Raw genomic sequence first — 57,671 nt, 5'->3', positions numbered from 1 at the left:
ACACCGCGTTGCTGACCACGGTGTCCACCTCCGGGAGGAGCCCCGAGACGGCGGACATGACGAACGACGTCGAGCCCTGGCAGTGCACGATCGCCTTCAGGGTCGTCGCGCCGGTCGCCTCCAGCACGTGCCTGACCGCCGCCGGGTGGTCGTGCACGGCCGCGTCGCACAGCGTCCAGGGCATCGGCTCGAGGTCGACCGACGCGCGCCAGTTCAGCATCCACACGTCCCACCCCTCGTCCAGCAGCCCGTCGACGAGGGTGTGCGGGATGGGCGGCCGGAACAGCTCGGCCCGCACCCCGGAGCCGTGCACGAGGAGCACGGGACCGCGCCAGGGCTCGAACGGTGCGCGTACGTGCACCAGCGTGATCGGCGTGCCGTCGCCCGCCGCCAGCGGCACCACCTCGGTGCGATGGTCCGCCCGGGTCACGGGTCGGCGACCCGTCGGTGCGGACTCGTGGGACATCTCCTGCACACTCATCGTGAGTACCCCTCTCGTGCGATCACGATCGGTCCGTCGAGCAGCCGTGCGGTGAGCGGGCCGCCTGCGGGCACGGGTCTGGTTCCGGTGCTGTCGAGCTCCCAGTCGCGGCACACCGTGTCGACGACCAGGACGTAGAGCTCGAGCGACCCGTCCTCGCGCAGGTGCATCCGCACGAACCCTTTGTCGTCCGGTACGGCCTGCCCGGACATCTGCCAGGTCGCGACCTTCCCGGTTCCCTGCGTGAGCAGCAGCAGCGCGAACGCCTCTGTCCCCAGTACGGCGCCGACGACCCACACCAGGACCGCGCAGAGGCCGAGGACCAGGGCCGGGCTCCACCCGGACGGCCACTGGACCGCGACGACGAGCAGGACCAGCAGGAGCGTGACGACCAGCTGGAACGCGGCTCCCAGGGAGAACGTCACGAAGTGCGGGAGCCGGCCGCGCGGCATGAGGCGGGCCATCACCAGATGAAGCGCCAGGAGGACGACGATCCAGCCGAGCGCGACGAGCGCGAACCGCGCTGCGGAGTCCAGCGTGGCGGTGCGCAGGACGTCGACGAACGACCCCTCCGCGCCCAGCGAGAGCAGGACGGCCACCAGGCCCACCAGCAGCACCTGTCCGTAGCCGGCCGTCATGAGGAGGCCGACGTTGCGGCGCCCGGCCCACCACACGCTGAACGGGTTCGCGATCCGACGACACAACGCGGGCGACGTCGACGCGTCGGGCAGGGTCGGACCGGTGCGGTCGAAAGGGACGCTGACCGGGTCCTTGTCCCGCATCCGCGAGCCCGTGGGTGGCAGCGCGATGTGGCTCGGCAGGCGGTGCGTCTCGGACAGGTACGCCCCGCCGAGACCGCAGGTCACGGCCTGCACCGATCGTGGGTCGGGACCGGACGGCTGCCCGTCCGGTGGGCGCTCCGTGAAACGGGCGTAGTGGTGGGAGTCGCCGCTGATCCACAGCCGCACCCGCGCGCCGGTGTCCTCGACGTCCTGGGTGCCGGGGACCCGGCGGAACCGCACGATCTCGCGCTCGAAGAAGTGCAGCTGGTTGAACCCGTCCGGATCCGTGCCGGTGTGCGCCCAGCCGGGCTCGGCGCAGCACAGGATCACGGCGTCGCCCGGTCGCAGGAACGCGGTCACGGTGCTCCGGAAGTACTCCAGCTGAGGCTCGTCGATGTACTCGGTCAGCTGGCTGTCGAGCCCGAGGAGCCACCAGCCGGGCTTGCCCGGAGGGCCGAGGCGGGTCGCGAAGTAGCTGCGGCTCTGCACGGTGCGCCAGCCGCCGATCGCGGCCCCGCGGGTGAACACGCGCAGGAACGCCGTCAGGCCGTCGTACCAGTCGTGGTTGCCCGGCAGGGCGAGCAGCGACGGCTCGTTCGTCGCATCGCGCGGGGTCCCCTTGGGCGCGGCCGGGAGTGCGGCGCCGTAGGGGCCGAGCGTCTTGTTCTCGTACCCGCGGGCCGACGCGGCGGGGTAGACCTCGTCACCGCCGAACACGAGCAGGTGGCCGCGCGGCAGCGTCACGGACGACGTGCCAGGGCCGTCGACGGTGAGGTCCGGCTGCGCCAGCAGCGAGGCGACGGTGTAGGTGGCGTCGAACCCGTCGCCGAGGTCCGCGGCGAAGTCGATCCACAGGTCGCCGTCGGGCTGGTGCGCGAGCTCGACGAGGCCGCCCGGCAGAGCCGCCTGGACCTCGCGCCGGTCGCCGTAGTCGGCGAAGACCTGGGCGAGCATCGCCTTGAGCGCGGTCCGGGCGAGCTCGGGCGGGTCGAGCCAGCGCACCTCCCGGCTCGGCGTGAAGCCGATGTCGGCCTCGTGTCGCGCCAGCTCGCGTCGTCTCATGCGTTCGAGCCGACCTTCGGGGCGACGTACACGTCCCAGAGCTCGCCCATGAAGAGCCGGCCGAACGCGGCGAGCGCCTTGGCGCCGCCGGGGCCGTGCGTGCGGAACGTGGTCAGCTGCTTGGCGAGGTCGAGCGGCTTGATGACCAGCACCCCGGCGCCGATCGTGCCGTCCGGCGCCCTCTCCTCGGCGCTCTCCAGGCCCTTCAGGACCTCGTCGACCTCCTCCGGTGTCGCGTCCGCTGGCGGCGGCACGTGCCCGCGCAGCACCCGCGTGAACAGGGTCGTCGTGTCGGTCCAGACGTCGAGCCCGCCGTCGTCGACGACGTCCTTGGCGCCGACGAGCGTGAGCGGCGTGCCGCCGGCGTCGCGCAGCCAGAGCCGGTAGAGCATGCGTCGACCGGCCGTGCCGCTCGGCTTGACGAACAGGTTGAACCATCCGTCCTCCACGTCGAGCCGCCCACCGAGCACGTTGCTCTCCACGAACCCCCGTGCCTGCCCGCGGTGCAGCGGGTCGGCGACGAACGCGTCGATGTCCGGGGCCGTGATCGTCAGGACGAACGCGAGCGTGTCGTGACGGGCCCGAGCCTGAGCAGCGCCGCGGACCGGATCGGTCTCGCCCAGGGTGAACGGCCCAGTCATGCGCTCGGTGAAAGCCACGGACGTGGCGCCGGACCTCTGCGGGGCCGACGTCACCCCCGGTGCCGGGACGGTGGTGGCGTTCGGCCGCGACCAGTCCTGCTCGAGCATCCGCGTCGATGCCCGGTCGGACATGGCCGCGATGGTCAACGACGGGTTGGCGCCCACGGGCCCCGGCATGGCGGCCCCGTCGACGACGTAGAGCCCGGGGTGCCCGCGCACCTCGCCGTACTCGTCGCACACCCCCTCGCCGACGTGCCGACCGATGGGCGCACCACCGAGCGGGTGCACGGTGATGGTGTGCCGGGCCCACCACAGCGGGTTGTCCTGGAACTCGGCACCGAGGGCGTCGCCGATCCGCTCCATGGTGTCGCGCACGCTGGCGAAGTACGCCTTCGAGGTCGCGGTGGTCCAGTCGATCGCGAGGTTGCCGCCGCGCAGGCTCATCCGGCCGTCCGGGACGTCACGCCCCATCCCGAGCAGGGGCACGGAGCCGGCGGACAGGTGGCCGTCGCCGAGCAGCGCCGACAGGTCCCCGGAGATGTTCGAGTGACCACCGGCGAACACTCGGTTGCGGACCACCTGCCACGCGAACATCGCTGCCCGCCGGGCCGCCGGCTTGAGCTGCGAGGTCTCGACGAGCCACGACAGGAACCCGGGGAAGCCGGCGTCCTCGACGTAGTACCCGCGTCCGGTGGCGCCGCCACCGTCGAGGGCGTCGGGCCGGCGGATCGCCGTCGTGATGACCGGACCGGTTCCGCCGTCGACGGGGAACGGCAGGCCCTCGCGGGTGCAGTTCAGCAGCACCGTGAGCAGGTCGCCGTTCCCGGAGAAGCGGGTGCCGAGGGCCGGGCCGAGGGCCGGCAACGACGCGCGGCTGCGCAGCAGGAGGAACGTGGTGCCGAACGTGCCCGCGCCGAGCACGACCCGGCGCGCGACGATGGTGCGCTCCGCGAGCTCGCGGGTCGCGGTGGACCCTTCGCCCTGCTGGTCGTGCACGACGTACCGGACCTCGTAGCCGCCGCCGTCGAGCGGTCGCAGCCCACGCACCTCGTGCAGCGTGCGGATGTCCGCTCCGTGGTGCGCGGCCGACGAGAGGTAGGTGTGGTCGAGGGTGTTCTTCGCCCCGGTGTTGCAGCCGATGTCGCACTCGCCGCACAGGGTGCACGTGACGCGCCGCGATCCTTGGTGCACCGACCCGTACCCCGCCTGCGGGAGCTCCAGGTTGCGGGCATGGTCCTCGCCGGGACGGGCGAACGTCACCGCGAGCGGCGGACGTACGGCCGGCATCCCGAGGTCGACCGCAGCGGCCTCGATGGCCATGGTCTTCGGTGTGTCGTCGTACGGGTAGACCGTCGCGCCCAGCATCTTCTCGACGACGTCGTAGTGCGGGTCGAGGTCGGCGCGGGAGATGGGCCAGTGCTCGTACCCGCCGCCGGGCAGCGGCGACTCGTGCACGAACCAGTTCTCGTCCTTGCGGAGCAGGACGTTCGCGTAGATCAGGGAACCGCCGCCGAGCCCGCTGGACACCAGCCCTTCGAGGCCGCGGAACGTCCACGCGTCGAACAGCCCGTAGAGGCCCTCGCTCGGGTCCCAGAAGTTGCGCCCCATCTCCGCAGGCGTGCGGGCGAAGCTGCCGGGTGGGTACGGGCGGCCCCGTTCCATGACGACGACCTGCTTGCCCGCCTCGGCGAGCCGGTGTGCCGCGACAGAGGCACCGAAGCCCGATCCGACGACGAGCGCGTCGACGACTTCGGGGACGTCGAACCTTGTGGCCATGAGCGACTCCACCCGTCCGTGCTGCGGTCAGCGCACCTTCTCGGAATGAGGAGGTGTGGCCTGAGGTGCAAATACGCCTACATCGCCACAATTGCACCTTCGTCGACGCCGTGGCGAGAGCCTCGCCCGAGCAGTCCGTCGCCGGGCGCGACCCGGAGTCCCGACGTCCTGCCGCGCACGGTTGCTGCGCCGTTCTGCACCCGCTGACGTCGCCCGTCAGACCCACCCCGGACACTGACGCCGGGAATGGTGGTTCATCAGGCAGGATGTACCGCATGGACAGGCAGCAGGAGTTCGTGCTCCGCACAGTCGAGGAGCGGGACATCCGCTTCATCCGCCTCTGGTTCACCGACGTCCTCGGGATCCTCAAGTCGGTGGCGGTGGCCCCGGCAGAGCTCGAGGCCGCGTTCTCGGAGGGGATCGGCTTCGACGGGAGCGCGATAGAGGGCCTGACGCGCGTGTACGAGGCGGACATGATCGCCCGCCCCGACCCGTCGACGTTCCAGGTGCTGCCGTGGCGCGGTGAGCGGCACGGCACCGCACGCATGTTCTGCGACCTGCTGACGCCGAACGGTGAGCCCTCGCTGGCCGACTCGCGCAACGTGCTCAAGCGGGCGCTGTCGCGGGCCGCCGACCAGGGGTTCACGTTCTACACGCACCCCGAGGTGGAGTTCTACCTCTTCGACGCGCCGGCGGACCCGACTCAGCCGCTGGTCCCGGTCGACCAGGGCGGGTACTTCGACCACGTGCCGCGCGGGACCGCGCACGACTTCCGGCGTGCCGCGATCACGATGCTGGAGTCGATGGGCATCTCGGTGGAGTTCTCCCACCACGAGGCCGGCCCGGGCCAGAACGAGATCGACCTGCGCTACGCCGACGCGCTGACGACGGCCGACAACATCATGACCTTCCGCACGGTGGTCAAGGAGGTCGCGCTCGAGCAGGGCGTGTTCGCCTCGTTCATGCCCAAGCCGCTGGCCGACCAACCGGGCTCCGGCATGCACACGCACCTCTCGCTGTTCCAGGGCGACGCCAACGCGTTCCACGAGGCGGGCGGTCACCTCGAGCTGTCCAAGACCGCCAAGTCGTTCATCGCCGGCCTGCTCAGGCACGCCGCCGAGATCACGGCGGTGACCAACCAGTTCGTGAACTCCTACAAGCGGCTCTGGGGCGGCGCCGAGGCGCCCAGCTACATCTGCTGGGGCCACAACAACCGCTCGGCCCTGGTCCGCGTGCCCATGTACAAGCCGGGCAAGGGCAACTCGAGCCGCATCGAGTACCGCGCGGTGGACTCGGCCACGAACCCGTACCTCGCGTTCGCGGTCCTGCTCAACGCGGGGCTCAAGGGCATCGAGGAGGGCTACGAGTTCCCCGAGGGCGCCGAGGACGACGTCTGGGAGCTGACCGACTCGGAGCGTCGGGCGCTCGGGATCGAGCCGCTGCCCACCTCGCTCGACGCCGCGATCTCGATCATGGAGAAGTCCGAGCTCGTCGCCGAGACGCTGGGCGAGCACGTGTTCGACTACTTCCTGCGCAACAAGCGCCAGGAGTGGGAGGCCTACGCCGCTCAGGTCACGCCGTACGAGCTCCGGCGGTTCCTGCCGGTCCTGTGACGGTCTCGTCCTCGGGCCGCGGCTCGTCGCTGGCCGGGCGGCTCACGCGCGCCGGGGTCTCCGACCCGGCGCGCGCCCAGACGCTGCTCGCCGACGCGGCGCTGCTCGCGGTGGTGGACGAGCCGGCTGAGCTGTTGATCGGTCCGCTCACCGACGTCGCCGATCCCGACCTTGCGCTGCTCGCTCTCGCGAAGCTCGCTGGCGCGGTCGTCGACGACTCGGCCGTCCTGCGCGGGATCCTCCAGGACGACGGCGGTCCGCGCACTCGGCTGCTCGCCGTGATCGGCGCCTCGGTCGCCCTCGGCGACACGCTCGTGGCGCACCCCGAGGCACTGCAGATCCTGCTCGACGACACTCCCGGCACGGGCGTGGCGGTCGAGGGTGTGCGGGCGGAGCTGCTCTCGGCGGTGGGGGCGGACCCGTCGGCCGACGTCCCCGTCGCGACCGTCGGTGGGGCGGCCGGGATCGACGCGATGCGCCGGGCGTACCGTTTCCGACTCCTGCGGATCGCCGCGACGGACCTGACGAGCAACGACCCGCTGTCCCGGCTCCCCGGCGTCGCCGCGGCGCTGGCCGACCTCGCCGCGGCGGCGCTCGAGGCGTCCCTGGCCATTGCGCGGGCGGAGCTGGACGACCACGGGCTCGGGGTACGGCTCGCGGTGATCGGCATGGGCAAGTGCGGCGGACGCGAGCTCAACTACGTGAGCGACGTCGACGTCATCTACGTCGCCGAGCCGGTAGACGGTGTCGACGAGGCGGAGGCCCTGTCCGTCGGCGCCCGGCTCGCCGCGGGACTCGCACGTGCGTGCTCGTCGCCGTCGGTGGAGCCGGCGCTCTGGCCGGTCGACGCGGCGCTGCGGCCCGAGGGCAAGAACGGTCCGCTGGTCCGGACGATCGCCAGCCACAAGGCCTACTACGAGCGCTGGGCCAAGACCTGGGAGTTCCAGGCGCTGCTCAAGGCCCGACCGCTCGCCGGTGACGGGGCGCTGGGCCGGGAGTACGTCGAGATGACCCAGCCGTTCGTGTGGGGAGCGGTGACCCGCGAGCACTTCGTCGAGGACTCGCAGGCGATGCGGCGTCGGGTCGAGAGCTACGTCCCGGCCGCCGAGGCGGACCGGCAGATCAAGCTCGGCGTCGGCGGGCTCCGCGACGTCGAGTTCACGGTGCAGCTCCTCCAGCTCGTGCACGGGCGCGCCGACGAGTCCATCCGCAGCCCCAGCACCCTGACGGCCCTCGCCGCGCTGGCGGCCGGTGGGTACGTCGGGCGGTCGCACGCCGCGCAGCTGGCGGTCTGCTATCGGCTGATGCGCGCGCTCGAACACCGGATCCAGCTGCACCGCCTGCGCCGGACGCACCTGATGCCGACGTCCGAGCCCGACCTGCGTCGACTGGCCCGGTCGGTCGGGATGCGGGCCGAGGGTGCCGACGGTCTCGTCGAACGGTGGAAGGCCGCGAAGCGGGACGTGCGTCGCCTGCACGAGGAGCTCTTCTACCGACCGCTGCTCCCGGCCACCGCGCAGCTGTCCACGGAGGAGGCGAGCCTGTCTCCCGACGAGGCACGCGCGCGCCTCGCGGCGATCGGCTACCTCGACCCGGCAGGGGCGATGCGGCACATCGCCGCCCTGACGGAGGGCCTGTCCCGCCGGGCGGCGATCCAACGTCAGCTGCTGCCGGTGATGCTCGGCTGGTTCGCGGACGGCGCCGACCCCGACGGCGGCCTGCTGGCGTTCCGTCGGCTCTCCGACGAGCTGGGCGCCACGCACTGGTACCTCAAGCTGCTCCGCGACTCCGGCACCGCGGCACGTCGGCTCGCCCGGGTCCTCTCGACGAGCCGTTACGTCGCCGACGCCCTGACCCGCTCGCCGGAGTCGGTGACTTGGCTCGCCGACGACGCCGACCTCGAGCCGCGGACCTACGAGCGACTCACGGCCGAGGCGGACGCGATCCTGACCAGGTCAGAGGAGCCGGTGAAGGCGGTGACGGCGCTGCGCGGCCTGCGTCGTCGCGAGCTCGCCCGGACGGCCGCCGCGGACGTCACGGGCACCGTCACGGGGACGCGGGCGTCGCAGAGCCTGAGCGTCGCCGCCGACATCGTCCTGGTCGGCGCTCTGCGGGTGGCCGAGTGGGAGGCCCGCTCGCAGCGGGGCCTGGACGAGAACCCGACGCGGATGCTCGTCGTGGCCATGGGGCGCTGGGGCGGTCGTGAGATGGGGTACTCCTCCGACGCCGACGTGCTCTTCGTCCACGACCCCCTGCCGGGTGCGGACCACGTGCTGGCCCAGGAGTTCGCGCTCTCGGTCACCACGACCCTGCGCACCATGCTGAGCTCGGTCGGGCCGGAGCCCGCGCTGGAGGTCGACGCCGACCTGCGCCCCGAAGGTCGTAACGGCCCGATGGTCCGCTCGTTCGACTCGTACGCCGAGTACTACGACCGCTGGTCGTCCCCGTGGGAGAGCCAGGCGCTGCTCCGCGCGCGACCGGTGGCCGGTGACCCGGAGCTGGCGGAGCGGTTCGTCGAGCTCGTCGCGCCGTTGCGCTACCCCGACGGCGGCATCGACCCGTCCGTCGAGCGGGAGATCCGTCGGATCAAGGCGCGTGTCGAGTCGGAGCGGCTGCCTCGCGGCATCGAGCCGACGCGGCACCTCAAGCTCGGGCGCGGCGGCATCGCGGACGTCGAGTGGACCGCCCAGCTGCTCCAGCTCAGGCACGCCGACCGGGAGCCGGCTCTCCGCACGACCGGGACTCTCGAGGCGCTGGAGGCGGCGGCCGCGGCGGGGCACCTCGACGCCGACGACGCGCAGGTCCTCGCCGACGCCTGGCAGCTGGCGTCACGGCTGCGGGACGGCAACGTCCTGTGGACCGGTCGTGGGGGTGCGCACGCCGACGTGCTGCCGCACGACCGGCAGGCTCTGGCGGGCCTGGCCCGTGTCGTCGGCTACCCGGCGGGCTCCGGCGGCGAGCTCGAGCAGGACTACCTGCGCACCGCACGACGCGCCAGGACGGTCGTGGAGCGCGTCTTCTACGGCTGACCTGCTGTTGCCCTCGCGCTGTGACCAGCGGTACTGCCATGCTCGACCCGACATCGTGCACGTGCGACATCGTGCACGTGAGCTGTTCACCTTGTGCCGGGAGGGCCCGTGGTCGAGAACAAGCCGACGCCTCGAAAGCCGCGCAGCTCGACGGGGGCCCGGCCACCGGGCGGGACGTCGGGGCCTGTCGAGGGCGGCGCGCCGACCCCGCCGGACGAGGTCCCGGTGATCGACGAACCGGCAGAGAGCATCGCGCAGGACATCGCGGCCGACGAGACGGCCGACCCCGTCGAGCCCAGCGCTCCGGGCGAGAACGACACCGAACCGATCGTGGGGACCACGGCCGTGCTCGAGACCGCGGGCTCGGTGAACGACACCGCACCGATCGTCGTGGCGGTACCGACGGAACCGTCGGCCGAGCCGGCCCCCGACCGTGCGGACCTGGTGGCCCGCCTGGCGGCTCTGGAGGCGGAGAACGCCGCCCTGCGGGCCGCGGCGGCTGCTGCCCCGACGGCTGCGGCCGCAACAGCTGCCGGCCCGACCGCCGCTCGCCGGCGGCGCAAGCCGGGTCGCACCGCAGCAGCGATCGTGCTCATCCTGGTCGGCGCCCTCCTGGCGCCCGTCGCCGTGGTCGGCAAGTGGGCCCGTGACCTCGTCGTCGACACCGACGCCTACGTGGCGACCGTCGCGCCGATCGCCAGCGACCCTGGGGTCCAGGCCGCCGTCAGCAACCGTGTCACCAACGCCGTCGTCGAGGCGCTGAACGTCGACCAGCTCGCGACGCAGGTCGGCGACGCGTTGGGCACCCTGGACCTGCCACCTATCGTGGCGACCGGCATCCAGTCGCTGAAGGGTCCGCTGAAGGACGCCGTCACGGGGTTCGTCCACAAGCAGGTGGACAAGATCGTGACGTCCGACGCGTTCGCGGCGACGTGGACCGCGGCGAACCGCACCGCGCACGAGCAGATCGTCGCGACCCTGCGCGGCGACCCGGACGCGCTGGGCCAGATCAGCGACAGCGGTCAGCTCGTCATCGACATCACGCCGATCATCGAGCAGGTCAAGCAGTCGCTCGTCGACGCCGGATTCCAGCTCGCGGGCAAGATCCCGACGGTCAAGGTCACGTTCCCGGTCGCGTCCAGCGCCGACTTCGTGCGCCTCCAGAACGCCTACAACGCCGTCGACATCGGCGGCCGGGCACTGCCGTGGATCTCGCTCCTCCTGCTCGCCGCCGGCGTCCTGGTCGCTCAACGACGGTCCCGCGCCCTCGTGATCGCCGGGTTGTCGCTCGCTGGGGCGATGGCGCTCCTGGCGGTCGGCCTGGCGATCGGCCGATGGTTCTACACGAACTCTCTGCCGCCGAGCGTCCAGCGCCCCGACGTCGCCGTGACCATCTACGACCAGGTCATCACGTTGCTCCGCGTCGAGCTTCGCGTGTTCCTCGTGCTGGGCCTGGTGGTCGCCATCATCGCGTTCCTCGCGGGTGGGACACCGGCTGCCCGGTCCGTGCGCGAGACGTCAGGCAGGGGTGCCGCGTGGGTACGCGGGCTCGGTGACCGGCACGGGGTGGGCACCGGCGGCTTCGGTGCGTGGCTCTACCAGCAGCGCACGCTCATACGCGTCGTCGTGATCGCGTTGGCGGTCCTCGTGCTGGTGCTGGCCGACGGCCTCACCGGCAAGATCGTCTTCACGGTGGCCCTCGTCGCAGTCCTGGTCGTGGGTGTCGTGACGTTGCTGGCTCGGCCTCCGCAGGAGGAGCCCGTCACGGAGCCCGTTCCGACGACCTGAGCCGCGCGCAACCGGCGTCGTTCTCCACGGGGCTGACCTCCGCTGCGCGGCTGCGGCCGAGGTTCCAGGCGAACGGGCCGCCCCAGGTGGGTCCCGTGTCCGCCTGGCTCAGCACGCACGAGCGCAGCGGTTCGGGGAGCTCGTCCATGGCCGGCGCCGCATCGGACGAGAGCCCCTGCAGGTAGACGACGTCGATCGGTCCTGTGCTGCCGGCAGCGGCGTTGTGGCGCAGGATCTGCGCGTCCGGGTTGATGAGCGCCAGGCCGAGCATCCCGACGGCCACCGCCTGCACGATCGCGCCGGGAAGCCAACCGCCCGTCCACCGCACGCCTGCGACCACCACCAGCACGACGATCACCCCGAGGACCACCTCGCCGACGACGACGAGCAGCCGGAGGCGAGTGAGGCCGTAGGTGTCGACGTAGAGGTCCATCCGGCGCAGCGCCGATGCCACGACGCCGAGGGTCGCGACGCACAGGACTCCCAGCGCGACGCGGGCGGTGGTCCGGTCCGGCGCCCGTCGAGCGGCGACGGCCACGACGACGAGCGTCAGGGCCGTGGCGACGACGAGCTGCCAGAACCCCTGGCGTGCGTAGTGGGCGTAGGTCATGCCGCCGATCCGACCGCCCACGAGGGTGTCGACCTGCACGAGGACGAACGCCAGCACGAGTGCGTCGAGCGCGACGACCGGCAGCAGCCACTCGGCGCGACGTGCCGCCGGCGCGGGGGAGAGGTGGAGGTCGCTCCAGGTGGGCGGGTGGAGTGCGAGGTGCGCGAACGTCCCGGCGACGACCGCGACCAGCGCTCCGACGACGAGCTGCGCCGGGAGCCATTCGGCGTGCACGCGCGGGAGGTAGCCCGCGAAGACGTCGTCCGCGCTGGCGAACAGCAGCCCGAACACCACGAGGAGCCCGACGGTGATCGTCACGCTCCGCAGCGCGACGAGCAGCTGGCCTCGTCGCGACCCCGCGGCGCGCCCGACCCCGGCGCCCAGCCACGGCACCGCCCGAACCGCCCCCGCAGCCCAGGACAGAGGCGCCAGCAGCTGGGCAGGCGCCGAGCGTGCGCCCGTGACGGCCGAGGCGCCCGCCCATGCGGCGACGACTGCGCACAGCCCGGCCACCCACCCGGCCGCCCGGATCGCCACGACGGCCAGCAGGGCGACGGACAGCACGGCGGTGACGAGATCGGCCGCCGACCGCCGCCGCCAGAGGGTGGGCGCGGCCGCCACCCAGACCAGGGCGCCCGCGAGGGCGGCCCCGAGTCCCGGCTGATGCCCCACGAGGGCGATCGCGCAGAGCGCGCCGACGACGACGCACAGTGCCAGCCTGGCGCCCGTCATCGATCGGCTGCGGTCGGCCCAGAACGGGGCGAGGGCGCTCACGAGTCGCCCGGGCTTCTCCCGGGGTCCGTACACCGGGCCCAGGTTCCACGCGGGCGGGGCATGGGCAGGAACGCGAGCATCGGCCATGGGGCCAACGTAGGAATCCTGTGCGTCGCCTGTCCGGCACTTCGGAGGGGGTCGCGTGCACGTTCGGTGCGCTGACGTGCAGATTCGATGACGACGAGGGCGCGGGCGCGCACGGACCGGCCGCCGCGTCCGGTCGACCGGGAGCCGGCGCTCACAGCCGCGGCCGTGCGCTTGTGCGCACATGTTGACGTCGGCGCTACGGGATGGCGGCATCGCGGCAACCCGGTGCGGGCATCGTCGACGGGGTGAGTCCCAGACAGCGAGCGGCCGGCGCATGAGCACGACGGTCAAGTCGTCCTGCTCCTACTGCGGTGTGGGCTGCGGCATGGTGCTGGAGGTCGCCGTCGACCCGGCGACCGGGCGGCGGCGCGTCGTGAAGGCGTCGGGGGACAAGGAGCACCCCACGAACCGCGGGCGGCTGTGCACCAAGGGCGCGACGAGCGCCGAGATGCTGCAGGCCGGCGGGCGCCTGGAGCGGGCGATGGTGCGTCCCGAGCGAGGGGCACCCCTGGAGCCGCGATCGACGGCGAGCGCGATCCAGGAAGCGGCGCGCCGGCTCCGCGGCGTGATCGACGAGCACGGGCCCGAGGCGGTGGCGTTCTACGTCTCGGGGCAGATGTCGCTGGAGGCGCAGTACCTGTCGAACAAGCTCGCCAAGGGCTTCGTCCGCACCCACCAGATCGAGTCGAACTCGCGGTTGTGCATGGCGAGCGCGGGCACGGGCTACAAGCTCTCGCTGGGATCCGACGGCCCCCCGGGGTCGTACCAGGACTTCGACCACGCCGACGTGTTCTTCGTCATCGGCTCCAACATGGCCGACTGCCACCCGATCCTGTACCTGCGGATGATGGACCGGGTCAAGGCCGGCGCCAAGCTGATCGTCGTAGATCCTCGTCGCACCGCGACCGCCGACAAGGCGGACCTGTTCCTCCAGGTCAAGCCCGGGACCGACCTCGCCCTGCTGAACGGTCTCCTGCACCTGCTCGTGGCCGACGGGCACCTGGACGAGGAGTTCATCGCCGAGGCGACAGAGGGCTGGGAGCAGATGCCCGCCTTCCTCGAGGACTACCCTCCGGCGACGGTCGCGGAACTGACGGGGATCTCCGAGGCCGACCTGCGCACGGCCGCCACGTGGATCGGCGAGTCCGGGAACTGGATGTCCTGCTGGACGATGGGCCTGAACCAGAGCACGCACGGCACCTGGAACACCAACGCGCTCGTCAACCTGCACCTGGCCACCGGTGCCATCTGCCGCCTCGGCAGCGGCCCGTTCTCGCTCACCGGACAGCCGAACGCGATGGGTGGCCGGGAGATGGGCTACATGGGTCCGGGCCTGCCGGGCCAGCGCAGCGTCGTCGACCCGGAGGACCGGGCGTTCGTCGAGAGGTCCTGGGGAGTGCCCGACGGCACTCTGAGCACGTCGGTCGGCACCGGGACCGTCGACATGTACCAGCGGATGGTCGACGGCAGCATCAAGGCGTGCTGGATCATCTGCACGAACCCGGTCGCGTCGGTCGGCAACCGCAGCACCGTGATCCAGGGGCTGGAGAGCTGCGACCTCGTGATCGCGCAGGACGTCTTCGTGGAGACCGAGACCAACGCCTACGCGGACATCCTGCTGCCCGGCGCACTGTGGGCCGAGTCGACGTACGTCACGATCAGCTCCGAGCGGAACCTCACGCTCCTGCAGCAGGCCGCCGACCCGGTCGGCGACTCGATGCCCGACTGGCAGATCATCGCCGAGGTCGCCAGTGCGATGGGCTACGGCGAGGCATTCAGCTACGCGTCGGCCGAGGAGGTCTTCGAGGAGATCAAGCAGTTCTGGAACCCGCGGACGGGCTACGACCTGCGCGGCATCACCTACGACCGGCTGGCGCGCACCTCGGTCCAGTGGCCGAGCCCCCCGCAGGACGCCTCGAGGTCCGACGATGACGGCCGCAACCCGATCCGCTACCTGAACGACGGCATCAGCCAGAACCTGCTCGAGCGCACGGACGGCACCCGGCCGCGGTTCGCGTTCGCGACGACGAGCGGCCGCGCCGTCTTCTTCCCGCGGCCGCACATGGACGCGCGCGAGATGCCGGACGACGACTTCCCGTTCGCGCTCAACACAGGCCGTCTGCAGCACCAGTGGCACACGCTCACCAAGACCGGGAAGGTCGGAAAGCTCAACAAGCTGAACCCTGGGCCGTTCGTCGAGATCCACCCCGACGACGCGTCGCGGCTCGGCATCGCCGAGGGGGACTCGCTGGAGGTCGCGTCACGACGGGGCCGCGCGGTTCTGCCGGCGTCGGTCTCCGACCGGGTGATGCCGGGCTCCCTGTTCGCGCCCTTCCACTGGAACGACACCTACGGCGAGTACCTCGCCGTCAACGCCGTCACCAACGACGCGGTCGACCCGCTCTCGTTCCAGCCGGAGCTCAAGGTGTCGGCCGTCTCGGTGACCAAGGTGGCCGCCGCCCCCGCGAAGGCTGCGGTGGAGGCGCCCGGTACGCGGGGCGAGCCGGCCGCGGTCGGATCGTCGAGCCTGATCCTGAGCGGCCTCGGCAGCGCGCCCAGCGGACCGCCCGACCTCACGACGCAGCAGGAGAAGTACCTGCAAGGGCTGCTCTGGGCGCATGACCGGTCACAGGTCGGCGAGCCGGCGGTGCTGCCGGAATCTGCGCCGTTCGACGACGTCGCCCGCGCCTGGATCAACGGGATGATCGCCGGCTTCCACCGCGCGCCGGGCGCTCCCCGGCGCGCGCCTGCCAAGCCACGGGTCCGGATGCTGTGGGCGTCCCAGACCGGGAACGCGCAGGACCACGCGGTCGACTTCGCGAGCCGGTTGCGCGACCTGGGCTACGACGTCGAGCTCGTCGGCATGGACGACTACGACGTCGCCAGGCTGCCGGGCGGCGATCCGGTGCTCCTGGTCAGCAGCACGTTCGGCGACGGGGACTCGCCGGACAACGGCGAAGCGTTCTGGGGTGCGCTCGCCGACGGCGGTGCGCCGAGGCTCGACGGTGTGCGCTTCGCCGTCCTCGCGTTCGGTGACTCGAGCTACGACGACTTCTGCGGTCACGGTCGTCGGCTCGACGCGCGGCTGAGCGAGCTCGGCGCCGAACGACTCACGGATCGTGCCGACTGCGAGCCCGACGACGGGGAGCTCGCACAGGCGTGGTTCGTACGGGTCGCGGCCCTGCTGCCCCCGGCGAGTGCATCCGCGTCGTCGCTGGTCGTGACGCCCCGGCCGCAGGCGCCCGCTGCCGTCGCCTCGTACTCCCGGCACGTGCCGCTCGTGACCCGGGTGACGCGCAACGTGCGGCTCGGTTCCGTCGGATCGACCAAGGACGTGCGCCAGTTCGGGCTCGAGGTCGACGCTGAGCTCACCTACCGAGCAGGCGACGCGCTCAGTGTTCGCCCGGTCAACAGCCCGGCCGCTGTCGACGCATGGCTCGTGGCGACCGGTCTGCACCCCGACACCGTGGTCGACCTGGCCGGCGCCGGGAGCCTCTCGCTGCGCGACGCGTGCACGAACCACCTGGAGATCGTCAACGTCACGCCCGACCTCCTGAAGTTCGTCAACGAGCGCCACCCGGGCCGCCAGCTCGCGACGCTCCTGCGCTCGGGGAACAAGACCAGCCTGCAGCAGTGGCTGTGGGGGAGGCAGGCGATCGACGTGCTCGCCGAGTACCCGGTCGTCGCGGACGTCTCCGAGTGGCTCGGCGTGCTCAAGCGCCTCCAGCCGCGGCTCTACTCGATCTCCTCGAGCCCCCTGGCGTCGCCGGACGAGGTGCACCTGACGGTCTCGGCGGTCCGGTACGAGCACCAGGGTCAGGCTCGCCACGGCGTCTGCTCGACGTTCCTGGCGGACCACAGCGAGACGGCGGACGTACCGGTCTTCGTCCAGCCGACGAGCCACTTCCGACCGCCGAGCGACGCGAACGCGTCGATGATCATGGTGGGACCCGGAACCGGGGTCGCGCCGTTCCGCGGGTTCCTGCAGGAGCGGCAGGCCCTCGGGCACCGCGGTCGGAACTGGCTGTTCTTCGGTGAACGCAACTCCGAGAAGGACTTCTACTACCAGGACGAGATGCAGGCATGGCAGGAGGACGGGTTCCTGACCCACCTGACGCTCGCGTTCTCCCGCGACCAGCGGCAGAAGATCTACGTCCAGGACCGGTTGCGGGAGAGCGGCTCGCGGGTGTGGGCGTGGCTGCAGGACGGCGGGCACTTCTACGTGTGCGGCGACGCGAGCCGGATGGCCAAGGACGTCGACCGGGCGTTGCACGAGATCGCGCAGACCCACGGCCATCTCTCCGCAGACGACGCGACCGGCTACCTCAAGCGACTGGCCAAGGAGAAGCGGTACGTGCGGGACGTGTACTAGCTGACGTCGGGGCAGGTGAGCTCGTACGCGCGGTTCTCCACGAACCGGTTCCACTCGGCGTGCGTGAGGTTGCGACCGGCGAGCCCGCATGCCAGGTCGATCACGTGCTGCTCGCGCGTGTCCCAGGTGAGGACCTTTCCTCTGGGCTGGGCGATCAGGATCGTGTGTCCGGGCATGGCGCGTGCTGTCGCGACGTCGTCGGGGCTCCCCGCGGTGAGGCTGCCGAGAGGCGCGAGCGTCTCGGCATCCCAGAGGTCGACGACCCCGTTGCCGGTGGTGACGAGCTGCGAGCCGTCGGTGCTGTAGGTCATCTGCCAGACGTGGTTGCTCGGGAACCGGCTGGCCTCGTGGACGTACTCCAGGCGCCCCTCGCGGAGGGCCTCGACGTCGAGCACGACCCACTCGCTCTCGCCGCCGAAGTAGACCGCGAGACCGGTGCCGTCGGGGGAGAAGGCCCACGTGTCCGGGAAGCCCGGGAACAGGACGTCCCGGGTGCGCCCTGTCGCGAGGTCCATCACGGCGACGGTGTTGTTGGTCCACCATCGGCGCACGAGCAGGGTGCGGTCGTCCGGACTGGTCGTCGGGTAGTCCCACTCCTCGGCGTCCAGGTCTGGCAGTGCGATGGGCGGTCCCTCGACCTCGAGCGTTGCCGGGTCGATCCTCCAGACGGAGGCCTGCGGGTCCACCGCGAGGATCGTTGTCCCTGCCGTCGTGAACGTCGCAGCACTTGCCGGCGTGCGGTCGTTGCGACGGATCGACGCGCCCGTCTCCGGGTCCCACGACTCCATCCAGCCGGTCTTCGTCATGGGGTCGATCCCCACGGTGAGCAGCATGCTCGAGTCCGGGCTCCACACGTACTGATCGGGCATCAGCCCGGGCAGCTCCGTCAACGGGGTGAGGTCGCCCGTCGCCAGGTCGCGGAACTGGATCGCGCGGTCCTGCACACCGTTCCCGTAGGACTGGTACAGCACCTTCGTGCCGTCCGGCGACGGGATGCTGCGTGCAAGGTCGACACCTTCCGGCTCCGCGGGGTACGTACGCCAGCCGGGGAACCCGCTGGAGTCGTCAAGGTCCCAGGCGAGGAGCAACCCGTCCGGTGCGACGGAGTACAGGGTGTGCCCGTCCGGGCTGAACGACATGTCGGTCACCTCCTTGGTGTGTCCCCGGAAGGCGTGCAGCTGTCCACGCGAGGGGAGGTCCCACACGACGATCTCCCCGTCGGCGTAACCGGCTGCGAGCTGGGTGGGGTCGGGGCCGAACTGCAGGGCGTTGACCCCTTCGGACTCGCCGACGAGCGTGAACCGCGGCTCGAAGGTCGTCGCGTCCATGACCACGACGCCGGAGACGTCGGAGTGCGCCAGGGTCGAGCCGTCCGGGCTCAGCGCGATGATGGACTCGCGTTCGCCCCGGTACTCGGGATTCGCCGTCCGCAGCAGGGTGCCCGTGTCGACGTCGAAGGCGCGCAGGCTGTTCTTGCCGGACCTCTGGACGACGTAGACGGTCTCGCCGTCGGGGCTCAGCAGCACCCTGCCGTAGATCTCCGGCATCGGTATCCGCAGGACCGGCTCGGTGGGCTTGTCGGTGTCCCAGACCAGAGTTTCCTCGGTGTTGTCGTCGAGCCACGCGACGACCGCGAGCCGCGAGCCGTCCGCGCTGATGGCCAGGCCGTCCCGGTCGACGAACGCGCCCTCGTGGAAGCCGCCGTAGGTCGCCACCTCCTCGAACGTCTGGGAGTCGAGGACGCGCAGTGGGTCCGGGTCCGGGAGGTCGACGGCTTTCCCGGTCGGGTCGGTGCCGATGACCGCGACGACGAGGCCCGTGCCGTCCGGGGTGTAGTCGAGGGAGAGCACCCGCAGGTCGTCGCGTCCGCCGGACCTCGAGAGGTCCCGTGAGTCGAAGACCGTCTGACCCGCGTCGCCTGTTCCGATCGCGCTGGTCACGGCGACACTGCTTCCGTCCGGGCTGACGTCGACGTAGCTGCCCGCCGCGTGGGCGACCGCGACGAGGTCCCCGGTCCGTTCGAGCACGTCGTACAGCGACGAGCGGGCAGCCAGCGAACCGTCGAGTCGCACGGCCTCCACGCCGAGCAGGACAGAGAGGTCGGGCTCGGTCGTCGTCAGCGCCTCGGCCGAGAGCCGCCGTGAGTCGGCGATCCGGGCCTGGTCGTCGGACCGATGAGCCGCATCGATGGCCGCGTTGCCGGCGACCAGCGCGGCGACGAGCAGTGCGCCGACCCCGGCCAGAGCGAGCCGAAGGCGTCGGTTGCTTCGGGCCTTCGACCGGAGCTCGCGGTCCGCGTTGCTCCTGGACGCATCGAGGAACGCCTGCTCGGTTCCGGTGAGGTCCACCCGGTTCCGGTCGGCCCACTCGATCGCGCCGGCCAGCCGGACGCCGCGGTACAGCTCGCTGTCCGGACGACCCAGCGAGTGCCAGCCCTCGGCCGACGCGGCGAGGTGCCGGAAGACGCGCTGGCCCTCGACGTCGTCCTCCAGCCAGTTGCGCAGGCGTGGCCACTCGCGCGCGAGCGCCTCGTGCGCGATCTGGACGTCACCCGCGTCGCTGCTGACGAGGCGAGCGGCGGCGAGGACGTCGATGAGTCGCTCGTGCTGCTCGTCGTGCGCGAGCGTCTCCCGGGGCACCCTGGCCCGGATCGGGACGCCGTCGTCGCCCGGGCTGACCAGGCGCAGGAAGAGCGCCTGGATCTGGGCCTGCTGCACCTCGTCGAACTCGGTGTACAGGTGCTCGGCGGACTGCGCCACGGCGTCCCGGATCCCGCCGGTCGCGCGGTAGCCGTCGACGGTCAGGGTCGCGCCCTCCCGTCGTTCCCACGTCTGTCGCAGGACGTGGGAGAGGATCGGCAGCGCTCCCGGCTCGCCCTCGACCTCGCGCACCAGGAGGTCGACGAGGCCGGGCTGGAGACGCAGCCCCGCCTGGCGTGCCGGTCCTTCGATCGCCGCGCGCAGGTTCTCCTCGCTCAGCGGCGACAGCAGGTACAGACCGCGCTCGACGAGCCGGGCGAAGCCGGGATGCGTCGAGAGCTCGCCCAGGCGGTCGGCGCGGAGCGCGAGCACGACCGGCCCACGGTAGGCGGCGAGCACGTCGAGGTACGCCGTCCTCTCGCCGTGGTCGGTGCACAGGGTCACGGCCTCCTCGCACTGGTCGACCACCAGCACGGGGAACGGCGCCCGTGACGGCAGGCCCGCCAGGGAGTCCAGCGGCCTCGTCCCGGGAGTCGTCACCAGCACGGGTGAGCCCTCGCCCTGCAGGGTCGCGACGACGCCGGCGCGGACGAGCGACGACTTTCCCGTGCCGGACGGGCCGACGACCGCCAAGGTCCCCCGGGCGCGCAGTCGGGACAGGCATGCGTCGGCGTCGGCCTCGCGGCCGAAGAACGTCTCCGCGTCCGCGCTGTCGTACGGGAGCAGTCCCCGGTAGGGGCAGACGAGGCTCGCGGGCAGCGGCTCGGCACTCTCGAGCGCGGCGTCCTGCCGCAGGATCGCACCCTCGAGGGCCAGGAGCTCGGTGCCCGGGTCCAGCCCGAGCTCCTCGCGCAGCATGCGCTTGGCCTGGTCGAGCACGTCGAGGGCCTCCGACTGCCGCCCCGACTGGTAGAGCGCGCGGGCGAAGAGTGCCCAGCGACGTTCACGGAACGGTGCCTCCCGGACCAGTGCCCGCGCCTCGTCCAGGCTCGTCCGCGGCCGGCCGGCCGCGATCTCGGCCTCGACGCGCAGCTCTTGGGCGTCCATGCGCAGGCCCTCGAGCCGTTCCGCCTCCGTGCGACCGGGCTCCCACTCGTCGAGGTCGGCCAGAGCCCGGCCCCGCCACAACGACATGGCGTCGTCCAGCACGAACGACGCACGGTCGGGGTCGAGGTCGGTCAGGTGTTCCCGTGCCCGACTCACCATCCGCTCGAACCGGCGGCTGTCGAGCTGGTCGTCGCTGACGCGCAGGACGTAGCCGCCGTAGGAGGTGGTCTCGATCGCCTGCGGGCCCAGGTGCTTCCTCAGCCTGCTGACACACCCCTGCACCACCTTCGGCCAGCTCGCCGGCGGGCTTCCGGCCCACACGGCGTCCGCGAGAACCTCCGTGTCCACCGCCTCGTTGGCCCGCACGACGAGGACCTGCAGGACGACTCGGTCCCGAAGGCCGAAGCCGTCGAGGCCGTCGACGGTCAGTGGTCCGAGCACCTGGATGCCCATGTCCAGAACTGTCCGCCGAGTTCTCGGCACGGTCAACGCCCGCGATACCGCCGTGATACCGCGGGAGCGGTGGCGTGATACCGGGGGCTGCCATACCGGTCAGGACCACCGCGACCCCCCGCGGTGCCGACCGTCACGGAGGACATCATGAGGAAGCCATTCAGCATGCTCGTCGCGGTGGTGCTCGCCGCCGGACTCTGCGCCTGCGGCTCGGGCGGGCATCAGGGCTCGACGGACGACGCACCCGGGGCGTCCCACGCCAGCCAGGCGCTGTCGCCCGTCCCAGCGCCGGCCTGCCCGACGAAGACCAGGTGCGCGGTCTGAGAACCTCCACGGGGGCATCGCGGCCACTGCTGGGGGGTGGCCGCGATTCCGCAGGGGGACAGCCGACCTGCGGCGAGCCGTCACCGATCAGTCAGTGCGCTCCGGACCGGAAGGTACCCTCGATCTCGGCGGCGACGTCCCCACCACTGTCGTCGACAGGCTCCATGTACAGGCGTCCCGCGGCGATCGAGCCGTCGCGGACGAGGAAGACGGTGACACCGCGCATCGCGAACGGGGAGCCGTCGGAGTGCGTGCCGAGCCACCGCCACTCCGCCCACTCGGTGTCGCCGTCGGTTGACGACGCGATCAGCTCGGACACGAAGTCGGGCACCGCATCGAAGACCTCGGTCCAGTTCGCGAGGACCTGAGCCGCACCGACGAACGCCCGACCGGGATGTACCGGCTGCGCGCTGTCGTAGTCCTGCGCGAACAGGGCAGCCATGCCGGCCGGGTCGTGTGCGTTCGAGGCGTCGCGCAGTCGTTCCATGATCGTCGCCACGTGAGCGAACGTAGTCCCCGGCGACGCCCGACGTCAGCACCGCCAGGCCTCCGGTCCGGCACACAGGCCCGCGGACGGACACCGCAGTGTCCGTCCGCGGGCCGGTCGTCAGTCGGCCGCTCGGGCTTCGAGCGTCGTGTCGACCTTCGTCACGGTCAGGCCACCACGGCCGTCGTCGGCGATCGTCGCCTCGTGGAAGGTCGCCGGCCCGGCGCCCACGGCTGCGGGTGCCGACGGGCTCGACTCGGCTCTGTGCGCGCTCGTCCCGCTGGCGAGCCGCGGGCCGACGTACACGACGGCCTGCGGGCTGTTCTCGATGAGCGCGATGTCGGTGCAGATGTTCAGCGGTGCACCCCAGGCCACGTTCACCACGTAGGTCACACCGTGGTTGGGGTCGAAGGGCGGACCGTGTGGAGTCACGTTCTCGACCGTCACCGAGGCGTCGCCGACGAACCGCTGGTCGGAGCCGTTGGGCAGCTCCTGCGAGGCCGCGTTGTACTCGCTGGCCGAGACCATGATGATCGAGTCGGCGCTCAACGCGTCCCAGTTCACGTTGACCACGTTGCGGCCAGGATTCATCCTCCAGAAGATGCGGACAGCCATGGGAACCTCCGGGTACGAGACATCGAGTGGGTAGGGGTTGTCCGGGTTCGGCCCGGGCACCACGGAGAACACCGGGTTGCCGGCTGCGTCCGTGCGCGGGAAGTGCCGGTCGAGCTGGGCCTTGAACGCCGGGAACGGGTCGGTGGCGTCGCCGGTCAGGTTGCGGTACACGCCGGCGAGCGTGGGCGCTGCGGCGGCGACCACCCGGTTGATGGAGTAGCCGAGCTGGTAGGACAGGTAGTTGATGAACAAGGTCGCGCAGCCCGACTTCACATCCGGTGCGTGATCGTGCTCGTCGACGTTGTTGACGAAGTCCGCGCGGTCGCTGTTGAGCCAGATCCCGGCCGTGTCGAACCCGGCGAGGTTGTAGCCCAGCCCGGCCTTGCGGAAGAACTCCGCCGACAGCACGCGCGACAGACCCTCGCCCGCCGAACCCTCGTTGCTGCCGTCCGAGGCGAACCAGCCCCTGTTCTGGGCCAGCATGAACATCTCGGTCACCTCGGCCACCAGCAGGTAGCGCACGACGTCCACGCCCGAGCCGTTGCCGGGAGTCACCCGGATCGGAGGTCCCCAGCCGGCGCTCGCGTAGCCCCCGGGGCTGATGTTCACGGTGACGGGGATGCCCACGGTCAGCGCGATGTTGCCGAACCAGGCCGCCATCATGGAGTAGTCGCCCTCGCAGGCGGCGATGAGTCCGTTCGCGCGATCACGCCCGTCCGCTGTGGACAGGCTGTCGTCGTACTGGATCTGGTAGTGGGCGGTCCGTCCGCCGTTGGTCAGGCCTGTCGTCGTCAGGGTCATGGGAGACGCCTTTCGGTCGGTGTCCTGTGAAGGAGCGCCGGCCGGGACCGCCTGATACGGCGGGGGAGGGTTACCGGTCCGCCGACGCGCCGTCCACGATGCCCGCGGAGCGCAGCCTCAGCACGGGGATCGGTCGGTCGGTCTTGGCCTCGTAGCTGGCGAAGCCGGGGACGCGGGCTGTGATCGCGCGCCACGCCTCGGCGCGCTCGGCGCCCGCGAGCTGCTCGGGCACGACGCGGTGCCGCACGCCGCTCACCTCGGCCTCGACGTCCTGCGGGTGCGCGACCACGTTGAGGTACCACGCAGGGTGCTGGGCCTGACCGCCGGCCGACGCGACGACGAGCCAGGCGCCGTCGCCGTCGTCGAACCGGGCGACCGGTGCGGTCCGTCGTTCGCCCGACCTCGCTCCCACGGTCGAGATGTAGAGCAGGTCCATCTCGCCCATCTTGTCGCCGGCGCGATGGTGCATGCGCAGCCTGAGCGGCAGCGTGAGGCGCTGGATCACGCGAGGGACGCTGCGAGCACCCCTCGTCCCGGCAGGCAGCTTCTCGATCGACATCTGGGACCCACCTCGTCGTCGCCCGACGTCCAGCGTGCGCCACACAGAGCACATCGGCAACGAGGTGCGGGTGCGGCGAAGCCCCCGGCAGGGCTCTGCCGGGCGGCTCTTGCGGCCGTCAGAGGAACTGGTCGAGCAACCGCGCCTTGGCGGCGGCGAACTCCTGGTCGTCGAGACCGCCGGACTCGTGCAGCGCCTTGAGCCTCTCGAGACTCGCGACGAGGTCGACGGCGGGGGGCTCGGGTGCCGGCGACGGCGCCGGGGGCACGTCAGCGAGCTCGTGCCTCACCTGGTCGAACCGCTCGACACCTGCCTTTGCGGCGGCGCTCGCCGAGGCGGCCAGCGCGACCGACGTCTCGGCAGTGACGGCCACGACCTGACCGCTCTTGACCTTGATGACCGTCTTGGTCAGCTCGCTCACCGGAAGCTTGTCGATGCCCTTGCCCAGCCCTCGGCTCAGGTCACGGGTCACGGCGTACCGAGAGAGTCGGTCCTCGATCGGTGCCTTGCGCTGCTTGCCCATGGTTCTCCTTCGTCCCGGCGGGTGGCGTCAAACTAGCGGGTACGGCCACACGGGCGCGACGGCTCACGCGTGGCGGTCGCCGTAGCGGACCCCGCCGGTCCGGCGAGGTCCGCTGGGCCACGTCGTGGTCCTAGAGCACCTCGACGGCGGCGGGCAGCATGTGCTTGATGGTGCGGCCCTCAGTCTTGACTCCGAGGGCGGTCATCGTCCAGCCGGCGCCGTCCCTGGTCACCTTCGCCATGATCTGCGCGGTGTGCGGCCCGGACCCGGTCAGGTCATAGCGGGCGATCTCCTGCTCGTTGGTCGAGTCGACGAGACGGCAGGACGCGTTCTCGATCTGCGAGAAGCTCTCGCCCGAGTAGGAGTTGACGACGAACACGAGCGTCTTGACCGTCGCGGGGACCCGCGTCAGGTCGACGAGGATCGACTCGTCGTCCCCGTCGCCCTTGCCGGTGCGGTTGTCGCCGGTGTGCTGGACGGAGCCGTCCTGGCTGCGCAGCTGGCTGAACCACACTTGGTCGGCGAGCCGGCCGGCTGCGTCGAACAACAGGCAGGAGGCGTCCAGGTCGATCGCCTGCTCCTTGGAACCACCGAAGAAGCCACGGACCTTGCGGGCGTCCCAGCCGAGGCCCATACGGACCTGGGTGAGCGTGCCACCGGTGGACTTGGTCAGGGAGACGGTCTGGCCCTTGCTGAGACTGACGGACATGACGTGCCCTTCTGTTGAGGGAGCTGCGGACGGTTCAGACGCTCGAGGAGACGAGCTCGGGCTGGCTGACGTCGGACCCACCAGGCTCGACCGGGATGCGCCTGTTGCGCAGGACCGAGGTCAGGAACGCGGCGCCGATGAACGCGACACCGACGAGGCCGGTGATGATCTCGTCCACGTGCCGGCCGATGCTCACGAGCAGGATGACGGCCAGGGCGCCGATGGCCCAGTGCGCGCCGTGCTCGAGGTGCACGTACTCCGACAACGTGCCCTTGCGGACGAGCATGACGGTGATGGAGCGCACGAACATCGCCCCGATGAAGCCCAGGCCGAGCGCGATGATGATGGGGTCGGCTGTGATCGCGAACGCGCCGATGACACCGTCGAAAGAGAACGACGCGTCCAGGACCTCCAGGTACAGGAACGTGAAGAACGCGGCGCGCCCCGCGAGCTTGGCGAGCTCACTGGGGCCGTGCGAGACGGCACGCTCGATCTGCCCGGCGTCCCCGTGGATCCCTGGCAGCGTCGCGTCGTCGTTCTCGTCGTCGTCGTCCGACTCGAAGAGCGTCCCGAGCCCGTTGACGGCGATGTACGTGACGATGCCCAGGACCCCGGCGACCATGACGGTGGCGGGGTCGTCCGCGAGCGTCTGCGCCGCCACGACGAGGGCGAGTCCGGCGACGACGACGGAGAGCTGGTCCAGCTTCCCGATGCGGGCCAGGGGCTTCTCGAGCCAGCTCAGCCAGGTGATGTCGCGGTCCTCGAAGATGAAGTCGAGGAACAGCATCAGCAGGAACATGCCCCCGAACGCCGCGATCTGCGGGTGGGCCTGGTTGAGCAGGTACCCGTAGGTCCCGGCGACCTCCGGGTCGCCCTTCTCCATCGCGAGGCTGATCGCGTCCGACGGGTTCAGGTGCGCGGTGACGCCGACGACGAGCAGCGGGAAGACGAGCCGCATGCCGAAGACCGCCACGGCGACGCCGATCGTCAGGAAGATCTTCTGCCAGTACGCGTTCATCTTCTCGAGGATCTTGGCGTTGACGACCGCGTTGTCGAACGACAGGGACACCTCGAGGACCCCGAGGATCGCGCAGAGCGCCAAGGCGGCCCAGCCGCCGTAGAAGAAGGCCACGATCAGTGCGGCGAAGGCCACGGCGATCGACCAGCCGAAGGTGCGAAGGAACACTGCTCTCTCGTTCTGTGGAAGGTGCCGACGTCTCCGCGTCAGTCGCGGACCGCCGTCGTACGTCTGGGTGTCTCAGCCGAGGTTGACGCCGAAGTCGCGTGCGATGCCCGCGAGTCCGGTGTCGTAGCCCTGGCCGACGGCGCGGAACTTCCACTCGCCGCTGTGGCGGTACAGCTCGCCGAACACCATCGCGGTCTCGGAGGACGCCTCCTCGCTCAGGTCGTAGCGGGCGAGCTCCTGCCCGTCGGCCTGGTTGACGATGCGGATGAACGCGTTGCGGACCTGCCCGAAGGACTGGTTGCGCTCACGGGCCTCGTGGATGGAGACCGGGAACACGATGCGGTCGACCTGCGCGGGGACCGCGACGAGGTTGACGTTGAGGGACTCGTCGTCACCGTCCCCGTCGCCCGTGCGGTTGTCACCTGTGTGCTCGACGGAGCCGTCCGGACTGACCAGGTTGTTGTAGAAGACGAAGTTCGCGTCGGACAGCACCTTGCCGGTCACGCCGAGCAGCAGTGCCGACGCGTCGAGGTCGAAGTCGGTTCCGCTGGTGGTGCGGGCGTCCCAGCCGAGGCCGACCACGACCGCGGTCAGGTTCGGGGCCTCCTTGGTCAGCGACACGTTGCCGCCCTTGGCGAGGGTCACGCTCATGGGTCTCTCCGATCAGTCAGTCAGTTCAGTGAGCGCGGCGCGCACGGGCCGCCGCGGCGAGCGCGGCGGCCTGCGCACCACGAGTGGGTCAGACGTTGACGCCGAAGTCGGTCGCGATGCCCGAGAGGCCGGAGGCGTAGCCCTGGCCGACCGCGCGGAACTTCCACTCGGCGCCGTTGCGGTACAGCTCGCCGAACACCATCGCGGTCTCCGTGCTGGCCTCCTCCGTGAGGTCGTAGCGCGCGAGCTCGACGCCGTCCGCCTGGTTCACGATGCGGATGAACGCGTTGCGCACCTGGCCGAAGGACTGTCGGCGCGCGTCGGCCTCGTAGATGGAGACGGGGAAGACGACCTTGTCGACGTCCGTCGGCACGGCGGCGAGATCGACCTTGAGCTGCTCGTCGTCGCCCGCGCCCTCACCGGTGAGGTTGTCGCCCAGGTGCTCGACGGAGCCGTCGGCGCTGCGCAGGTTGTTGAAGAAGATGAAGTCAGCGTCCGACCGGACCCGGCCGTCCGCGGCGAGCAGCAGCGCGGAGGCGTCGAGGTCGAAGTCGGTGCCCGTCGTGGTGCGGGCATCCCAGCCCAGGCCGACGACGACGGCGGTGAGGCCGGGTGCCGACTTCGTCAGGCTGACGTTTCCGCCCTTGGTGAGGCTGACGCTCACGGATCCTCCAGTGTCTCGACGGTGGGGCCGGTCCCACACCTCAGCCTGCCTATCGGCTGGGCCGCCTTGAATGCTATGGGAACAGTCCGACACGCTTCGGCACCCGGCGCCGAGGCAGGCGTTTTGGGCGGATGAGGCCAAAAGTTCATCCTCTGGTCGCTACGTCCGTGGCCTGTGAGAACGTCCCGGGCCGCCTTTCAGCTGCCGCGTTCGGCTCATACCTGCCCTCCTGGGCCCGATGTGATGTTCGGGCGTCGGTGAGTCCCCTTACAGTCGTCCCTGGCGGTCGTGCCGACCTGTCCGAGAAGGCCTTTTCCCCAACTGCAGGAGGTCCTTGATGTCCGAGCTCGACCTGGGTGCGACCGCGTCGCCGGTCACCGCCACCGCCACCGCGGCGCCCTCTGCAGGTGGGCTCGTGCTGACCCCACCCGCCGCTGTCCAGGTCATCCAGGCGCAGGAGGCCGCCCAGGCCGTGCCGATCGAGGACGCCAAGCAGGCTGAGCTGCGCAGCAAGGCCGTCACGTTCGTCGGCGAGCTGACGACGCTCGACACCAAGTCGCCGCAGTTCTCGCAGAAGGTCTCCTCCATCACGACGATGGGCGACCAGGAGATGCGCACCGCCGCGACCGTCTCCTCCCGGATGCTCGACCGGCCGGCCGCTGCGCTCAAGGGCGGCAAGGGTGACGCCCAGACCCGGGTCTCGAACACGCTGGCGGACCTGCGCATCACGGTCACCGAGCTCGACCCGAAGCGTGCCGACCTGACCGGTGTGAAGAAGGTCCTGAAGTTCCTCCCGGGCGGGACGTCGATCGACCGGTACTTCGCGAAGTACCAGTCCGCGCAGTCGCACCTGGACGCGATCGTCAAGGCGCTCGCCAGCGGGCAGGACGAGCTCCGCAAGGACAACGCGGCCATCGAGAGCGAGAAGGCGAACCTGTGGACGACCATGGGCAAGCTCGGTGAGTACAACGTCCTGGCGCAGGCCCTGGACGACGCCCTGGTCGCGAAGGTCGCGGAGCTGGAGGCGGCGGGCGACTCCGAGGCCGCCAACACGGTCCGTTCCGATGCTCTGTTCCCGGTGCGTCAGCGCCGCCAGGACCTGCAGACGCAGATGGCCGTGAGCGTCCAGGGCTACCTCGCGCTGGACCTCGTGCGCCGCAACAACCTCGAGCTGATCCGCGGTGTCGACCGCGCGCAGACGACGACCATCGCCGCGCTGCGGACCGCGGTCATCGTCTCGCAGGCCCTTGCTCGGCAGAAGCTCGTCCTGGACCAGATCACGGCGCTGAACACGGTGACCTCCAACCTCATCGAGTCCACGTCCGAGCAGCTGCGGGTGCAGGGTGCGGCGATCAACCAGCAGGCGGCGTCCGCGACGCTCGACGTCGCCAAGCTGCAGGCCGCGTTCGACAACGTGTTCGCCACCATGGACGCGCTGGACACCTTCCGCACCCAGGCCCTGGACAGCATGCAGGCGACCGTGACGGCGCTGGAGGGTCAGGTCGAGCGCGCGAAGCCGTACCTCGAGCGGACCCGGGCCCGCGAAGCAAGCTGACGGACTGAGCCCGAGGACCGGCACCGCGGTCCTCGGGGCCCCGCATCGGTGACCTTGGTACAGGAGTGACGTGAGCTGGTTGAGCAGGGGTCGTGAGCAGACGGCCGAGCACCTGCGGATCGCGGCAGCCGCCGCGGCTGCGGGTGCGGCGTCGTACGACAGCCCGGCGGCGCTGGCCAAGTCGCTGCGGTACTCGGTGCACTTCATCAACGCGCGGTCGGGCACCCTGCCGCTGGCTGCGGTCGCGAACGCGCGCAAGCTGACGGACACGCTGGGCGAGATCATCGAGACCTCGTCGGTCCGACCTCTGGACGTGTACACGACCGTTGCGGTGGCCAGCACCCTGAACGACTACCTGCCCACGACGCTCAAGGGCTACCTCGCGGTCGACCCCGCCCTGCGCGACACGGCGCGAGGGGACGGTCGCACTCCGACGCAGTCGCTGATGTCGCAGCTGGAAGCGCTGTACCGCTCGGCGGAAGCGTCACTGGTCGCGACGAGGAACCAGGATGCGGACGCGCTCATGACGCAGGGTCGGTTCCTGGAGACGAAGTTCGCCGGCTCGGACCTGGACCTGTGATGGCCGCCCGCCCGATGACCCGTGGGTCGAACGTGGCTCTCACCCGGGAGATCCCCAACCTGACCGCCGTGGTGCTCGGTGTCGCGCTCGCGTCCCCGGAGCCGGTCCTGACCGACAACCTGGTGGTCGCCACGCTCCTGTGCACCGCGGACTCCCAGGTGCTGTCCGACGAGCACGTGGTCTTCTTCAACCAGCTGACGGAGCCGGCGATGTCGGTCACCCAGCTGGAGAAGGCCGTCGGCGGTGACCTGGAGCAGATCGAGGTGGACCTGGCCGACGTCCCGCCGGAGGTCGCCCGCATCGTCGTGGTGGCCTACATCAACGACGGCACCGGCAGCCGGCGCACCTTCGGTCAGCTGCGAGAGGCGCGGATCCGCGTGCTGGACCTGGCCGACAACCTCGAGCTGGTCCGGTCGGAGAACCTCGCAGACGCCCTCACCGACGAGACCGGACTCGTGCTGGGTGAGCTGTACCGCCTCGGTGCCGACTGGAAGTTCAAGGTCGTCGGGCAGGGCTACTCGAACGGGATCGTCGGGATCGCCGCAGACTTCGGCGTGCAGCTGTGACCGTGCTCGACCCGGCGAACGCGCGCCCGCGCACCGACCTGCCCTGGCTTCGTCGCCGGTCCGTCCGGCCCCAGGTTCCCGCGCCGGCAGCCGTCCGGCCGAGCTCCGCCTCGGTTCCCGTCCTGGCCTCGGACGTTGCTGGCACGTCGCTCGACCTCTTCGGCTCGGCGGCCCCGGCCGCGCCGCGTGTGACGCCGCCCACGACACCGACGAGCACGACCTCGCTCGACCTGAGTGGCCCTGCGACACCCGAGGTGCCGACGACGACCTCGCTCGACCTGCGACCCCCCGCTGCGCCCGGGGCGACCCCGCTCGACCTGAGCCGCCCCGCTGCGCCGCCGGTACCGGCGCCGCCGACGACGACCTCGCTCGACCTCTCCAGCCCGGCCCCCGCCGATGAGCCGACCCGGCCGGCCCGGCGGCGCCCTTCGGCGGAGAACGGCGACGTGGTCCTCGGCTACCTCCCCGACCGCGTCACGGCGGAGCGTGGCGCCGTACTGACCGCGAAGCGGCCCACCCTCGCGCTGACGCGGGTGCAGTCCGGCGTCGGTGCGCTCGACGTGCACGTGACGGTGCCCCAGAGCGTCGGCGACCTGCGCCTGGCGTTCGCGTACCGCCTGCGGACCGGGGAGTCGTCCGTCCTCGACGCCGCTGCGGGCCGCACCCTGGCACCGTCCGGCAGCAGGCGTCCGGTCGCCACCGCGACGAGCGAGCGCCGCCAGACGCTGCGCGTGGACCTCCGTCAGGTTCGCGAGCTCGACCGGCTGCTCGTCCTCGCATACTCCGCGACCGGTGCCGCACTCGCCTGGGCGGGTGCCTTGACCGTGACGACCACCGGTGGGGCACGCGTCGACGTCCCACTGCTCAGCGCCCCGTTCGCCGGCGTCCTGGTGGTCATGTCCGTCCTGAACGTCGATGGGCAGCTGGTCCTGCGCGCCGAGAACGAGCTCATTCCGGGCGCCTTGAAGAATGCCTGCACCGCCTACGGCTTCGCCGACATCACCTGGGTCGACGCCCGGACCCCCCTCACCTGAGCACAGCCACTACCCACGAACGGAGATGACCGTGCCCATCGACTACACCAAGCGTCCGGCAGCCCAGCCTGCACCCGAGGCTCCGACGCCGACCGTGACGCCGGCACCGGCGCCCGCCCCGGGCAAGGTCACGCTCACCACGTCGGCTCCGACCGTCTCGTTGACCAAGAACGCCACCGCCGGCGTGCTGCGCGTCAACTTGAACTGGACCGCGCGCCCCGCGGGTGCTGCTCCGGCACGCACAGGGTTCTTCGGCCGGCCGGCGACCGCCGCGATCGACCTGGACCTGGCTGCCCTGTTCGAGTACACCGACGGGTCCAAGGGCGTGGTGCAGGCGCTCGGGAACGCGTTCAGGGACCAGCACGGGTTCGGTGGGTCACCGATCGTCTGGCTCGACGGCGACGACCGGAGCGGGACGAACACGGCGGGGGAGAACCTCTTCGTCGACCTGTCCCGTGTCGCGAACATCCGGCGCATCCTCGTGTTCGCGTTCATCTACGAGGGCGTGCCGAACTGGGCGGCCGCGGACGCGGTCGTGACCCTGTACCCGGCGGACGGATCACAGGTGGAGGTCCGTCTCGACGACCACGACCCGCGCTCGGCGATGTGCGCGATCGCGATGCTCGAGAACAACGGCGGGCAGCTGTCCGTACGGCGCGAGGTGCGATACATCCGCGGCTCCCAGTTCGACGTCGACCAGGCCTACGGGTGGGGGATGCGCTGGTCCGCGGGCCGCAAGTAAGGACGCCGACGGCCGGCCGAGACCTGGTGCGCCGGCCGTACCGCTCCACGACACACGAAGGGATCCGGCCGGATGCGGCACTTCCGACGCCTGCCTGAGCACGACACGGAACGCCTGTTCAGCCGCCCGCCGGAGGCCTTCGGCCGGAACGCCGACACGGCGACGCTCGCCGCCGCGCTCGGTGCCACCCTGTACATGCCCGCGACGCGCCAGAACCTTGCCCAGGACCTGGTCCGCAGGCACGCCGCGCAGGACGTGATGAGCGTTGTCGTCTGCCTCGAGGACGCGATAGCGGACGACGAGCTTCCCGCTGCACAGGCCAATGCGATCGGCCAGCTGCGCACCCTCAGCCTGACCGGCCGGGTCATCGGCGCCGACCAGGACATCGACGGGCCGCTCGTCTTCGTCCGCGTCCGCACCCCCGAGCAGCTCGGGGAGATCATGGCGGGGCTCGGCGACGAGGCGGGCATCCTGTCCGGGTTCGTCCTGCCGAAGTTCACCGAGACGTCCGGCGCCGCCTTCCTCGACGCGCTCACCGAGGCGCAGGTCACCAGCGGGCGCAGACTCTTCGCGATGCCCGTCATCGAGTCCCCGCAGATCGTGCACCGGGAGACCCGCACCGACGAGCTGGTCGGGGTGCAGCGGCTGCTGGACAAGCACCGGGAGTCCGTCCTGGCTGTGCGCATCGGGGCGACGGACATGTGCAGCACGTTCGGGATCCGCAGGAACCGGGACCTGACCATCTGGGACGTGCGCCTCGTCGCCGAGGTCATCACCGATGTCGTGAACATCCTCGGCCGCGCCGACGGGACGGGGTTCACCGTCACAGGTCCGGTGTGGGAGTACTTCGGGGCGAACGAGCGCCTGTTCAAGCCGCAGCTGCGCGAGACGCCGTTCGAGTCGCACGACGCCAACGGCCTGCGCAAAGCGCTCATCACGCAGGACCTCGACGGCCTCATCCGCGAGGTCGTCCTGGACAAGGCGAACGGTCTGACCGGCAAGACCGTCATCCACCCGAGCCACGTCCCCGTCGTCCACGCCATGTCCGTCGTCACGCACGAGGAGTTCGCCGACGCGACCGACGTGCTCGGAACAGGCTCCAGCGCAGGCGCGGCGGCGTCGCGGTTCCGCAACAAGATGAACGAGTCCAAGCCGCACCGTGCCTGGGCGGAGCGCACCATGGTCCGCGCTCGTGCGTTCGGAGTCGCGGCCCCCGACATCAGCGTCATCGACCTGCTCGGCGTCGACGGAGACCTGTGACGCCCCGGCACCGGGCCGGCACGGTGGAGGCGTGGGACGGCACGTGGGCCGCAGAAGCGCTCGGGGTCGTCGTCACCACCACGACGGCACCCGTGGGTCTCACCCTGCACGACCTGGTCGGGATGGCTGTGCGCCGCAACCCGCGCCGTGCACAGCTGCTCGTCTCACACGTCCTGGGCAAGCACGTCCCCGTCGACCCTCGTGTCGTGCGCGGCGCCGGCCTGCTTCTCGGGGACCTCGTCCGCGACGCCCTGAGCGGCAGCGCCCGTGACCTCAGGCCCTTGGGGCGTGCGCTGCGACGCGCGACGGCCGGCCGCCGCGTGGACGACTCGACCACGCGGAGCAGTCCACCGGTCGACGGCGTGTGCGTGCTCGGGTTCGCCGAGACCGCGACCGCGCTCGGGCACTGCGTCGCGGACAGCCTCGGTGCGCCGTACCTCCACTCGACGCGCCGGCCCGTGCACGGCATCGACCCGGTCGGGCACTTCGAGGAGGAGCACTCGCACGCCACCACCCACCTGCTCCTGCCCGCGGACCCCTCGGTCCTCGACGTCGACACCCTCGTCCTGGTCGACGACGAGCTGAGCACCGGCCGGACCGCTCGGAACACCATCGCCGCCCTGCACGCGTTGCGCCCGCGGTCCAGGTATGTCGTCGCGACCCTCGTCGACCTGCGCAGTCCCCAGGACACCGCGGCGCTGGAGGCCTTCGCCGCCGAGATCGGTGCCAGGGTCGAGGTCGTCGCGCTGGCCGCCGGCACGCTCACCGTGCCGGAGGACGTCGCCGACCGCGGAGCGCGGGCGCTCACCCGTGCGCTGCAGCCCACCGAGCTCGGCTCCACGCAGGGTCGGACACCGGCCCGGCGGGTGCGTCTCTCGTGGCCGTCCGACGTGCCCGAGGGCGCCCGCCACGGTTGGGACGACGACGATCGTCGCCGGCTGGACGAGGTGCTCCCAGGTCTCGCCGCTGAGCTCGCGGCCGCGCTGACCCCGCCACCGCACGCAGCTGCGCGAGTTCTGGTCCTCGGCACCGAGGAGCTCATGTACGTCCCGATGCGGCTGGCGTGCGCGCTCGTCGACACGCTGCAGGGGGCGTGGGACGTCCGCTTCTCCTCGACGACCCGCTCGCCCGTGCTGACCGTGGACGACCCGGGGTACGCCATCCGATCAGCGCTAGCGTTCGCTGCGCACGACGACCCGGCCGACGGCCCTGGCCGACGGTTCGCCTACAACGTGACGAGCTGCGCACCCGACGCGGTCGTGCTCGTCCTCGACGCCGACGCAGACTCCGACGCCCTCGCGGCGCCCGGCGGACTGCTGGACCAGCTGGGCGGAACGGTCCGCGACGTCCTCGTCGTGACACTGCCCGGAGCGGCCGCGGCGCTCGCCACCGACCGAACCAAGGAACCTCGATGATCCCCGCACCAGCGCCGCAGCCTCGCACGGCGACGCGCCAGGACCCGTTGCACGGCCCGCAGTTCGGCTCCTACGCCGCCGACGAGGTCTCCTGGCTGCTCACCGACCTGTCCGAGGTGGCCCTCGAGGCGCCCGTCGAGGAGCGCGAGGAAGCGATCCAGTCGGGCGGCGCGCACTACGCCGAGTCGCTGCCGATCGAGTACCAGCCCTCGCCGGCGTACCAGGCGCTGTTCGTCCGCACGCTGGGTTCCTCGGTGCGCCGGCTCGCGACCGCCGTCGGCGTCGTCACGGAGCTGGCGCTCGCCGCGCGTCAGGACGGGCTCGTCCTCGTCTCGCTCGCCCGTGCCGGGACTCCGGTCGGGATCTTGATGCGCCGCTGGGCCCAGCGCGGGGGAGTCGACGTGCCGCACTACGCGGTCTCGATCGTCCGCGGCCGCGGTATCGACCCGGCTGCGCTCGCCTACATCGCCGACCGCCACGACCCCTCGTCGGTGCTGTTCGTCGACGGGTGGACCGGGAAGGGCGCCATCTCCCGGGAGCTGGCCGCGGCGCTCGTCGAGCACGAGGTGCGCACCGGCGTGCAGTTCAGCCCCGACCTGGCCGTGCTCGCGGACCCGGGATCCTGCGTGAGCATGTTCGGCACCCGGGACGACTTCCTCATCGCGTCGGCGTGCCTCAACTCGACTGTCTCGGGGCTGGTCTCCCGCACCGTGCTCAACGACCGCGTGCTGACGCCGGGGCAGTTCCACGGCGCGAAGTTCTACGCCGAGCTCGCGCACGCGGACGTCTCCGGAACGTTTCTCGACGAGGTCAGCGCGCAGTTCGACGCCGTCCGTGGCGACGTCGCCGCCCAGCTCGCGACGAGGGAGGCCTCGGACGCGGACTGGTCCGGGTGGGCGGCCGTCGAGCAGGTGTCGGCCGCCTACGGGATCGGGGACGTGAACCTCATCAAGCCCGGCGTCGGCGAGACGACCCGGGTGCTGCTGCGGCGCGTCCCGTGGAAGATCCTGGTACGCACCGATGCCGCCCCCGGCGACGTGGAGCACGTCCTGCAGCTCGCCGCCGAGCGTGGTGTCCCGGTCGAGCGAGTGCCGGACCTGGCGTACACGTGCATCGGCCTGATCCACCCGAACTTCACCGCCGGCGCCGTCGGCGCGGACGGTGTCGCAGCCCGGACGAGCTCATGACGGACGAGGCTGCCCGCGCTCGGGTCTGCGCGTCAGCGGCACGCCTCGGACTGGACGCGCGCCTGTCCGAGCAGGTCGCCGCGTACGCGCGATCCGTCCCGGGGTACGACCACCCGACTCCGGCGCCGGTGGTGGCGTGCGACCTCGACCGCACCCTGATCTACTCGGCCGGCGCGGTGAAGCTGGGTGTTGCTCCGCTCGAGCTGGCCGTCGCCGAGCTTCAGCACGGTGAGCCGATGTCGTACTGGACGGCCGACGCGCAGCGGCTGCTGATCGCGCTCAGCGGCGTGTCGACGTTCGTCCCGACGACCACCCGGACGACGTCTCAGTTCTTCCGGGTCCGGTTTCCAGCCGAGCCCCGGTACGCGATCACCGCCAACGGCGGCCACATCCTGGTCGACGGCCGAACCTGCGACCGCTGGGCGGCTCAGGTGGCCGAGCAGCTGTCCCGGTGCGCCCCGCTGAGTGAGGTCGTCGATCACGTGCGTGCGAGCGCGGACCCGGCGTGGGTGCGCAAGCACCGGATCGCCGACGACCTGTTCACGTACCTCGTCGTCGAGCGCGACCTCATGCCTGCCCGGTTCCTGGCCGACCTCACCGACTGGTGTGCCGAGCGCGGGTGGACGGTGTCCATGCAGGGCCGCAAGGTCTACTGCGTGCCGGTCGAGCTGACCAAGGAGTCCGCGGTGGCCGAGGTGGCGTCGCGGGTCGGCTCGACGGCGATCCTGGCCGCGGGGGACTCCCTGCTCGATGCCGGGATCCTCTCGACCGCGGCGTTCGGCGTGCGCCCCGCGCACGGCGAGCTGCACACGTCCGGTTGGCAGGCACCACACGTCGTCGTCACCGAGGCCGCCGGCGCAGAGGCCGGCGAGGAGATCGTGTCGCGCCTGCTCGCCGCGGTGCTCACGCCCGCCGCATAGAGGGCCGTCCAGAACCCGCCAAACGGGTAGGCGGCAATTGATTGTGTCTGAGTTGGCCTTCATAGGCCCGCCTGCCGGCCGGGTGGAGTTTCTGCGACCCTGTGCGATTGCGACCGAGGTGTCAGCGGTCGCCCATACCATGCGGGCATGGGCGAGACGGTTCTCACGAAGGGGGCCAACTGCGAGTTGCCGTCCCAGGTCACAAGCGTTCGGGTCAGCGTCGCTTGGGACGAGCCTGAAGGGGTGGTCGACGTCGACGCAGCCGCGCTGCTGCTCGATGGCTCGGGTCGAGTGCGATCGGACGACGACCTGGTCTTCTTCAACCAGCCGGCCTCGCAGGACGGCTCCGTGCACCTCCTGGGGCGCACGGTGAGTGACGACGGGGCGAACGCGCGGATCGCAATCGATCTGGCGAGTCTGGACCCTGACGTGCAGACGGTTGCGGTGACCGCCAGCCTGTCGGAGGGGACGTTCGGTGCCCTGTCCGGACTGGTGCTGCAGGCGCGCGACCAAGCTGGCGAATCGTTGGCACTCTTCGAGATCACCGACGCGACGACTGAGACTGCGTTCGTCTTCTGCGAGATCTACCGACGTGGACCGGGTTGGAAGGTTCGGGCCGTCGGTCAGGGCTGGGATACCGGCCTCTCAGGTCTCGCGACCGATTTCGGGGTCAGCGTCGACGACCAGCCGGTCCATCGGGCGCCGGTGCCGGCGCCGGGCTCCGACGACACCCTGACAATCGATGAGGTCGTCCACGAAGATGCCGAGCCGGACGTCGAGATTCGCGAGCCCGCAGTTGTCGACGCGATCGCCACGGTCGTTGAGTTCCCAGCCATGGAGTCCCCGGTCGCCAGCTCGACGCCGGAGCGGCGCGCGGGCGTACGAACGACGAAGCGTGCGGCTGCCCCCGTCGCTCCTCCGGTTCTGAAACTTGCGGGAGCACCTACCTGGCAGGCAGCGCGACTCTTCTCGATCTCGGGGGTCGGCACCGCGGAGGAGCAGGAGAAGCGGGCAACCTCCGCGCTGCTCGCGACGATGATGGCCGTCCCTGCCTTCGGGCGCGCACTGACGGCCAGATTCGGGGCGCCCGCGGGCAATGTCGAGACGTATCTGGAGGTGGCACACACCCTGGGGGAGACGACGTTGTACCCGGACGGGGTGCTGCGCGTTTCTCGTGCAGGCCGAATGTGGACGGCTCTCCTGGAGGTGAAGACGGGGAGCGGGGAGCTGCGCCGCGATCAGGTCGAGCGCTACCTGGATGTCGCGCGGCGGCAGGGGTACGACTCCCTCATAACTCTCTCGAACGAGATTGCTGCGCACGCCGGGGAGCACCCGGTCGCAGACGTGGACAAGCGCAAGCTGCGGATTGTGACTCTCCAACACCTGTCGTGGGCGGAGGTCTTGCATGAAGCCAAGTTCACCTTGCATCACCGCGGCGTCGGCGACCCGCTCCAGGCGTGGATTCTCTGCGAGCTCGTGCGCTACCTCGAACATTCCCGCTCTGGGGCGGAGACATTCGACGACATGGGTGCTGCCTGGGTCCCGGTCCGGCAGGCGATCCAGGCCGGTACGCTCCGAGCAGGCGACCGAAAGGTCCCCGCGGTCGCGGACGCGTGGACTCGACTGGTGCGCCACATGTGCTTGCGGCTGAGCTCCGAGCTCGGTGTGACCGTGACGCAGTCCGTCCCACGCAAGCTCGCGACAGAATCGGCCGCCCGCATCCAGGCGATCGCGACGAAGCTTGCCGGAGACGGCCTGCTCGAGGCCGTGCTGAAGGTGCCCCTCGCGGCGGGTCTGGTGGCATTGACGGCGGACCTGCGCACGTCGCAGGTCCGGGTCAGCGTCGCGCTGGTCGCCCCGCAGGAGGGCACGGGTCAACGACGGATCAGCTGGCTTTTGCGCCAGTTGCGAGAAGCGCCCGACGCGCTGCTCGTGGAGGCACTGTTCACCGGTCGGGCGGAGACATCGTGCGAGCGGTTGGGGGAGGTCCGAAGCAACCCAACGGCGCTGCTACCCGACCGGGGCGCCGAGATCGCAGAGTTCCGACTCACGCTGGTCAGCCCCATGGGAACGAAGCGCTCCGGGGTACGCGGCGGCTTCGTACCGAGTGTCGTCGGCGGCGTCGAGAACTTCTATTCCAGTGTTGTGCAGCCGCTGAAGGCGTGGCAGCGCGCCGCGCCGATGCTGCCAGAGGCGTCCGCCGTCGACGCGCATGCATCCGATGTCAATGCGAAGGGCATCGATGAGGCCCTGGACCATAGCGCTGGGTAGTACACGCATCCGGACCGAAGCTGGTCTCTAGGGCCCACTTGGTTCGTTTGGCTACGCCTGCCTCGGTCCGTGGGGGCTTCGGGCGGCCGAGGCGCACCCGAAGCAGGCACCCGACGCCTGGAATCCGCCGTACATCCAGGCGACCGCAGGGCGGACGGCGTGGACGAACTCGTCCCAGCGGTGACGCCAACGGTCCCCAGGGCCGTCGATCAGGTTCACCAGGTCTCCGGTCGGGTGAGGCTCCTCGAACCGGCCACGGAAGATCTCGCGACGGCCGCGGTACAGGCTGACCTCGACGAGGAGCCCTTGATGTGCCAGCAGGGCCAGGTCGAGGGTCGTCAGGGTCGCGATCTTCGGGTAGGTCCGGATACCCGTCACGTCGTCCTGATCGAGCTGGAACGTGGCGCTGGTCGGTCCGCTCAAGACCTGGGCGCCCGCGGCGCTGAGATCCTCGAGCAGGACGGCAACTGCGCCCGGGTCCAGCTGACTGCCGAGGATCGCTCCCGTCATCGCCGTCGAGGAGGGCAGCAGCTCGGACAGCAGGCGACACCGACCAGAGCGGGTCGTACCCGTCGGCTTCGACGAGGAGGTGGGCTCTGTCGGGGATCCCATGGCTGCGCTGCCTTCCCTGCGAGCACTCGTGCACGGGCGTGCCGCCGCACCGGCGGTCCACCCAGTCTGTCGACGGCGTCGGCGGGCCTCTAGGGCGCAAAGGCCCTACGGGGCCTCGTCGTCGAAAGCGACGACGAGGCCCCCAGATGGAGCGACATATCTGCCCGGCACTGTGTGTCGTCACGCCTGACGCGTTGCACGTGGCGGCGTGACCGGCCTCAGCCCCAGGTATGGCCCGAGGGCCCGCCGGCGACGGCCCAGGTGTCCAGGCCGCCTTCCAGCTGCTGGGACGCGGAGCTCGGTGCGGCTAGCAGTGGCGTGCGGTCGGACCCGTCCAGCGACTCGAGCTGGGTGCCCCGGAAGTTCCCGTCGCACGAGGTGGTCGTCACGCTGTACAGCCGGGACCCGACGGTCCCGACGGGCTGCACCCGGGCGACGCCGTCGATGCCGAGCGCCGTCGTCGTGTCGCCGTCGAGCGCGTACAGGCCGGCGATGCACGAGCCGACGTCGTCGGCTCCGACGGGGAGCGCACCCACGACCACGCGCCCGTCGGGCAACGTGCGTCCCCTCCAGAGCGGGACCGCGGGATCGCCGGCGCCGAGAACCCGGACGAAGCGCGGTGCGCCGCCGTCGAGGCGAACGACGTAGAGCGAGTCGCCCGGTGTGAGCAGGTGGCTGTCGAAGCCGCTCGACTCCCAGGAGTCGGCGCGGCACCGCGTGAGCAGCTCACTGCCCGACTGCCAGCCGACGACCTGGCAGAAGCCGTTCGCCACGCCGTACTGGTGCGCCTTCTCGCGACCCGTGTCGAGGTCGACGACGTCGTAGGTCATCTCTGCCTCATCGTGGCCGGGCACCGCGAGAAGGTGCCCGCTCGGGTCGAGAAGGCCCGGATGCGCGTCGTCGCCCTGGAGGTCGATCCGGCGCACGAGCACGCCGTCGGTCGTCTGCACGACGATCGTCACGGGTCCGCCGCCGCCGGTCTGTCCGTACCTGACGGACCAGACCTCGTCGCCGCGGTGGTCGAGGCCCTCGAAGGAGATCCCCGGGGCCTCACCCTCGCCCACGGCGCCAGGTTCCTGCGTCAGCGTGCCGGTGAGCAGATCGAGCCAGCCGCGGATCGAGTAGCCGGTGACGCCGTCGCGCACCGGGGCGATCGTCACGAGCGCCTTCGTGGCGCCCGGCTCCCAGCGGACGAGCTCGACGGCCGTGTCAGTCGGCAGCTCGCGCAGTCGGTAGGTCACGCCCTCGGGCGAGCTGACCACCAGCGAGTTACGCAACGGTGTCGACGAGCCGTCGCGCATCGACCAGGACGATCGGTAGATGCCGAGCGCCCAGCCTTCGCCGACCTGGTCCCAGATGTCGGCCGGAGCTGCGACGCTTGCCGGCAGGCCAAGCCCTGCGTCCACCTCGGCCTGGCTCGGTGCGGGCGCCTCGGCGAGCGTCGGCGTCGGCGTCGGCTGCGGAGACGCGCTCGGTGAGGGCGAAGGCGTTGCTGTGGGCGTCGTCGCGGGCACTGGTCGGTTGTGCTCGCCGCCGACCGTCAGCCCGGCGGCGAGTACGGTCACGACGCCGACGGCGGCGAACACCTGTCCGGTGGCGCGGCGACGCCGGCGACGGCGCACCCGAGCGATCGTGCCCGCGAGCACGGACGGCTCGGGCGCCACCGAGGCCAGTCGGTCGACGCGCTGCGTGAGCGACTGGAAGACCACGTCGTCGAGTTCACGCTCCACGAGACACCTCCTGGTTCGGTGCGCCGCCCGCGACGAGGTGCACGGGCAGGTCCTCGCTGGACGCTCGGGTCCCGAGCGTGCTGTTGAGCGTGCGGATGCCGTCGAACGTGTAGCGCTTCACGGCGCCCTCGCTGAGCCCGAGCTGTTCGGCCGTCTCCGCGACGGACATCACCTCGACGTGTCGCAGCACCACACAGGCGCGCTCCCGCGGGGGGAGGAGGGCCAGCGCGGACTCGAGCTCGGTCGAGACGTCCTGCGGCGTCTGCACGGAAGCGAGCCGTGAGGCCTCGACGTGCGCTGTCCGCTCGCGCCCGTCGCGCCGCAGCCGGTCGACGAACCGGGACACGATCGCCCGGCGCACGTACTGCTCAGCGGCTTCCACGGACCGCAGCCGTGCGCGCCCGCCGAACGTCGCCAGCAGTGCCTCCTGCACGAGGTCCTCGGCGTCACCGCCGGATCCGACGAGCAGGTACGCCCTCGCCAGCAGGCGCGCGTACCGCTCCCGAACCAGCTGCTCGAGCAGCGGCTCCCAGTCCCCCCGCACAGACCCTCCTCGTGGGTGCCCCGACCATCCGACGCCAAGACAACGCTGAGCCTGCCCGATCGGTTGGGGTCCTGGGGCCACTTCCCTCGTACGGGTGATCCGGGCAGGCCGACGCTACTCAGGTCCGACGTTCCGCCGGACACCAGGACGCAAGATCATCTGCACGACCAACGCGATCGAGTCCCTGAACGCCCGCTACCGGCGAGCCGTCCGGGCCAGGGGACACTTCCCGAACGACGCGGCAGCTCTGAAATGTCTCTACCTAGTCACCCGGGCGCTGGACCCCACAGGCCGGGGCCGGGCACGATGGGTCATCCGATGGAAGGCCGCACTCAACGCGTTCGCCATCACCTTCGAGGGGCGCATCAACCCCTCGCACCTCTAAGAAACGCCGGGCCCCGCCCACCGTTCATCTGACACTCCCGGACGCCCAGGGGCGGTGGCAGAGTGCCGGGGCCGTCGTGGGCGAACCACCTATGGCCTGATGTACGTCAGCGGCCCGGTCCGCGCTTGGTCAGTCCCTGGTGCGTGAGGGGTACGTGACAGTCCGATATGCCTGGACGCGCGCTGACGCTCTCTGAAACGGTGTTGCCCAGGTCAGAGCAGCAGAAAGCCCCCGGTCGGAGCAGCGACCAGGGGCTTTCTGAAACGCATCTTTAGACGTCGTAGTAGAGCTCGAACTCATGCGGGTGCGGGCGCAGACGGATCGGGTCCACCTCGGCGTTGCGCTTGTAGTCGATCCACGTCGAGATCAGGTCAGGCGTGAAGACGTTGCCCGCGGTGAGGAAGTCGTGGTCCGCCTCGAGGCTGTCGAGCACCTCGCCGAGCGAGCCCGGCACCTGCTGGATGAGGGCGTGCTCCTCGGGGGGCAGCTCGTACAGGTCCTTGTCGACCGGCTCGGGCGGCTCGATGCGGTTCTGGATGCCGTCGATGCCGGCCATGAGCATGGCGGCGAAGGCGAGATACGGGTTCGACGACGGGTCCGGCACGCGGAACTCGATGCGCTTGGCCTTCGGGTTGGAACCGGTGACCGGGATGCGGATGCACGCGGAGCGGTTGCGGGCCGAGTAGACCAGGTTGACGGGCGCCTCGAAGCCGGGGACCAGGCGGTGGTAGGAGTTCACCGTCGGGTTGGTGAAGGCGAGCAGCGACGGCGCGTGCTTGAGCAGGCCACCGATGTACCAGCGGGCGAGGTCGGACAGGCCGCCGTAGCCCTTCTCGTCGAAGAACAGCGGCTCGCCGTTCTTCCACAGGGACTGGTGGACGTGCATGCCCGAGCCGTTGTCGCCGAAGAGCGGCTTCGGCATGAAGGTCGCCGACTTGCCGTTGTTGTGCGCGACGTTCTTCACGACGTACTTGAAGAGCATGACCTTGTCGCCGGAGATCGCCAGCTTGTCGAAGCGGTAGTTGATCTCCTGCTGGCCGGCGGTGCCGACCTCGTGGTGCGCGCGTTCGACACCGAGGCCGAGGGCGTCCAGCTGCAGGCTGATCTCGTCGCGGATGTCGGCGAAGCCGTCGACCGGCGGGACGGGGAAGTACCCACCCTTGTAGGGGATCTTGTGGCCGAGGTTGCCACCCTCCTCCTCGCGGCCGGAGTTCCAGGCAGCCTCGAAGGAGTCGATCTTGTAGAACGACTCGTTCTGCGCGGTCTTGAAGCGCACGTCGTCGAAGATGTAGAACTCGGCCTCGGGCGCGAAGAACGCGGTGTCGGCGATGCCGGTCGACGCCAGGTACGCCTCGGCCTTGGCGGCGACCTGACGCGGGTCGCGGCTGTAGGGCTCGTCGGTGTACGGGTCGACGATGTGCATGTTGATGTTCAGGGTCTTCTCGACCCGGAAGGGGTCGAGGTACGCCGACGTCACGTCGGGGATCAGCTTCATGTCGGACTCGTGGATCGCCTGGAACCCGCGGATCGACGAGCCGTCGAACATCTGGCCCTCGGTGAAGAAGGAAGCGTCCAGCGTGGGGGCAGGGACGTTGAAGTGCTGCATCGTGCCGGGCAGGTCACAGAACCGGACGTCGACGAACTTCACGTCCTCGCTCTTGATGAAGGCCAGGACTTCCTCTGGCTTGCTGAACATCCGCTGCTCCTCGGTCGGGGGTTCCCATCAGGTCGGGCACACAGAGGGTACGAGCGGACCATTTCTCCGTCGTGTATTGAATGTTTCGACGGCGTTACGACACACCGCTCCGTGTTAACAACGCCTGACCCTATGCCCGGTGCCCCAAGCGGCCAGGCCACTGTCCGCGGAGTGTGCGCGCTTCGACGGAACGGAGTCCTAGAGGATGAAGAGCATCTCCTGGTAGGTCGGCAGCGGCCAGAGCTCGTCCGCGACGACCTCTTCGAGGGCGTCCGCGGCGGCGCGCACATCGGCCATCGCCGGGAGCAGCGCCTCTCGGGCGTGCGTGGCCTCCGCGAGAGCCGTGTGCCCCACCTCGGCGTTGATCGCTGCGCGCAGAGCCGTCAGGCCGGCGCGGAGGGCGGCGAGCGGGACGCTGATCTCGTCGAGCGGCGCGAGGTCCGGCTCGACGCCGGCCGCCTTCAGGGCGCCGATGTTCAGCGCGGTGGCGGTCTGCTGCTTGACCGCAGCAGGCAGGATCGCCGTCGTGCCGATCTCGTTCATGAGCCGCGCCTCGACGGAGATGGTCAGGGCGTACTGCTCCAGCCCGATCTCGTAGCGGCTGTGCATCTCCCGGTGGTTGAAGACGCCGTACTTCTCGAAGAGCTCCATCGCGGACTCGGTGATGGAGCTCCGGCAGGGCGTCGAGCGTGGTCTTGAGGTTGGCGAGCCCGCGCTGCTCCGCCTCGATGGGCCACTCCGAGGAGTAGCCGTCGCCGTTGAAGACGACGTTGCCGTGGTCCGTGATGATCTCGGTCAGCAGGGTCTGGACGGCGGTGTCGAAGTCGGTGCCCGCCGCGACGGCGGTCTCGAGCTGGGTCGCGCAGTAGTCGAGCGAGTCGGCCATGATCGTGTTGATCGTCGTCATCGGGCCGGCGACCGTCTGCATCGAGCCGGGCGCCCGGAACTCGAACCGGTTGCCCGTGAACGCGAACGGGCTGGTGCGGTTGCGGTCGCCGGGGTCGGTCGGGAGCACCGGCAGCGTGTCGACGCCGATGTGCATGACGCCCTTGCCCTTGGACGACGTGGCGGCGCCCTTGGCGATCTGCTCGAACACGTCGGCGAGCTGGTCGCCGAGGAAGATCGAGATGATCGCCGGGGGAGCCTCGTTCGCGCCGAGGCGGTGGTCGTTGGTCGCCGACGCGACGGACACGCGCAGCAGGCCGGCGTACGTGTGGACCCCACGGATGACTGCGGCGCAGAACACGAGGAACTGCGCGTTGTCGTGCGGGGTGTCGCCGGGCACGAGCAACGAGCCGAGCTCGCTGTTCCCCAGCGAGAAGTTCACGTGCTTGCCAGAGCCGTTGACGCCGGCGAACGGCTTCTCGTGGAACAGGCACTCCATGCCGTGCTTCTTGGCGACCGTCTTGAACGTGGTCATGAGCAGCTGCTGGTGGTCGGCGGCCAGGTTGCCGCGCTCGAACATCGGCGCGATCTCGAACTGGCCGGGCGCGACCTCGTTGTGGCGGGTCTTGGCGGGGATGCCGAGCTTGAACAGCTCTCGCTCGGTGTCCATCATGAATCCGAGCACCCGGTCCGGGATGGCCCCGAAGTAGTGGTCGTCGAACTCCTGGCCCTTCGGTGGCTTGGTGCCGAACAGCGTCCGGCCCGCGTTGAGCAGGTCGGGACGCGCGAGGAAGAAGTGGCGGTCGACGAGGAAGTACTCCTGCTCGGGACCGCAGAACGCGACGACCTTCTGGTTCTCGTGCCCGAAGAGCGCCAGGATGCGCGCGGCGTGCTCGCCCATCGCCTGCTGCGAGCGCAGGAGCGGGGTCTTGTGGTCGAGGGCCTCGCCCGTCATCGAGACGAAGACCGTCGGGATGCACAGCGTGTTCCCGTTGGGGTTCTCGAGGATGTACGCCGGGCTCGTGACGTCCCAGCCGGTGTAGCCGCGAGCCTCGAACGTGTTGCGGAGCCCGCCGTTGGGGAAGCTGGAGGCGTCCGGCTCGCCCTGGACCAGCGTCTTGCCGGCGAACTCGGCAAGTGACGTGCCGTCGCCGACCGGCTCGAAGAAGCTGTCGTGCTTCTCGGCGGTCAGGCCGGTCAGCGGGTAGAAGACGTGGGCGTAGTGGGTCGCCCCCTTCTCCAGGGCCCAGTCCTTCATGGCCGAGGCGACGGAGTCGGCGATGGCGGGGTCGAGCATCGCTCCGTGGTCGATCGTGGCCATGACGGACTTGAAGACCGACTTCGGCAGGCGCTTCTGCATGACCGACTTGCTGAACACGTTCGCACCGAAGATCTTGCCGGGCGCCTCGGCGCCGTTGAAGCTCACGGCGGGCGGGACGTAGGCCTCGACGTTCCAGATCGCCTCACGACGCACGGCGTTTCCGCTCATTGATACCTCTCAGGCACGCTTCGGCACTCCGGTGTCTTCGGCGGAGCGAGTGGGCACAACCTACGAACAGCGCATACCGGGCAGGTTTCCGGCGCATTGCCGTCTCGCTCCGCGCTCGTCGCAGTGGTAGCGGCCCGTACCCTGCTCGGGTGGCAGATCGGAAAGACCTCAGCTCGTGGCTCGAAGGTGAACCCTCCGGCCGCGACCCCGTCGGTGGTCGTGGGCACCGGCTCGGACTGAGTTCCGAGGGCGCCGGTTCGCTCGCTCGGCTGGGTCGGAGGCTCGGTGCGGTCCTGGTCGACTGGGTCGCGTGCCTGGCCATCTCGGGCGCGTTCTTCTCGGTGTCGCCCGACGCGTTCTTCCTGACTCGCGGTAACCAGTGGGCGACGCTCGGCATCTTCGCGCTCGAGAACGTGCTCCTGGTCGGCTCGATCGGCAACACGCTGGGCCACCGGCTGTTCGGTCTACGGGTGCGTCGCGTCTTCGCGGCCGATTCGGCCGAGGCCGCGGATCCTGTGTGGGAGACGGCTGCGCCGGGCTTCCTCAGCGCCTTGGTCCGCACCCTGCTGCTGTGCCTGGTCATCCCGGCGGTCGTCTGGGACGCGGACGGCAGGGGCCTGCACGATCGGGTGGCCGGGACGGCGATCGTCCGCCGCTGAGTTCAGAGCGGGTGCTGCCACTCGAGGCTGTAGCGCCAGTAGAGCCGGCGACGGAAGCGGACCCCCGGCAGGATCGCGCGGGCCGCTCGTCGCACGTCGCCGTAGCCGTCGACCGGGTCGACCATCGGCGAGCCGTGCTCCCAGGTGCCGCGCACGCGGTCGGCCACCAGCGCGACGGGGACCGCGGCGAGACTCGCGGCCGCATCGACCGCGGAGCGCACCGCCGCGAGCCCGACGACCACGAGGTGCCCGCCGGGCGCGGTGAGCGCCGCCAGCCGGATCAGTCCGGCCTCGAGGTCGAGGTGGTGCAACGTCGCGAAGCACGTGACGAGGTCGAACTCACCACCGGGAACGTCCAGGATGTCACCCGCCAGGTAGTCGATGCCCGGGCCGCCGACAGCGCGTCCCACCTGGTGAGGGTCGAGGTCGATCCCCGTGACCGACGTGACCCCTGCCGCCCGGAGGCGACGGACCAGCAGCCCCTCACCGCACCCGACGTCGAGAGCGGACGCCGAGCCCCGCACATGCTTCAGCGCGAGCGGGTGGTAGTGGGTGTTGTGGTTCCAGAACGGGTCGCGGGGCATGTTCGCGGCCGGTCAGCGGCCGCGCATGCCCTTGCGGTCGGGGCGCGCACGGTTCGGGTCGACACCCTTGGGCATCGCGAGCTTGGCGCCGCCGAGGGAGGTCAGACGCTTGTTGACCTCCGCGATCTCCGCCTTGGTCAGCTTGCCGCCCTTCACGCGCTGCACGGCCCGGGGGAGCTTGCGCAGCGGGATCTGGCCCTCGCCGTCGCCCATCTGCATCAGGATGATCGGTGCGCCGCCGACGACCCGCGCGGTGCGCTTGCGCTCGGCCTCGAGAAGCTTGGTGATCCGCGGGGCGGGACCTTCGCCGACCAGCACGACGCCGGGCCGGCCGACGCCACGGAAGACGAGGTCACGGGTCTTGGGGTCGAACGCTGCCGGCTCCTCGGGGAACGTCCACCCGCGCCGGATGCTGCGCAGGGCGGAGAGGGTGGCACCCGTCTGGCCCTCGATCTGGGCGAACGCGGCCTTCTCGACGCGCCGCGAGAGCACGAACATCGCCACGAGCGCCGCGAACGGGATGCTCAGCAGGAGCCAGAAGACCACGCCACCGGTGGCGAGGCCGATGCCGACACCGATCCCGATGATCACGAGGACGATCGCCAGCAGGATCCACGTGATCGCGGGATCGGTCTTCCTGGTCATCTGGAAGACCTGCCACAGCTGGTGGTACCAGCGCTGCTTCTTGACGGGTGCGGTCGGGGTCTTCTCGCGGGCCATGGGTCGAAAGTCTACCGACGAGCCGACATGCTCCTGACGTCAGCGGGCGAGCAGGCTCGCCGCCTCCTGGCGGGACGTCGTCGGCTCGCTGAGGTGGGCCAGCGCCTCGGGGATCGGTCGGCCGTAGCGACGCATCGCCTGGCCCCACAGGCGGCCGGCGCGGTACGACGAGCGCACCAGCGGACCCGACATCACACCGAGGAACCCGAGGCTCTCGGCCTTCGCCGACAGCTCGACGAACTCCTCCGGACGCACCCAGCGGTCCACGGGGTGGTGCCGCACGGACGGGCGCAGGTACTGCGTGATCGTGATGAGGTCGCAGCCTGCCTCGCGCAGCTGGGCGAGCGCCTCGACGACCTCCTCGGTGGTCTCACCCATGCCGAGGATCAGGTTGGACTTGGTGACCAGGCCGGCTTCGTGCGCCCGCGTGATGACCGAGAGGGACCGGTCGTAGCGGAAGCCCGGCCGGATCGTCTTGAAGATGCGGGGGACGGTCTCGAGGTTGTGCGCGAGGACCTCGGGCTGCGAGGAGAAGACCTCGTCGAGAAGCTCGGGCGTGGCGTTGAAGTCGGGGATCAGCAGCTCGACGCCGGTGCCGGGGTTCACGGCGTGGATCTGGCGGACGGTCTCGGCGTAGAGCCACGCGCCGCCGTCAGGCAGGTCGTCGCGGGCGACGCCGGTGACCGTCGAGTACTTCAGGCCCATCGCCTGCACCGACGCGGCCACGCGACGCGGCTCGTCTGCGTCGAAGTCCGCGGGCTTGCCGGTGTCGATCTGGCAGAAGTCGCAGCGCCGCGTGCACTGGTCGCCGCCGATGAGGAACGTGGCCTCGCGGTCTTCCCAGCACTCGAAGATGTTGGGGCAGCCGGCCTCCTCGCACACCGTGTTCAGGCCCTCGCGCTTCACCAGGCCCTTGAGCTCGGTGTACTCGGGGCCCATCGTCGCGCGGGTCCGGATCCACTCCGGCTTGCGTTCGATGGGGGTCGCGGCGTTGCGTGCCTCGATACGGAGCATGCGTCGGCCATCGGCTGCGATCGTCACGCCCGTCAGACTAACCCGCGAGCGGCGCGCAGGCGGCCGGGGGAGTGCGACGTCACAGTGCCGGGACGCGGTCGAGCAGGGGCGCGAGAGTTGCGCTCAGGTGCTCGCGGACCAGGGGCGTGACCTCGGCGATCGTCACGCGGCGGCCGGCCTCGACGGACAAGGACGTCACGTCGGCGTCGGGGATCCCGCACGGCACGATGCGGTCGTACACCGACAGGTCCGGTTCGCAGTTCAGGGCGAACCCGTGCATGGTCACCGAGCGGGAGACGCGGACGCCGATCGCGGCGACCTTGCGCTCGCGCCGGGTCCTCGTCGCTGCGAACCAGACGCCGCTGCGCCCCTCGACGCGGATCGCCGAGAGGTCGAGGTCCGCACACGTGCGGATCAGTGCCTCTTCGAGCGCGCGCACGTAGCGCACGACGTCGATCGGGGTCGCCAGCCGGACGATCGGGTACCCGACCAGCTGTCCGGGGCCGTGCCACGTGATGCGGCCGCCCCGGTCGACGTCGACGACGGGGGTGCCGTCGACAGGCCGGTCGGCCTTCGCGGTGCGCTTGCCCGCCGTGTAGACGTCCTCGTGCTCGCAGAGCAGGACCACGTCCTCGCTCGTCCCGTCCGCGACCGCCGCGTGCACCTCGCGCTGGAGCTGCCACGTCGGCTCGTACGGGAGCCGGCGCGTGCCGAGGTCGAGCTCGTCGAACCGCATGCCGTCAGGCTAACCCGAGGGGTGGGGCTGGGGTCGCGCGACGAGCGCGAGCAGGCGGCGCAGCTCGGTGACCTCGTCGTCGGTCAGCCCGCGCGTGACCATCGTCTCGGCGGGTTCGCGGTCCGACGCCATGGCGAGCGCTGCGCGGCCCTCGTCGGTGATCGAGAGCACGAGTCGGCGGCGGTCCTGGGCATGGGGTGTTCGCGTCACGTACCCGGTGCGCTCCATGCGCGCCACGACACGGCTCATGGTCTGTTCCGTGACCGCGCATGCCGCGGCCAGCTCGCGCTGCGAGAGCGGGCTGCGGGACAGGTGGACCAGCACGGGCAGGCTGGCGTGGTTGAGGTCCCACGCGGCGAGCCGTGCGTCCCAGTCGCGCTCCACGCGGCGTGCCGCTGCGGAGAGCAGGCGCCCGGCGGGCCACTGAGCGGGATCCGTGGAAGCGGGGTCCCACTCCTGTGCCATCCGCATGCCTCCATTTGCCTTGTCGAGCACCCACCCGCATGATACTCAGCATGCTGAGTAATCGCCGGTCGACCGTCGTCCGTTCTGTCCTCGTCGGCGTCGCGCTGATCGCCTGGCTCGGCATCGGCTCCCTGGGCGGCATGGCCCAGGGCAAGCTCTCGCAGGTCCAGACGAACGACGCGGCGGCCTTCCTGCCTGCGTCGGCCGAGTCCACCCAGGCGGCCGCAGAGACCAAGGCCTTCGTCGACACGGCGACCCTACCGGCACTGGTCGTCCTGACCGCCGAGGACGGCGGTGACATCACGCCCGACCAGCTCGGCGCCGTGCAGGAGTGGGCCGCGTCGGTGCCGGACGAGGCGCTGCCGGTCGGGAACGACGGGACGTGGTCCGACTACCTCGTCGGCGAGCCAGCGGTCGTCCCGTCGCAGGACGGTGAGGCGCTGCTCGTCGCCTTCTCGCTCGACGCCGCCAAGGCCGACGACCTGCTGGCCGGCGACGAGGGTGTGACCGACTCGTTCGTCCTGGCGGTGCGTGCCTCCCTCGACGAGTCGCTCGGAGCGAGCGCCGGTTCCGCGGGGGAGCTCGGTCTCCAGGCGTGGGTCACCGGGCCGGCCGGGTTCGTCGCCGACCTGGTGACTGCGTTCGGCGGTATCGACGGCGTCCTGCTTCTCGTGGCCCTCGGCGCGGTGCTGCTCATCCTCGTGATCGTCTACCGCTCACCGTTCCTGCCGTTCGTCGTCATCTTCAGCGCCGTGTTCGCGCTCTGCCTGGCGGGACTCGTCGTCTACCACCTCGCCAAGAACGGCACCCTCGTCCTCAACGGGCAGTCGCAGGGAATCCTCTCGATCCTCGTCGTCGGCGCTTCCGTGGACTACGCCCTGCTGCTCGTCGCGCGATACCGGGAAGAGCTCGGCCGCGTCGAGCACCCGGCCGAGGCGATGCGCCGTGCGCTGCGTGCCTGCGTGGAGCCGATCGTCGCGAGCGCCGGAACGGTGATCGCCGGAGTGCTCTGCCTCCTGCTGTCGGACCTCGGGTCCAACCGCTCGCTCGGGCCCGTCGCGGCGATTGGTATCGCCTCGGCCATGCTCGCCGCCCTCACCCTTCTGCCGGCGATGCTGCTGATCGGCGGTCGTCGCTCCCGATTCCTGTTCTGGCCCCGCGCGCCGCGACCGTCCGCCACGTCGGCGTCACTCGCCGCGCAGGCGAACGTCGACCCGGTGGCCGAGCAGGACCCGGCCGACGGTTCCGGGCTGTGGGCACGGCTCGCGCGGTTCGTGGGCCGCCGCGCCCGGCCCGTGTGGATCCTCACCGCGCTGGTCCTGTGCGTCGGAGCGGCGTTCCTGCCGACCTTCAAGGCGTCCGGTACGAGCCAGGTCGACGTCTTCCTCACCGACGTCGACGCCGTCGCCGGGGAGGCAGTGGTCGTCGAGCACTTCCCCGCCGGTGGGGTGCAGCCCGCGATCGTGATCGTCGACGAGGCCGACGTCGACGCGGTGACCTCGGCGGCCGAGAGCGTCGACGGGGTCTCGTCGGTCGCGCCGTACACGGGCGGTCGCCCTGGCGCACCGGATGCGCCGCCTGTCGTCGTGGAGGGGCGCGTGCGGCTCGACGTCACGACGGAGGCGTCCGCGGACTCGCAGGCCGCCGTCGCGGTCGTCGACGACCTTCGCGCGGCAGTGCACGAGCAGAGTCCGACGGCCCTGGTCGGTGGTGCGGCGGCCGAGACGCTCGACACGCAGAGGGCCAGCGAGGGCGACCTCAAGGTGATCGTCCCGGTCGTCCTGCTGGTCATCGGGCTCATCCTCATGCTGCTGCTGCGGTCCGTGGCGGCGGCCGCGCTCCTGCTCGTCGCCAACGTGCTGTCGTTCGCCGCCGCGCTCGGTGTCGCTGCGCTCGTGTTCAACCACATCCTGGGGTTCCCGGGCGCCGACCCGGTCGTCCCTCTCTACGCGTTCGTGTTCCTGGTGGCGCTCGGCGTCGACTACTCGATCTTCCTCATGACGCGAGTCCGGGAGGAGTCCGTCGCCGTGGGCACCCGGGCAGGGGTCGTCAGGGCTCTCACGGTGACGGGTGGCGTCATCACGTCCGCCGGTGTGGTGCTCGCGACGACGTTCGCGGCGCTCGGCATCATCCCGCTGCTGTTCCTCGCGCAGATCGCCTTCATCGTCGCGTTCGGCGTGCTGCTCGACACGCTCGTGGTGCGCAGCCTGCTGGTGCCGGCACTGGTGCACGACCTCGATCGGCGGAGCTGGTGGCCGAGCGCCCTGTCCCGCGAGCCCCACGAGCGGCGCCAGCATGCGGTCGGCGCCGACCTAGAGTGAGCGCCATGGGCGCACTCCGGGTGGGACTTGTCGGGTACGGCGGAGCGGGGCGCGGCATCCACGCCCGACTGCTCCGGGAGGCGGGCCAGCAGGTGACCGCCGTGGTCACGCGGAACCGTGCGGAGCAGGTCGAGGCCGACTGGCCCGGCGCAGTCGTCGAACCCGATCTTGCGGGTCTGCTCACGCACGCGGCGGACCTCGACCTCGTCGTCGTCGCGAGCCCCACGGGCGACCACCTGGCCCACACCCTCGCCGCCCTCGACGCCGGGCTGCACGTCATCGTCGACAAGCCCCTGGCGACGACGGCCGACGACGCCGAGCTGCTGGCCTCCCGCGGCGACGGACGGCTGACCGTGTTCCAGAACAGGCGCTGGGACGCGGAGCAGCTCACGTTGAGGTCGCTGCTCGACGACGGGTCGTTGGGGACCGTGCACCGGTTCGAGCGGCGGTGGGAGAGGTTCCGCCCCGTGCCCCAGGACCGGTGGAAGGAGAACGACCCGCTCGCCGGCGGCCTCCTGCTCGACCTCGGTGCGCACCTGGTCGACTCCGCGACGCAGCTCTTCGGGCCGGTCATCTCCGTGTACGCCGAGCTCCATGCGCGCACGACGCCAGCCGTCGACGACGTGTTCCTCGCCCTGACGCACACGTCCGGGGTCGTCAGCCACCTGCAGGCCGGCGCGGTCGTCGGAGCTCCCGGACCGCGTACACGAGTCCTCGGCGACGCGGGCGCCTACCTGGTGACGAGCTTCGAGGGCGAGCCCTCGCCGTTCGCCGCTCTCGACGACGCGTACGAGGAGACCCGCCGGCCCGGGGAGCCGACGCACGAGGGGTGGCTGGTCCGCGGGTCTGAGCGCGTGCCGGTGCCCCGGGCCCGTGGTGGGCACGTCGACATCTACCACGCTGTCGCCTCGTGGGTCGTCGACGGTGGGCCGCCGCCCGTCGACCCGTTCGACGCCGCCCGCACCGCCCGGGTGCTCGATGCCGCCCGCCTGTCCGCCGACGAGGGTCGGATCGTCCGCATGCCCTGACCGCACCTGTGGATGACCGCCGACGGGCCGGACCCGACCTCGCTTGGATGGCGGGATGGATGCGACGGTGGTGCCGGCTGAGGTCGAGAACGCCCTGGCCAGGCTCGGTCTTCGAGCGACCACTCTGCTGGACCCGGACCGCTGGCTCGCGGTCGCGGTGGACGGCACCGGCCACCGCGTCCAGCTGCACGCGATGGACGCGGACGTGCAGGACGATGCGCTCGTCGCCCGCGTGGCCCGGTTGCGCGGGGTGCGCCACGACCACCTCGTCCGGCTCCTCGACGCGACCGAGCTCACCCCCGGCCGGGTCGGTCTGCTCGTCGAGGATGTCGAGGCGCTCTCGTTGGCGCAGATCCGAGCGGCGCGAGCGCCGCTCACCGACGGTGAGGCCGCAACGGTCGCCATCCCTGTGGCGGGAGCCCTCGGCGCGCTGCACGACGCCGGCCTCGTGCACGGGGCGGTCGACAGGGCGTCGATCCTCGTGCGGCCCGACGGACGTCCGATCCTGGGCGACCTGCGCGGCGTCGTCGTCGGCGCCTCCACGCCGGCCGAGGACCTGGCGGCACTGGCGGCCGTCGTGATCGCGCAGCTGCCGCATGCCGACGTCCACCTCCTGGCCGGCGGGCTCGTGCTGCGCGACGCGCTGATCGACACCCTCGCCCGACCCTCGGTCGACGCGGCGATGCTGGCCGAGGCGTGCTTCCACGCCGTCCAGCCCGAAGCCCTCCAGCTTCCGGACGCCGGGTCGCTCGCCTCGTCCGCACTCCTGACGAGCGCCCGCCGTCCGCCCACCGCACCGACCCGACGCTCGTCCGGGCGACGGTTCCCGACGCGGTTCCTCGCGCTGGTGTGCGTCGCGGCGCTGGGACTCGGTCTCGCCGGGTGGCGGCTGCTCTCGACCGCAGGCTCCCCGGCGAGCGCGCTGACGGACGAGCGGGACCCGGTCGCAGCGGCGATCGAGCTCAGCCGGATCCGCGCGGCCGCGATCGGCGAGGCGGACGCTGATCGGCTCACCCAGGTCGAGATCGCGGACGGACCTGCGCATGCTGTCGACGCGGCGCTGCTGGCCGCTCTCGACCCGGCGCGCACGAAGGGCCTCGCCGTGGACATCCAGGACGCCTGGCTCGTCGCGGAGGACGGCACCCGCGGGTCGACCACCGACGTCGCCGTGACGGCCGCGATGTCGACCGCTTCGGGTCCCGACCCGGCTCGCACCGTGGTCCTCGGGCTGCGCTGGACCGACGACGGCTGGCGCGTCTGGGACGTCACCGAGCCCGCACGCTGAGGGTCAGCCGCCGGCCGCGACCCAGTGTGCAGCGGTCGCGAGGTCGGGGTGCGTGGGCCGGAAACCGTCCGCCTCGAGGACCCGCGGGACGGCGCGGTTGGAACCCAGCACCTCGGACGAGAAGTCGCGGAGCACCGCGCGCAGCGCGAACGCCGGGACCGGCACGACGGCAGGACGGTGCAGCGCCTTCGCCAGCGCCCTGACGACGTCGGCGTTGCGATCGGCCGCGGTCACGAGGTTGACCGGCCCGTGGACCTCGGAGGTCAGCAGGTGCTCGATGGCCCGGACCTCGTCGGTGAGCGTGATCCACGGCCAGAACTGTCGTCCGTCTCCGAACCGCCCTCCGACGCCGAGCTTGATCAGCGGCAGCAACCGCCCGAGCGCGCCGCCGTGCGAGCTGAGCACGACGCCCGTGCGCAGGTGCACCACCCGGACGCCCGCCTCCTGCCCGCTCGCGGTCGCGGCCTCCCACTGGCGCACGACGCCGGCGAAGAACGTGGTGCCCAGCGGCTCGTCCTCGTCGAGCTCGTCCTCGCCGCGCGAGCCGTACGCGCCGATCCCGGACGCCTGCAGCAGCACGCGGTGCCGGTCCCTCTCGAGCGTCGCGAGCGTCCGCGAGAGCAACCGGGTGGTGTTCACGCGCGACGAGACGATCAGCCGCTTGCGAGCCTGAGTCAGCAGTCGGCTGCCCGGGTTGACGCCCGCGAGGTTGATCACCGCATCCGCCCAGCCCAGAGCCGCCGGGTCGAGCCGATCCGCGTCCGGGTCCCACCGGATCTCGTCGGGACTGCGCGTCTCCCCGCGTACCAGCACCCGGACCAGGTGGCCGTCGCGCCGGAGCTGAGGCACCAGTGCTCCACCGATGAACCCGTGCGACCCCGCCACCACGACCTGCATGGCGCTCACCCTACGGGCGACGCGTTGCCGCGGCCGGTCGAGGCGGTCCGGTCGCACCGACCTCGGCCTCGTCGCCCGGGGTCCGTCGCGCGGCGCGCGAACCTAGCGCCGCATGGGACAGGAGTGAGCGCTGGGACGCATGAGGTGTCTCATGCGTCCCGCTGGCCCCACTCGTCCCCAGTGCCGCTAGGTCGGAACGCGTGCCCTTGGCGACGAAGCACCGCGGCCCGGATCCCGCAAGGGATCCGGGCCGCGGCCCTGCTGGCATCGGGCGTCAGAGACCGACCTCGGAATCGAACGCACCCTCCTCGAGACGGGCCTTGACCGCGCTCAGGTAGCGGGACGCGTCCGCACCGTCGACCAGGCGGTGGTCGTAGGACAGCGAGAGGTAGCACATCGAGCGGATGGCGATGACCTCGGCGCCGTCCGCGTCCAGGATGACGACCGGGCGCTTGACGATCGCTCCGGTTCCGAGGATCGCCGACGTCCCGCCCGGGACGATCGGCGTGTCGATGATCGCCCCGCCCGAGCCGGTGTTGGTCACCGTGAACGTGGCACCGCTGAGCTCGTCCGGGGTCACCTTGTTCTGGCGGGTGCGACCGGCGAGGTCGACGATCTTGCGGGCGATACCGGCGAGGTTGAGGTCTCCGGCGTCGCGGATGACCGGGACCAGGAGGCCACGCTCGGTGTCGACCGCGATGCCGACGTTCTCCTCGCCGTGGTACGTGATCGTGTTGCCCTCGAGGACGCCGTTGATCTTCGGGTATGCCTTGAGGCTCTCGATCGCCGCGAGCACGAAGAACGGCAGGAACGTGAGGTTGACGCCCTCGCGTGCGGAGAACTCACCCTTGGCCTTGGCCCGCAGGCGCGCGATCTTGGTGACGTCCACCTCCACGACCGTGGTCAGCTGCGCCTGCGAGTGCAGTGCGTCGACCATGCGCTCGGCGATGATCTGCCGGAGCCGGCTGGCCTTCTCGGTCGTCCCGCGCAGCGGTGAGACGACGGCAGCAGCGGACTTCTGCGGGGCAGCAGGAGCCGGAGCGGGTGCCGGCGCAGCCGCCGCCTTGGCCGCGGCCTCTGCCTGGGCTGCCGCATCGAGGACGTCCTCCTTGCGGATGCGCCCACCGACGCCGGTCCCGGCGAGGGTCGAGACGTCGACGCCCTTCTCGGCCGCGAGCTTGCGGACGAGCGGGGTGAGGTAGCTGCCGGAGGCCTGGGGCGCCGCCGGAGGGGTCGCCGGGACCGGAGCAGGGGTCGCGGGGACCGGTGCCGGGGTGGCGGGTGCAGGAGCGGGCGCGGCCGACTCCTGCTCCGCCGACGGCTCGGGCGCCGTCTGCGGCTCCGGGGCAGGCTCGGCA

At 71.1% G+C, this 57,671-nt stretch carries 44 protein-coding genes and 2 pseudogenes (2 of these 46 running past the window's edge); 20 read left to right on the top strand and 26 right to left on the bottom strand.

What is annotated here, in order from left to right; translation table 11 throughout:
• The 3 genes in view from I847_RS0103990 to I847_RS0103980 are tightly spaced (each overlapping or abutting the next) and all read right to left on the bottom strand, a layout consistent with a single transcriptional unit that may run on beyond the window.
• Positions 1-481, bottom strand: partial view of an esterase gene (locus tag I847_RS0103990; RefSeq protein WP_196804460.1) — the beginning only. It extends 605 nt beyond the left edge of the window; the window shows 481 of its 1,086 coding nt (coding positions 1-481); the start codon lies at positions 479-481; its stop codon lies off the left edge, out of view.
• Positions 478-2,325, bottom strand: a complete 1,848-nt coding sequence (locus I847_RS0103985) for a hypothetical protein (RefSeq protein WP_028048661.1) — start codon at positions 2,323-2,325, stop codon at positions 478-480. Before I847_RS0103985 ends, I847_RS0103990 begins: the two co-directional genes overlap by 4 nt.
• The gene (locus I847_RS0103980; RefSeq protein ID WP_034609169.1) at positions 2,322-4,742 is read right to left on the bottom strand and encodes a GMC oxidoreductase; all 2,421 of its coding nucleotides are present in this window, start codon (positions 4,740-4,742) and stop codon (positions 2,322-2,324) included. Before I847_RS0103980 ends, I847_RS0103985 begins: the two co-directional genes overlap by 4 nt.
• Positions 4,743-5,017: 275 nt before the next feature.
• On the opposite strand from I847_RS0103980, the gene glnA (I847_RS0103975) reads away from it, so the two are divergent.
• The 3 genes from glnA (I847_RS0103975) to I847_RS21805 all read left to right on the top strand — a co-directional run bounded on the left by glnA (I847_RS0103975) (position 5,018) and on the right by I847_RS21805 (position 11,172).
• Positions 5,018-6,355 carry a type I glutamate--ammonia ligase gene (gene glnA, locus I847_RS0103975; RefSeq protein WP_028048659.1) on the top strand — a complete coding sequence of 446 codons (1,338 nt, stop codon included), beginning with the start codon at positions 5,018-5,020 and terminating at the stop codon, positions 6,353-6,355.
• Entirely contained in the window at positions 6,352-9,384 is a 3,033-nt protein-coding gene (locus I847_RS0103970) for a bifunctional [glutamine synthetase] adenylyltransferase/[glutamine synthetase]-adenylyl-L-tyrosine phosphorylase (protein WP_028048658.1), read from the top strand. Before glnA (I847_RS0103975) ends, I847_RS0103970 begins: the two co-directional genes overlap by 4 nt.
• Positions 9,385-9,492: 108 nt before the next feature.
• Positions 9,493-11,172: a hypothetical protein gene (locus tag I847_RS21805; RefSeq protein WP_081680396.1), complete on the top strand. Its 1,680-nt coding sequence runs from the start codon at positions 9,493-9,495 to the stop codon at positions 11,170-11,172.
• On the opposite strand, the gene I847_RS21800 is transcribed toward I847_RS21805, so the two are convergent.
• Positions 11,147-12,643 (bottom strand): DUF4153 domain-containing protein, encoded by a 1,497-nt coding sequence (locus I847_RS21800; RefSeq protein WP_231384064.1) that lies wholly within the window; start codon positions 12,641-12,643, stop codon positions 11,147-11,149. The two genes, I847_RS21805 and I847_RS21800, sit on opposite strands and share 26 nt — an antisense overlap.
• Positions 12,644-12,917: 274 nt before the next feature.
• Between I847_RS21800 and I847_RS0103955 the strand changes: the two genes are divergently transcribed.
• Positions 12,918-17,015: a bifunctional nitrate reductase/sulfite reductase flavoprotein subunit alpha gene (locus I847_RS0103955; RefSeq protein WP_028048657.1), complete on the top strand. Its 4,098-nt coding sequence runs from the start codon at positions 12,918-12,920 to the stop codon at positions 17,013-17,015.
• Here the strand turns inward: I847_RS0103955 and I847_RS0103950 are convergent.
• Positions 17,012-21,214 carry a BTAD domain-containing putative transcriptional regulator gene (locus I847_RS0103950; protein WP_028048656.1) on the bottom strand — a complete coding sequence of 1,401 codons (4,203 nt, stop codon included), beginning with the start codon at positions 21,212-21,214 and terminating at the stop codon, positions 17,012-17,014. The two genes, I847_RS0103955 and I847_RS0103950, sit on opposite strands and share 4 nt — an antisense overlap.
• 147 nt (positions 21,215-21,361) lie before the next feature.
• Between I847_RS0103950 and I847_RS21795 the strand changes: the two genes are divergently transcribed.
• Positions 21,362-21,538, top strand: a complete 177-nt coding sequence (locus I847_RS21795) for a hypothetical protein (RefSeq protein WP_155855977.1) — start codon at positions 21,362-21,364, stop codon at positions 21,536-21,538.
• A 91-nt stretch (positions 21,539-21,629) separates the two neighbouring features.
• Here the strand turns inward: I847_RS21795 and I847_RS21790 are convergent, their stop codons facing one another.
• The 8 genes from I847_RS21790 to I847_RS0103905 all read right to left on the bottom strand — a co-directional run bounded on the left by I847_RS21790 (position 21,630) and on the right by I847_RS0103905 (position 27,733).
• A complete protein-coding gene (locus I847_RS21790; RefSeq protein WP_051274420.1) occupies positions 21,630-22,037 on the bottom strand; it encodes a nuclear transport factor 2 family protein in 408 nt (135 codons plus the stop codon).
• Positions 22,038-22,145: 108 nt separating this feature from the next.
• Entirely contained in the window at positions 22,146-23,441 is a 1,296-nt protein-coding gene (locus tag I847_RS26995) for a hypothetical protein (protein ID WP_051274419.1), read from the bottom strand.
• Between the two features lie 70 nt (positions 23,442-23,511).
• Entirely contained in the window at positions 23,512-23,946 is a 435-nt protein-coding gene (locus tag I847_RS0103930; RefSeq protein ID WP_231384062.1) for a nitroreductase/quinone reductase family protein, read from the bottom strand.
• Positions 23,947-24,118: 172 nt separating this feature from the next.
• Positions 24,119-24,523 (bottom strand): SHOCT domain-containing protein, encoded by a 405-nt coding sequence (locus tag I847_RS21780; RefSeq protein ID WP_034608817.1) that lies wholly within the window; start codon positions 24,521-24,523, stop codon positions 24,119-24,121.
• A gap of 130 nt (positions 24,524-24,653) precedes the next feature.
• Positions 24,654-25,232, bottom strand: coding sequence for a TerD family protein (locus I847_RS0103920; protein WP_028048654.1), 579 nt, complete (start codon positions 25,230-25,232; stop codon positions 24,654-24,656).
• Positions 25,233-25,266: 34 nt separating this feature from the next.
• Complete coding sequence (locus tag I847_RS0103915) at positions 25,267-26,418, bottom strand: DUF475 domain-containing protein (protein WP_028048653.1); 1,152 nt, start codon at positions 26,416-26,418, stop codon at positions 25,267-25,269.
• 72 nt (positions 26,419-26,490) lie between these two features.
• A complete protein-coding gene (locus tag I847_RS0103910) occupies positions 26,491-27,069 on the bottom strand; it encodes a TerD family protein (RefSeq protein WP_028048652.1) in 579 nt (192 codons plus the stop codon).
• An 88-nt stretch (positions 27,070-27,157) separates the two neighbouring features.
• A complete protein-coding gene (locus I847_RS0103905; protein WP_028048651.1) occupies positions 27,158-27,733 on the bottom strand; it encodes a TerD family protein in 576 nt (191 codons plus the stop codon).
• Between the two features lie 337 nt (positions 27,734-28,070).
• Between I847_RS0103905 and I847_RS0103900 the strand changes: the two genes are divergently transcribed.
• The 10 genes from I847_RS0103900 to I847_RS0103855 all read left to right on the top strand — a co-directional run bounded on the left by I847_RS0103900 (position 28,071) and on the right by I847_RS0103855 (position 39,263).
• Positions 28,071-29,288: a toxic anion resistance protein gene (locus tag I847_RS0103900; protein WP_028048650.1), complete on the top strand. Its 1,218-nt coding sequence runs from the start codon at positions 28,071-28,073 to the stop codon at positions 29,286-29,288.
• A gap of 70 nt (positions 29,289-29,358) precedes the next feature.
• On the top strand, positions 29,359-29,868 hold the full coding sequence (locus I847_RS0103895) for a hypothetical protein (protein ID WP_028048649.1): 510 nt from the start codon (positions 29,359-29,361) through the stop codon (positions 29,866-29,868).
• Positions 29,868-30,434, top strand: a complete 567-nt coding sequence (locus I847_RS0103890) for a TerD family protein (RefSeq protein ID WP_028048648.1) — start codon at positions 29,868-29,870, stop codon at positions 30,432-30,434. Before I847_RS0103895 ends, I847_RS0103890 begins: the two co-directional genes overlap by 1 nt.
• Complete coding sequence (locus tag I847_RS0103885) at positions 30,431-31,468, top strand: hypothetical protein (protein WP_028048647.1); 1,038 nt, start codon at positions 30,431-30,433, stop codon at positions 31,466-31,468. Before I847_RS0103890 ends, I847_RS0103885 begins: the two co-directional genes overlap by 4 nt.
• 31 nt (positions 31,469-31,499) lie before the next feature.
• Positions 31,500-32,210, top strand: a complete 711-nt coding sequence (locus I847_RS0103880) for a hypothetical protein (RefSeq protein ID WP_051274482.1) — start codon at positions 31,500-31,502, stop codon at positions 32,208-32,210.
• 72 nt (positions 32,211-32,282) lie between these two features.
• Complete coding sequence (locus tag I847_RS0103875; protein ID WP_028048645.1) at positions 32,283-33,470, top strand: HpcH/HpaI aldolase/citrate lyase family protein; 1,188 nt, start codon at positions 32,283-32,285, stop codon at positions 33,468-33,470.
• Entirely contained in the window at positions 33,467-34,885 is a 1,419-nt protein-coding gene (locus I847_RS26990; protein ID WP_196804459.1) for a phosphoribosyltransferase family protein, read from the top strand. Before I847_RS0103875 ends, I847_RS26990 begins: the two co-directional genes overlap by 4 nt.
• Positions 34,882-36,072: a cysteine protease StiP family protein gene (locus I847_RS26985; RefSeq protein ID WP_196804458.1), complete on the top strand. Its 1,191-nt coding sequence runs from the start codon at positions 34,882-34,884 to the stop codon at positions 36,070-36,072. The genes I847_RS26990 and I847_RS26985 overlap by 4 nt, the downstream gene beginning before the upstream one ends.
• On the top strand, positions 36,069-36,992 hold the full coding sequence (locus tag I847_RS0103860; RefSeq protein WP_231384060.1) for an HAD family hydrolase: 924 nt from the start codon (positions 36,069-36,071) through the stop codon (positions 36,990-36,992). The genes I847_RS26985 and I847_RS0103860 overlap by 4 nt, the downstream gene beginning before the upstream one ends.
• Positions 36,993-37,139: 147 nt before the next feature.
• The gene (locus tag I847_RS0103855) at positions 37,140-39,263 is read left to right on the top strand and encodes a TerD family protein (RefSeq protein WP_028048642.1); all 2,124 of its coding nucleotides are present in this window, start codon (positions 37,140-37,142) and stop codon (positions 39,261-39,263) included.
• 51 nt (positions 39,264-39,314) lie between these two features.
• Here I847_RS0103855 and I847_RS0103850 read toward each other — a convergent pair whose 3' ends face one another.
• The 3 genes from I847_RS0103850 to I847_RS21770 all read right to left on the bottom strand — a co-directional run bounded on the left by I847_RS0103850 (position 39,315) and on the right by I847_RS21770 (position 42,149).
• A complete protein-coding gene (locus tag I847_RS0103850) occupies positions 39,315-39,875 on the bottom strand; it encodes a hypothetical protein (protein ID WP_034608813.1) in 561 nt (186 codons plus the stop codon).
• A 218-nt stretch (positions 39,876-40,093) separates the two neighbouring features.
• The gene (locus I847_RS0103845; RefSeq protein ID WP_028048640.1) at positions 40,094-41,605 is read right to left on the bottom strand and encodes a hypothetical protein; all 1,512 of its coding nucleotides are present in this window, start codon (positions 41,603-41,605) and stop codon (positions 40,094-40,096) included.
• Positions 41,595-42,149 carry an RNA polymerase sigma factor gene (locus I847_RS21770; RefSeq protein WP_034608811.1) on the bottom strand — a complete coding sequence of 185 codons (555 nt, stop codon included), beginning with the start codon at positions 42,147-42,149 and terminating at the stop codon, positions 41,595-41,597. Before I847_RS21770 ends, I847_RS0103845 begins: the two co-directional genes overlap by 11 nt.
• 145 nt (positions 42,150-42,294) lie before the next feature.
• On the opposite strand from I847_RS21770, the pseudogene I847_RS0103835 reads away from it, so the two are divergent.
• Positions 42,295-42,534: pseudogene (locus I847_RS0103835) on the top strand (transposase); the annotation flags it as partial.
• A 271-nt stretch (positions 42,535-42,805) separates the two neighbouring features.
• On the opposite strand, the gene glnA (I847_RS0103830) reads toward I847_RS0103835, so the two are convergent.
• The 3 genes and pseudogenes from glnA (I847_RS0103830) to I847_RS21765 form a co-directional block, all read right to left on the bottom strand.
• On the bottom strand, positions 42,806-44,230 hold the full coding sequence (gene glnA / locus I847_RS0103830) for a type I glutamate--ammonia ligase (protein ID WP_028048638.1): 1,425 nt from the start codon (positions 44,228-44,230) through the stop codon (positions 42,806-42,808).
• A 198-nt stretch (positions 44,231-44,428) separates the two neighbouring features.
• Positions 44,429-44,881 (bottom strand): hypothetical protein, encoded by a 453-nt coding sequence (locus I847_RS27660; protein ID WP_369751706.1) that lies wholly within the window; start codon positions 44,879-44,881, stop codon positions 44,429-44,431.
• Between the two features lie 85 nt (positions 44,882-44,966).
• Positions 44,967-46,475 (bottom strand): annotated as a pseudogene (locus I847_RS21765) (glutamine synthetase III); the annotation flags it as partial.
• 278 nt (positions 46,476-46,753) lie between these two features.
• Between I847_RS21765 and I847_RS0103820 the strand changes: the two are divergent.
• Complete coding sequence (locus tag I847_RS0103820) at positions 46,754-47,263, top strand: RDD family protein (protein WP_028048637.1); 510 nt, start codon at positions 46,754-46,756, stop codon at positions 47,261-47,263.
• A 2-nt stretch (positions 47,264-47,265) separates the two neighbouring features.
• Here I847_RS0103820 and I847_RS0103815 read toward each other — a convergent pair whose 3' ends face one another.
• The 5 genes from I847_RS0103815 to I847_RS0103795 are packed head-to-tail and all read right to left on the bottom strand — an operon-like array spanning position 47,266 to position 50,782.
• Positions 47,266-47,847: a bifunctional 2-polyprenyl-6-hydroxyphenol methylase/3-demethylubiquinol 3-O-methyltransferase UbiG gene (locus tag I847_RS0103815; RefSeq protein ID WP_028048636.1), complete on the bottom strand. Its 582-nt coding sequence runs from the start codon at positions 47,845-47,847 to the stop codon at positions 47,266-47,268.
• Between the two features lie 12 nt (positions 47,848-47,859).
• Positions 47,860-48,567 (bottom strand): DUF4191 domain-containing protein, encoded by a 708-nt coding sequence (locus I847_RS0103810; RefSeq protein WP_028048635.1) that lies wholly within the window; start codon positions 48,565-48,567, stop codon positions 47,860-47,862.
• 39 nt (positions 48,568-48,606) lie between these two features.
• On the bottom strand, positions 48,607-49,608 hold the full coding sequence (lipA, locus tag I847_RS0103805; protein ID WP_028048634.1) for a lipoyl synthase: 1,002 nt from the start codon (positions 49,606-49,608) through the stop codon (positions 48,607-48,609).
• Between the two features lie 52 nt (positions 49,609-49,660).
• Positions 49,661-50,317 carry a lipoyl(octanoyl) transferase LipB gene (lipB, locus tag I847_RS21760; protein WP_034608808.1) on the bottom strand — a complete coding sequence of 219 codons (657 nt, stop codon included), beginning with the start codon at positions 50,315-50,317 and terminating at the stop codon, positions 49,661-49,663.
• Positions 50,318-50,326: 9 nt separating this feature from the next.
• Complete coding sequence (locus I847_RS0103795; protein WP_034609158.1) at positions 50,327-50,782, bottom strand: MarR family winged helix-turn-helix transcriptional regulator; 456 nt, start codon at positions 50,780-50,782, stop codon at positions 50,327-50,329.
• 50 nt (positions 50,783-50,832) lie between these two features.
• Here I847_RS0103795 and I847_RS0103790 point away from each other — a divergent pair, with 50 nt between their 5' ends.
• From I847_RS0103790 to I847_RS0103780, 3 genes are read left to right on the top strand one after another with little or no spacing between them, the layout of a single operon-like run.
• Positions 50,833-53,103 carry an MMPL family transporter gene (locus I847_RS0103790; RefSeq protein WP_231384057.1) on the top strand — a complete coding sequence of 757 codons (2,271 nt, stop codon included), beginning with the start codon at positions 50,833-50,835 and terminating at the stop codon, positions 53,101-53,103.
• 5 nt (positions 53,104-53,108) lie between these two features.
• Positions 53,109-54,131 (top strand): Gfo/Idh/MocA family protein, encoded by a 1,023-nt coding sequence (locus I847_RS0103785; protein WP_028048631.1) that lies wholly within the window; start codon positions 53,109-53,111, stop codon positions 54,129-54,131.
• Positions 54,132-54,186: 55 nt separating this feature from the next.
• Positions 54,187-55,416 carry a hypothetical protein gene (locus I847_RS0103780; protein WP_028048630.1) on the top strand — a complete coding sequence of 410 codons (1,230 nt, stop codon included), beginning with the start codon at positions 54,187-54,189 and terminating at the stop codon, positions 55,414-55,416.
• Between the two features lie 3 nt (positions 55,417-55,419).
• Here the strand turns inward: I847_RS0103780 and I847_RS0103775 are convergent, their stop codons facing one another.
• Complete coding sequence (locus tag I847_RS0103775) at positions 55,420-56,313, bottom strand: TIGR01777 family oxidoreductase (RefSeq protein ID WP_034609156.1); 894 nt, start codon at positions 56,311-56,313, stop codon at positions 55,420-55,422.
• A gap of 274 nt (positions 56,314-56,587) precedes the next feature.
• Positions 56,588-57,671 carry the 3' portion of a 2-oxoglutarate dehydrogenase, E2 component, dihydrolipoamide succinyltransferase gene (gene sucB / locus I847_RS0103770; RefSeq protein ID WP_028048628.1) on the bottom strand. Its footprint extends 761 nt past the window's final position, so 1,084 of the gene's 1,845 nt are visible here — the last part of the coding sequence; the start codon falls outside the window, past its right edge; it ends in the stop codon at positions 56,588-56,590.

The organism is Cellulomonas sp. URHD0024, assembly GCF_000426185.1.
In the GTDB taxonomy this organism is placed as follows: Bacteria; Actinomycetota; Actinomycetes; order Actinomycetales; family Cellulomonadaceae; genus Cellulomonas.
Note: the sequence above shows the minus strand (reverse complement) of the source record. Positions and strands in the feature narration are given on the sequence as shown.

Coding starts and splice junctions, on each gene's coding strand:
- I847_RS0103985 (WP_028048661.1), bottom strand. CDS start 2,325: ATGAGACGACGCGAGCTGGCGCGACACGAGGCCGACATCGGCTTCACG.
- I847_RS0103980 (WP_034609169.1), bottom strand. CDS start 4,742: ATGGCCACAAGGTTCGACGTCCCCGAAGTCGTCGACGCGCTCGTCGTC.
- glnA (WP_028048659.1), top strand. CDS start 5,018: ATGGACAGGCAGCAGGAGTTCGTGCTCCGCACAGTCGAGGAGCGGGAC.
- I847_RS21800 (WP_231384064.1), bottom strand. CDS start 12,643: ATGGCCGATGCTCGCGTTCCTGCCCATGCCCCGCCCGCGTGGAACCTG.
- I847_RS0103955 (WP_028048657.1), top strand. CDS start 12,918: ATGAGCACGACGGTCAAGTCGTCCTGCTCCTACTGCGGTGTGGGCTGC.
- I847_RS0103950 (WP_028048656.1), bottom strand. CDS start 21,214: ATGGGCATCCAGGTGCTCGGACCACTGACCGTCGACGGCCTCGACGGC.
- I847_RS21795 (WP_155855977.1), top strand. CDS start 21,362: ATGAGGAAGCCATTCAGCATGCTCGTCGCGGTGGTGCTCGCCGCCGGA.
- I847_RS26995 (WP_051274419.1), bottom strand. CDS start 23,441: ATGACCCTGACGACGACAGGCCTGACCAACGGCGGACGGACCGCCCAC.
- I847_RS21780 (WP_034608817.1), bottom strand. CDS start 24,523: ATGGGCAAGCAGCGCAAGGCACCGATCGAGGACCGACTCTCTCGGTAC.
- I847_RS0103920 (WP_028048654.1), bottom strand. CDS start 25,232: ATGTCCGTCAGTCTCAGCAAGGGCCAGACCGTCTCCCTGACCAAGTCC.
- I847_RS0103910 (WP_028048652.1), bottom strand. CDS start 27,069: ATGAGCGTGACCCTCGCCAAGGGCGGCAACGTGTCGCTGACCAAGGAG.
- I847_RS0103900 (WP_028048650.1), top strand. CDS start 28,071: ATGTCCGAGCTCGACCTGGGTGCGACCGCGTCGCCGGTCACCGCCACC.
- I847_RS0103890 (WP_028048648.1), top strand. CDS start 29,868: ATGGCCGCCCGCCCGATGACCCGTGGGTCGAACGTGGCTCTCACCCGG.
- I847_RS0103875 (WP_028048645.1), top strand. CDS start 32,283: ATGCGGCACTTCCGACGCCTGCCTGAGCACGACACGGAACGCCTGTTC.
- I847_RS26985 (WP_196804458.1), top strand. CDS start 34,882: ATGATCCCCGCACCAGCGCCGCAGCCTCGCACGGCGACGCGCCAGGAC.
- I847_RS0103860 (WP_231384060.1), top strand. CDS start 36,069: ATGACGGACGAGGCTGCCCGCGCTCGGGTCTGCGCGTCAGCGGCACGC.
- I847_RS0103855 (WP_028048642.1), top strand. CDS start 37,140: ATGGGCGAGACGGTTCTCACGAAGGGGGCCAACTGCGAGTTGCCGTCC.
- I847_RS0103850 (WP_034608813.1), bottom strand. CDS start 39,875: ATGGGATCCCCGACAGAGCCCACCTCCTCGTCGAAGCCGACGGGTACG.
- glnA (WP_028048638.1), bottom strand. CDS start 44,230: ATGTTCAGCAAGCCAGAGGAAGTCCTGGCCTTCATCAAGAGCGAGGAC.
- I847_RS27660 (WP_369751706.1), bottom strand. CDS start 44,881: ATGGAGCTCTTCGAGAAGTACGGCGTCTTCAACCACCGGGAGATGCAC.
- I847_RS0103815 (WP_028048636.1), bottom strand. CDS start 47,847: ATGCCCCGCGACCCGTTCTGGAACCACAACACCCACTACCACCCGCTC.
- I847_RS0103810 (WP_028048635.1), bottom strand. CDS start 48,567: ATGGCCCGCGAGAAGACCCCGACCGCACCCGTCAAGAAGCAGCGCTGG.
- lipB (WP_034608808.1), bottom strand. CDS start 50,317: ATGCGGTTCGACGAGCTCGACCTCGGCACGCGCCGGCTCCCGTACGAG.
- I847_RS0103795 (WP_034609158.1), bottom strand. CDS start 50,782: ATGGCACAGGAGTGGGACCCCGCTTCCACGGATCCCGCTCAGTGGCCC.
- I847_RS0103790 (WP_231384057.1), top strand. CDS start 50,833: ATGCTGAGTAATCGCCGGTCGACCGTCGTCCGTTCTGTCCTCGTCGGC.
- I847_RS0103785 (WP_028048631.1), top strand. CDS start 53,109: ATGGGCGCACTCCGGGTGGGACTTGTCGGGTACGGCGGAGCGGGGCGC.
- I847_RS0103780 (WP_028048630.1), top strand. CDS start 54,187: ATGGATGCGACGGTGGTGCCGGCTGAGGTCGAGAACGCCCTGGCCAGG.
- I847_RS0103775 (WP_034609156.1), bottom strand. CDS start 56,313: ATGCAGGTCGTGGTGGCGGGGTCGCACGGGTTCATCGGTGGAGCACTG.